The organism is Rhodopirellula bahusiensis, from assembly GCF_002727185.1.
GTDB classification, from domain to species: domain Bacteria; phylum Planctomycetota; class Planctomycetia; order Pirellulales; family Pirellulaceae; genus Rhodopirellula; species Rhodopirellula bahusiensis.
Window position 1 is genome coordinate 57,672 of record NZ_NIZW01000021.1, and the last position, 55,797, is coordinate 113,468.

Annotated in this window: 58 protein-coding genes (2 of these 58 running past the window's edge); 23 read left to right on the forward strand and 35 right to left on the reverse strand. The window is 55.3% G+C overall.

Annotation, left to right across the window (positions count from 1 at the left end; translation table 11 throughout):
- A protein-coding gene (locus tag CEE69_RS23325; protein WP_099263079.1) for a hypothetical protein crosses the window boundary here: on the forward strand, nucleotides 1–416 show its 3' portion. It extends 85 nt beyond the left edge of the window; 416 of the gene's 501 nt are visible here — the last part of the coding sequence; its start codon lies beyond the left edge, outside the window; its stop codon occupies nucleotides 414–416.
- A 316-nt stretch (nucleotides 417–732) separates the two neighbouring features.
- Here the strand turns inward: CEE69_RS23325 and CEE69_RS23330 are convergent, their stop codons facing one another.
- The 4 genes from CEE69_RS23330 to CEE69_RS23345 all read right to left on the reverse strand — a co-directional run bounded on the left by CEE69_RS23330 (nucleotide 733) and on the right by CEE69_RS23345 (nucleotide 4,460).
- Nucleotides 733–2,067 (reverse strand): beta-ketoacyl-[acyl-carrier-protein] synthase family protein, encoded by a 1,335-nt coding sequence (locus CEE69_RS23330; RefSeq protein ID WP_099263015.1) that lies wholly within the window; start codon nucleotides 2,065–2,067, stop codon nucleotides 733–735.
- Between the two features lie 222 nt (nucleotides 2,068–2,289).
- The gene (locus CEE69_RS23335; protein ID WP_099263016.1) at nucleotides 2,290–3,627 is read right to left on the reverse strand and encodes a hypothetical protein; all 1,338 of its coding nucleotides are present in this window, start codon (nucleotides 3,625–3,627) and stop codon (nucleotides 2,290–2,292) included.
- Nucleotides 3,628–3,771: 144 nt separating this feature from the next.
- Nucleotides 3,772–4,110: a hypothetical protein gene (locus CEE69_RS23340; RefSeq protein ID WP_099263017.1), complete on the reverse strand. Its 339-nt coding sequence runs from the start codon at nucleotides 4,108–4,110 to the stop codon at nucleotides 3,772–3,774.
- On the reverse strand, nucleotides 4,107–4,460 hold the full coding sequence (locus CEE69_RS23345) for a 4a-hydroxytetrahydrobiopterin dehydratase (RefSeq protein WP_099263018.1): 354 nt from the start codon (nucleotides 4,458–4,460) through the stop codon (nucleotides 4,107–4,109). The genes CEE69_RS23340 and CEE69_RS23345 overlap by 4 nt, the downstream gene beginning before the upstream one ends.
- 89 nt (nucleotides 4,461–4,549) lie before the next feature.
- Between CEE69_RS23345 and CEE69_RS23350 the strand changes: the two genes are divergently transcribed.
- Both CEE69_RS23350 and CEE69_RS23355 read left to right on the forward strand, forming a co-directional pair.
- A complete protein-coding gene (locus CEE69_RS23350) occupies nucleotides 4,550–5,239 on the forward strand; it encodes an RNA polymerase sigma factor (protein WP_099263019.1) in 690 nt (229 codons plus the stop codon).
- A gap of 103 nt (nucleotides 5,240–5,342) precedes the next feature.
- Nucleotides 5,343–6,269, forward strand: coding sequence for a YihY/virulence factor BrkB family protein (locus tag CEE69_RS23355; RefSeq protein WP_099263080.1), 927 nt, complete (start codon nucleotides 5,343–5,345; stop codon nucleotides 6,267–6,269).
- Between the two features lie 67 nt (nucleotides 6,270–6,336).
- On the opposite strand, the gene CEE69_RS23360 is transcribed toward CEE69_RS23355, so the two are convergent.
- The 8 genes from CEE69_RS23360 to CEE69_RS23395 all read right to left on the reverse strand — a co-directional run bounded on the left by CEE69_RS23360 (nucleotide 6,337) and on the right by CEE69_RS23395 (nucleotide 16,647).
- The gene (locus CEE69_RS23360; RefSeq protein WP_099263020.1) at nucleotides 6,337–7,521 is read right to left on the reverse strand and encodes an App1 family protein; all 1,185 of its coding nucleotides are present in this window, start codon (nucleotides 7,519–7,521) and stop codon (nucleotides 6,337–6,339) included.
- A 60-nt stretch (nucleotides 7,522–7,581) separates the two neighbouring features.
- Nucleotides 7,582–12,501, reverse strand: a complete 4,920-nt coding sequence (locus CEE69_RS23365; protein ID WP_099263021.1) for a chemotaxis protein CheB — start codon at nucleotides 12,499–12,501, stop codon at nucleotides 7,582–7,584.
- Between the two features lie 312 nt (nucleotides 12,502–12,813).
- The gene (locus CEE69_RS23370) at nucleotides 12,814–13,308 is read right to left on the reverse strand and encodes a response regulator (protein ID WP_099263022.1); all 495 of its coding nucleotides are present in this window, start codon (nucleotides 13,306–13,308) and stop codon (nucleotides 12,814–12,816) included.
- Between the two features lie 126 nt (nucleotides 13,309–13,434).
- On the reverse strand, nucleotides 13,435–14,208 hold the full coding sequence (locus tag CEE69_RS23375) for a CDP-alcohol phosphatidyltransferase family protein (protein WP_099263023.1): 774 nt from the start codon (nucleotides 14,206–14,208) through the stop codon (nucleotides 13,435–13,437).
- A 3-nt stretch (nucleotides 14,209–14,211) separates the two neighbouring features.
- On the reverse strand, nucleotides 14,212–15,363 hold the full coding sequence (locus CEE69_RS23380; protein WP_099263024.1) for an endonuclease/exonuclease/phosphatase family protein: 1,152 nt from the start codon (nucleotides 15,361–15,363) through the stop codon (nucleotides 14,212–14,214).
- 81 nt (nucleotides 15,364–15,444) lie between these two features.
- A complete protein-coding gene (locus CEE69_RS23385; RefSeq protein ID WP_233215556.1) occupies nucleotides 15,445–15,867 on the reverse strand; it encodes a DUF421 domain-containing protein in 423 nt (140 codons plus the stop codon).
- A gap of 246 nt (nucleotides 15,868–16,113) precedes the next feature.
- Nucleotides 16,114–16,293, reverse strand: a complete 180-nt coding sequence (locus tag CEE69_RS23390) for a YqaE/Pmp3 family membrane protein (protein ID WP_099263026.1) — start codon at nucleotides 16,291–16,293, stop codon at nucleotides 16,114–16,116.
- Nucleotides 16,294–16,371: 78 nt separating this feature from the next.
- Nucleotides 16,372–16,647, reverse strand: a complete 276-nt coding sequence (locus tag CEE69_RS23395; protein WP_099263027.1) for a hypothetical protein — start codon at nucleotides 16,645–16,647, stop codon at nucleotides 16,372–16,374.
- A 536-nt stretch (nucleotides 16,648–17,183) separates the two neighbouring features.
- Between CEE69_RS23395 and CEE69_RS23405 the strand changes: the two genes are divergently transcribed.
- Entirely contained in the window at nucleotides 17,184–17,357 is a 174-nt protein-coding gene (locus CEE69_RS23405) for a hypothetical protein (protein ID WP_233215557.1), read from the forward strand.
- Nucleotides 17,358–17,632: 275 nt separating this feature from the next.
- On the opposite strand, the gene CEE69_RS23410 is transcribed toward CEE69_RS23405, so the two are convergent.
- The 10 genes from CEE69_RS23410 to CEE69_RS23455 all read right to left on the reverse strand — a co-directional run bounded on the left by CEE69_RS23410 (nucleotide 17,633) and on the right by CEE69_RS23455 (nucleotide 24,414).
- Complete coding sequence (locus tag CEE69_RS23410) at nucleotides 17,633–17,989, reverse strand: hypothetical protein (RefSeq protein WP_099263030.1); 357 nt, start codon at nucleotides 17,987–17,989, stop codon at nucleotides 17,633–17,635.
- Nucleotides 17,931–19,598, reverse strand: coding sequence for a sigma-54-dependent transcriptional regulator (locus tag CEE69_RS23415; protein WP_233215558.1), 1,668 nt, complete (start codon nucleotides 19,596–19,598; stop codon nucleotides 17,931–17,933). The genes CEE69_RS23410 and CEE69_RS23415 overlap by 59 nt, the downstream gene beginning before the upstream one ends.
- Before the next feature lie 169 nt (nucleotides 19,599–19,767).
- Nucleotides 19,768–20,886, reverse strand: a complete 1,119-nt coding sequence (locus tag CEE69_RS23420; RefSeq protein ID WP_099263031.1) for a glutamate--cysteine ligase 2 — start codon at nucleotides 20,884–20,886, stop codon at nucleotides 19,768–19,770.
- Nucleotides 20,887–20,972: 86 nt separating this feature from the next.
- The gene (locus CEE69_RS23425; RefSeq protein ID WP_099263032.1) at nucleotides 20,973–22,178 is read right to left on the reverse strand and encodes a M20 family metallopeptidase; all 1,206 of its coding nucleotides are present in this window, start codon (nucleotides 22,176–22,178) and stop codon (nucleotides 20,973–20,975) included.
- Entirely contained in the window at nucleotides 22,175–22,504 is a 330-nt protein-coding gene (locus tag CEE69_RS23430) for a DUF4235 domain-containing protein (protein WP_099263033.1), read from the reverse strand. Before CEE69_RS23430 ends, CEE69_RS23425 begins: the two co-directional genes overlap by 4 nt.
- Before the next feature lie 117 nt (nucleotides 22,505–22,621).
- Entirely contained in the window at nucleotides 22,622–22,825 is a 204-nt protein-coding gene (locus tag CEE69_RS23435) for a hypothetical protein (RefSeq protein WP_233215559.1), read from the reverse strand.
- A 71-nt stretch (nucleotides 22,826–22,896) separates the two neighbouring features.
- Nucleotides 22,897–23,382, reverse strand: coding sequence for a phage holin family protein (locus CEE69_RS23440; protein WP_099263081.1), 486 nt, complete (start codon nucleotides 23,380–23,382; stop codon nucleotides 22,897–22,899).
- Between the two features lie 5 nt (nucleotides 23,383–23,387).
- Nucleotides 23,388–23,597, reverse strand: coding sequence for a hypothetical protein (locus CEE69_RS23445; RefSeq protein ID WP_099263035.1), 210 nt, complete (start codon nucleotides 23,595–23,597; stop codon nucleotides 23,388–23,390).
- Nucleotides 23,594–23,980: a hypothetical protein gene (locus CEE69_RS23450; protein ID WP_099263036.1), complete on the reverse strand. Its 387-nt coding sequence runs from the start codon at nucleotides 23,978–23,980 to the stop codon at nucleotides 23,594–23,596. Before CEE69_RS23450 ends, CEE69_RS23445 begins: the two co-directional genes overlap by 4 nt.
- Before the next feature lie 2 nt (nucleotides 23,981–23,982).
- Entirely contained in the window at nucleotides 23,983–24,414 is a 432-nt protein-coding gene (locus CEE69_RS23455) for a CsbD family protein (RefSeq protein WP_099263082.1), read from the reverse strand.
- A 404-nt stretch (nucleotides 24,415–24,818) separates the two neighbouring features.
- On the opposite strand from CEE69_RS23455, the gene CEE69_RS23460 reads away from it, so the two are divergent.
- Nucleotides 24,819–25,274 (forward strand): TIGR03067 domain-containing protein, encoded by a 456-nt coding sequence (locus CEE69_RS23460; RefSeq protein ID WP_199169930.1) that lies wholly within the window; start codon nucleotides 24,819–24,821, stop codon nucleotides 25,272–25,274.
- Nucleotides 25,275–25,337: 63 nt separating this feature from the next.
- Nucleotides 25,338–25,826, forward strand: a complete 489-nt coding sequence (locus CEE69_RS23465) for a DUF1269 domain-containing protein (RefSeq protein ID WP_099263037.1) — start codon at nucleotides 25,338–25,340, stop codon at nucleotides 25,824–25,826.
- 185 nt (nucleotides 25,827–26,011) lie between these two features.
- Here the strand turns inward: CEE69_RS23465 and CEE69_RS23470 are convergent, their stop codons facing one another.
- Nucleotides 26,012–27,052 (reverse strand): YheT family hydrolase, encoded by a 1,041-nt coding sequence (locus CEE69_RS23470; RefSeq protein WP_099263084.1) that lies wholly within the window; start codon nucleotides 27,050–27,052, stop codon nucleotides 26,012–26,014.
- 147 nt (nucleotides 27,053–27,199) lie between these two features.
- On the opposite strand from CEE69_RS23470, the gene CEE69_RS23475 reads away from it, so the two are divergent.
- From CEE69_RS23475 to CEE69_RS23495, 5 genes are all read left to right on the forward strand, one after another.
- Nucleotides 27,200–27,871 carry a hypothetical protein gene (locus tag CEE69_RS23475; RefSeq protein WP_099263038.1) on the forward strand — a complete coding sequence of 224 codons (672 nt, stop codon included), beginning with the start codon at nucleotides 27,200–27,202 and terminating at the stop codon, nucleotides 27,869–27,871.
- A gap of 162 nt (nucleotides 27,872–28,033) precedes the next feature.
- A complete protein-coding gene (locus CEE69_RS23480; RefSeq protein ID WP_233215560.1) occupies nucleotides 28,034–29,461 on the forward strand; it encodes a mechanosensitive ion channel family protein in 1,428 nt (475 codons plus the stop codon).
- Nucleotides 29,458–30,726: a DUF2254 domain-containing protein gene (locus tag CEE69_RS23485; RefSeq protein ID WP_099263039.1), complete on the forward strand. Its 1,269-nt coding sequence runs from the start codon at nucleotides 29,458–29,460 to the stop codon at nucleotides 30,724–30,726. The genes CEE69_RS23480 and CEE69_RS23485 overlap by 4 nt, the downstream gene beginning before the upstream one ends.
- Nucleotides 30,727–30,817: 91 nt before the next feature.
- Nucleotides 30,818–32,065 carry a mechanosensitive ion channel domain-containing protein gene (locus tag CEE69_RS23490; protein ID WP_390179998.1) on the forward strand — a complete coding sequence of 416 codons (1,248 nt, stop codon included), beginning with the start codon at nucleotides 30,818–30,820 and terminating at the stop codon, nucleotides 32,063–32,065.
- On the forward strand, nucleotides 32,065–33,093 hold the full coding sequence (locus CEE69_RS23495; RefSeq protein ID WP_099263041.1) for an AI-2E family transporter: 1,029 nt from the start codon (nucleotides 32,065–32,067) through the stop codon (nucleotides 33,091–33,093). The genes CEE69_RS23490 and CEE69_RS23495 overlap by 1 nt, the downstream gene beginning before the upstream one ends.
- Before the next feature lie 39 nt (nucleotides 33,094–33,132).
- Here the strand turns inward: CEE69_RS23495 and CEE69_RS23500 are convergent, their stop codons facing one another.
- The 8 genes from CEE69_RS23500 to CEE69_RS23545 all read right to left on the reverse strand — a co-directional run bounded on the left by CEE69_RS23500 (nucleotide 33,133) and on the right by CEE69_RS23545 (nucleotide 42,441).
- On the reverse strand, nucleotides 33,133–35,169 hold the full coding sequence (locus tag CEE69_RS23500) for a flagellin (protein WP_099263086.1): 2,037 nt from the start codon (nucleotides 35,167–35,169) through the stop codon (nucleotides 33,133–33,135).
- A gap of 367 nt (nucleotides 35,170–35,536) precedes the next feature.
- Nucleotides 35,537–38,092, reverse strand: coding sequence for a right-handed parallel beta-helix repeat-containing protein (locus tag CEE69_RS23510; RefSeq protein ID WP_099263087.1), 2,556 nt, complete (start codon nucleotides 38,090–38,092; stop codon nucleotides 35,537–35,539).
- A 102-nt stretch (nucleotides 38,093–38,194) separates the two neighbouring features.
- Nucleotides 38,195–39,214, reverse strand: coding sequence for an amidohydrolase family protein (locus CEE69_RS23515; RefSeq protein WP_099263043.1), 1,020 nt, complete (start codon nucleotides 39,212–39,214; stop codon nucleotides 38,195–38,197).
- A 569-nt stretch (nucleotides 39,215–39,783) separates the two neighbouring features.
- A complete protein-coding gene (locus CEE69_RS23525) occupies nucleotides 39,784–40,266 on the reverse strand; it encodes a pyridoxamine 5'-phosphate oxidase family protein (RefSeq protein WP_099263089.1) in 483 nt (160 codons plus the stop codon).
- A 162-nt stretch (nucleotides 40,267–40,428) separates the two neighbouring features.
- Complete coding sequence (locus CEE69_RS23530; protein WP_099263044.1) at nucleotides 40,429–40,701, reverse strand: GlsB/YeaQ/YmgE family stress response membrane protein; 273 nt, start codon at nucleotides 40,699–40,701, stop codon at nucleotides 40,429–40,431.
- A gap of 85 nt (nucleotides 40,702–40,786) precedes the next feature.
- Nucleotides 40,787–41,275: a DNA starvation/stationary phase protection protein Dps gene (gene dps / locus CEE69_RS23535; RefSeq protein WP_099263045.1), complete on the reverse strand. Its 489-nt coding sequence runs from the start codon at nucleotides 41,273–41,275 to the stop codon at nucleotides 40,787–40,789.
- Nucleotides 41,276–41,345: 70 nt separating this feature from the next.
- A complete protein-coding gene (locus tag CEE69_RS23540) occupies nucleotides 41,346–42,152 on the reverse strand; it encodes an SDR family oxidoreductase (RefSeq protein ID WP_099263046.1) in 807 nt (268 codons plus the stop codon).
- Nucleotides 42,153–42,222: 70 nt separating this feature from the next.
- Nucleotides 42,223–42,441 carry a hypervirulence associated TUDOR domain-containing protein gene (locus CEE69_RS23545; protein WP_099263047.1) on the reverse strand — a complete coding sequence of 73 codons (219 nt, stop codon included), beginning with the start codon at nucleotides 42,439–42,441 and terminating at the stop codon, nucleotides 42,223–42,225.
- A gap of 250 nt (nucleotides 42,442–42,691) precedes the next feature.
- Between CEE69_RS23545 and CEE69_RS23555 the strand changes: the two genes are divergently transcribed.
- The 5 genes from CEE69_RS23555 to CEE69_RS23575 all read left to right on the forward strand — a co-directional run bounded on the left by CEE69_RS23555 (nucleotide 42,692) and on the right by CEE69_RS23575 (nucleotide 44,790).
- Nucleotides 42,692–42,874: a zinc ribbon domain-containing protein gene (locus CEE69_RS23555; RefSeq protein ID WP_099263090.1), complete on the forward strand. Its 183-nt coding sequence runs from the start codon at nucleotides 42,692–42,694 to the stop codon at nucleotides 42,872–42,874.
- On the forward strand, nucleotides 42,871–43,089 hold the full coding sequence (locus tag CEE69_RS23560) for a hypothetical protein (protein WP_099263049.1): 219 nt from the start codon (nucleotides 42,871–42,873) through the stop codon (nucleotides 43,087–43,089). The genes CEE69_RS23555 and CEE69_RS23560 overlap by 4 nt, the downstream gene beginning before the upstream one ends.
- Before the next feature lie 87 nt (nucleotides 43,090–43,176).
- Entirely contained in the window at nucleotides 43,177–43,674 is a 498-nt protein-coding gene (locus CEE69_RS23565) for a nucleoside deaminase (RefSeq protein WP_233215562.1), read from the forward strand.
- Complete coding sequence (locus CEE69_RS23570; protein ID WP_233215563.1) at nucleotides 43,664–44,137, forward strand: response regulator; 474 nt, start codon at nucleotides 43,664–43,666, stop codon at nucleotides 44,135–44,137. The genes CEE69_RS23565 and CEE69_RS23570 overlap by 11 nt, the downstream gene beginning before the upstream one ends.
- Nucleotides 44,138–44,169: 32 nt before the next feature.
- Entirely contained in the window at nucleotides 44,170–44,790 is a 621-nt protein-coding gene (locus tag CEE69_RS23575) for a DedA family protein (protein ID WP_099263050.1), read from the forward strand.
- 30 nt (nucleotides 44,791–44,820) lie between these two features.
- On the opposite strand, the gene CEE69_RS23580 is transcribed toward CEE69_RS23575, so the two are convergent.
- Nucleotides 44,821–45,339 carry an MgtC/SapB family protein gene (locus CEE69_RS23580; protein WP_099263051.1) on the reverse strand — a complete coding sequence of 173 codons (519 nt, stop codon included), beginning with the start codon at nucleotides 45,337–45,339 and terminating at the stop codon, nucleotides 44,821–44,823.
- A 210-nt stretch (nucleotides 45,340–45,549) separates the two neighbouring features.
- Between CEE69_RS23580 and coxB the strand changes: the two genes are divergently transcribed.
- The 6 genes from coxB (at nucleotide 45,550) to CEE69_RS23610 (ending at nucleotide 51,633) form a co-directional block, all read left to right on the forward strand.
- Nucleotides 45,550–46,482: a cytochrome c oxidase subunit II gene (coxB, locus tag CEE69_RS23585; protein ID WP_099263052.1), complete on the forward strand. Its 933-nt coding sequence runs from the start codon at nucleotides 45,550–45,552 to the stop codon at nucleotides 46,480–46,482.
- A complete protein-coding gene (gene ctaD, locus CEE69_RS23590) occupies nucleotides 46,479–48,980 on the forward strand; it encodes a cytochrome c oxidase subunit I (protein ID WP_099263053.1) in 2,502 nt (833 codons plus the stop codon). The genes coxB and ctaD overlap by 4 nt, the downstream gene beginning before the upstream one ends.
- 11 nt (nucleotides 48,981–48,991) lie before the next feature.
- Nucleotides 48,992–49,393 (forward strand): transmembrane prediction, encoded by a 402-nt coding sequence (locus CEE69_RS23595; protein WP_199169931.1) that lies wholly within the window; start codon nucleotides 48,992–48,994, stop codon nucleotides 49,391–49,393.
- Entirely contained in the window at nucleotides 49,393–50,064 is a 672-nt protein-coding gene (locus tag CEE69_RS23600; RefSeq protein WP_099263054.1) for a cytochrome c oxidase assembly protein, read from the forward strand. Before CEE69_RS23595 ends, CEE69_RS23600 begins: the two co-directional genes overlap by 1 nt.
- A 42-nt stretch (nucleotides 50,065–50,106) precedes the next feature.
- Nucleotides 50,107–51,201, forward strand: a complete 1,095-nt coding sequence (locus CEE69_RS23605; RefSeq protein WP_099263055.1) for a c-type cytochrome — start codon at nucleotides 50,107–50,109, stop codon at nucleotides 51,199–51,201.
- Nucleotides 51,202–51,288: 87 nt separating this feature from the next.
- A complete protein-coding gene (locus tag CEE69_RS23610) occupies nucleotides 51,289–51,633 on the forward strand; it encodes a DUF3140 domain-containing protein (RefSeq protein ID WP_233215564.1) in 345 nt (114 codons plus the stop codon).
- An 81-nt stretch (nucleotides 51,634–51,714) separates the two neighbouring features.
- Here CEE69_RS23610 and CEE69_RS23615 read toward each other — a convergent pair whose 3' ends face one another.
- Nucleotides 51,715–52,617: an SDR family oxidoreductase gene (locus CEE69_RS23615; RefSeq protein WP_099263057.1), complete on the reverse strand. Its 903-nt coding sequence runs from the start codon at nucleotides 52,615–52,617 to the stop codon at nucleotides 51,715–51,717.
- Between the two features lie 246 nt (nucleotides 52,618–52,863).
- Here CEE69_RS23615 and CEE69_RS23620 point away from each other — a divergent pair, with 246 nt between their 5' ends.
- On the forward strand, nucleotides 52,864–53,850 hold the full coding sequence (locus tag CEE69_RS23620; protein ID WP_099263058.1) for an NAD(P)-dependent alcohol dehydrogenase: 987 nt from the start codon (nucleotides 52,864–52,866) through the stop codon (nucleotides 53,848–53,850).
- Between the two features lie 345 nt (nucleotides 53,851–54,195).
- Here the strand turns inward: CEE69_RS23620 and CEE69_RS23625 are convergent, their stop codons facing one another.
- Complete coding sequence (locus tag CEE69_RS23625; protein WP_099263059.1) at nucleotides 54,196–55,551, reverse strand: dihydrolipoyl dehydrogenase family protein; 1,356 nt, start codon at nucleotides 55,549–55,551, stop codon at nucleotides 54,196–54,198.
- On the reverse strand, nucleotides 55,548–55,797 hold the 3' portion of the coding sequence (locus tag CEE69_RS23630) for a carboxymuconolactone decarboxylase family protein (protein WP_099263060.1). 263 nt of this gene lie beyond the right edge of the window; 250 of the gene's 513 nt are visible here — the last part of the coding sequence; its start codon lies beyond the right edge, outside the window; its stop codon occupies nucleotides 55,548–55,550. Before CEE69_RS23630 ends, CEE69_RS23625 begins: the two co-directional genes overlap by 4 nt.

Sequence of the window (55,797 nt, forward strand, 5' to 3'; positions counted from 1 at the left end):
ATCCCGACACGGTGGTGATGGAAGGAGCGCCACCGGACTCGCACGCCCATCCGGAACATGGGCCCAACGGCGGTGAACTGATTGAATTGGGCAAAGAAGCTTTCCATTTAGAAATGCTTCATGACGATCAGTCGGTGACGCTGAACGTCTTGGACGGAGCCGCATCAGAGACGGTAGCGATCGATGCAGCCGAGTTGTCGGTGAGCTTGAAACACGACGACGAAGTGAGGACGTTTGCTCTGCCCGCATCGAACCCAACGGACGGCAAAGCTTCGTCATTCACGATCTCCGATGCCGAGATGGCTCGATGGATGAAAGAAGGTGCCGAGGGAGCCGTGACATTGCAGATCGATGGCAAGTCCTACACCGGAAAGATTTCGCACGATCATGACCATGAGGGGCACGATCACGATTGATCGCGAAACGCGTTTGCAAAGAGAGTTTCTCGAAAACGGGCGCAATGCGTTTGCATTCGGTTCGAGAGATAGAAGCTTGAGTCGGTGGAGGGTGTTCCGAAACCGGCGAGGCTCCCGGTCCGCGATTCGACTAGCCCTCGAGCGACCGGGAGCCGCTTTTTTTAGTCGTCCAGTGCGGGCGACAACGTGCCTAAGCACGTGAGCGGGAGTCTTTGGGCTTTATCACGTAGCGGCGTCTCTCCGAGATGCTGTCATTTGCGAGTCTCAGAGAGACTCGCCTACGTGAGGTTCTACCCGATCATTCCTGCCGAACTGCTTAGCGAGGTTTGGTGATCCAAACGGCCGTGGTTTGACCCTGCGGCGTGATGTTGAGATTGATGAAGTTGTGACCAGCGGATTGGTCGCCCGACGTCACGGCCGCGATGGGGCAATTTTCGTCCAGTTGTTCCAGGTTGCGGATCGGGAACAGTTCATTGCCCAGGCTTTGTAGGCTGGCGATCATTTCCACCATGCCGCTGCCGGCACCGATGTTGCCGAGGTGACCTTTGGCGGTGGTGACTGGTGGCTGAGTATCGGTGAACCCGAACACGTCCGCGATCGCGCCGGCTTCGCAAGCATCGGTTTCGACGTCGGACAAACCATGAGCGTGAATGTGGCCGACTTCGATTTTGCCTTCGGCGGGAGCGAAGCCGCTTTGACGTCCCGCGTTGATCACTCCGCGGAGAACGTTTGCAAATCCTTTTCGCATTGGTTGATTGCCAGCGGCAGGACCGACGGCGCTGGAGCTGCACGCGACGATTTCACCGTAGATGGTCGCTCCACGCTTTTCAGCATGTTCCAACGATTCGCAAAGGAATGCACCGGCACCTTCGCCAACAACGCTGCCGTCACGGCTGGAGTCAAACGGCCGCGACATACGGCTGGGGTCTTCGGTGTCTGACGCCAGGGTTTCTTGCATGGATGCGTGCAGCGTTCGCAGCGTGTGAACGCGTGATCCAGTCGCTCCCACAACCAAGGCGTCGGCGTGACCGCGAGAGATGGTGGAGACGGCTTCGGACAATGCCGCACCGGCGGATGCTTCGCGAAGCGTGATCGAGTTGTTGGGGCCGCGAAGATCGTTGTAGATCGCGATGTGTGACGCGGGCATGTTGGGCAAGTACTTCAGCAACCACAGCGGGTTGACTTTCGGAAGTCCCAAGTCGCCCCATTTGGTGAAGTCAAATTCACCGTCGGTCGTGCAGGCCGCAATTCCTTCTGCGTATTCTTCGGGGAGCGACATGATGTAGTCGCATCCATAGACAACTCCGGTGCGATCGCGATCGAAGTCGTCCGGGTTGTGGCCACCGTTGTGCAGAGCCAATTGGGCTGCCGCGACGCCCATCTCAATTTCGCGGCACATGACTTTGCTGCCTTTGCGAATCGTCCGCTGAAGTGCCTTTTCAAGCGGTCCGTAGTCGCTGATGTGACCCGTGAACGCTGTGGCTTCTGCGCCGTTGCTGATGGGCAGAGCGTCGGTTGGGATTTGCGTGAACGGAGCGATACCGCTTTTGCCTTCCCGCAATCCGCTGAGGAGTTCTTCGGGGGTGTTACCGAGCGGACTGATCACGCCGATGCCGGTGATCACGACGCGTTGGGCGGAGGTAGCAGGCATGGACGATGGCTAAGTGAATTGGTTCGTATCCAGTCACGTCAGACTGGATGTAAACGAAGCAGGAATGGAGGACTTTGCGGGCCGGCAAGATAGCAAATCCGTCCGCGAAGCGGGACGGGACACTAACCGTGAACGCCGGAGCCCACTGCGGACCCACGAAAACGTGGGTGAGAGTGGGCTGGCGACATGTGAAGACCCGTCAAATGAACGGGAGAACGCGAATCAATAGCGTCCGCGATTGGGAGCCGACACGCGGGAACCAACTTGTGGCACCAACGGGGTGGTGGTCAGGTTGTCCGAGGCTCGGCCACGGAATTCGACGAACATCAACGCATCGGCTCGGCCAGCGGTTGTTCCGGTGATGGAGCTGAGGTTGAAAAGTGGCACGCTGGATTGAGGTCGCTCGGGGCTGGCGACAACACCGCAGGAGAGTAGCAGCACCATGTCCGACGGCCAACGGAATCGTTCGTTCAAACGCCAGCTCACAAGCTGGGGCACTTCGATCTTGGTGCGGTGAACTTGGTTGTTCGGAAGCGGCAGGTCGAGCTCGACCGGCACGAATTTGTCGACTTGGTCGATGTTGGCGTTGATCACGCAATCGAGCGTGCGACCGTCGACGCTGAGCAGCGGGCTGACTTCGATTTGGAAGCCTTCTTGGATCTCACCGGTTTCAGGCTCGTACGGAGGCCAGTTCGCCGGCGAGGGTTTGACGTTCAGGACGTAGTTGCGACCGCGGGTGCTGGCAAGTTTTTCGGTTTGACCGTTGTTGGTGATCAAGTCGACGGCTTGGACTTCGCGAACATCGGTTCGTGAGCGAAGCATGTTCATGACCAAAGCCGCGTTCTCTTTCGTAAGCAACCAAGCTTGCAGGCCAGGTGATTGAACGTTGACGTGCTGCATCAACATGTGAGCGTTGCTGCGCCAGTTGGGATTCCCAACCGTCATCAGTCGCAAGTTCATGACTTGCGGTTCTTTGTCACCCGCGACGAAGCGTTCGACGATTCCGCCGATGACTTGGTGCATTTCGTTGGTGTGATAAACCTTCAGTTCATCTCGGTCAGCACTCATGAAACCAAAGGGTTCGGTGTGCCAAACGTCAGTTCCGGTTTCTCGAACGATCCAGTCGACGATGGCTTGGTGAGGGCGATCGTGCTTGGTCAAGTAACCGGTGTAAGGGCTGATGTTGTAGACCCGGTGCTCTTGGCCGGCTTCGCGTGGCAATTGGCCACCACCGGACAACTGTCCGGCAGGTGCACCACCACCGGCTGGCAACGCGTTGCGATTGGCAGTGGTTTGAGGTGGTGTTTGTAGGCTGGGCGGTGTGTTCGATGCGGTTGGGCCAGCGGCTCGCGGCGTGAAGCCTTGCGGAGCAGCCTGCGTTTCGGCAGTGGATGGGCCTCTCGCAACCGAATTGGATGGGAGAGCGAACCCGCCCTGTGCGTGAACCTGTTCGCTGAGCACGGCAGAACCGGTCGCGAAAAGGCAGGCGGCGGCGAGTCCGCGAATAATTCGCGAGCGAACGTAGAAAGGGAGACTTCCCGGGAGGTTTGCTTGGGCCATGACGGGTCGCAATTGAAAAGACGGGCATTGGTCGTGAGCAGTCCATTGGACCGCCTGCGAACACGCCTATACTGCATCGGAGAAGTTGACGACAAGTCCGAAAGAATTACACCACTTTGATTCAAGTCAGTGGTCCGAGGCGATTTAGCCCTCGAAAACCGCGTCCTTGATGTTTCGCACGAGCGATTGGCGAGTCAGCGAAATGGACTGGATTGATTCCACGTTCACGCCCAATTGCTTGCCGAGTTTGACCGCGAGATCGACGTCTCGCACGCCATGGTATTGGTTGACCACACGGCGCCCCGCCGGATCAGGGACGGAAATCGTTTGATCGCGAAAGCGGTAGCTGGTTTCGAAAGCGTCGGCCAACTCGTCGATCCATTCCTGCGGCACTCGGCGTAGTTGGCAATGCTCGATGCTCCAGAGGTCGTCGCCATTGCATTCGTCCAGCAACGCCAGGGCTCGGTCGTAAGGAACGCTCACGAGACAACCTGATTGATGCGAGCGGCCATCACGAAGTCATTTTCGCTGAGTCCGCCGATCGCGTGCGTGGTCAGGACAATGCGGAGATGCCGGTAGCCGGTCAAATGGAGATCGGGATGGTGTTGTTCTGCTTCTGCTAATTTCGCAATCGCATTGAGATGCCGAATCGCGGTTTGGAAGTCGCCCGTGTTCAACTTTCTCGTGATTTGGTTTCCATCGTTCTCGAGCGACCAATCCGGCAGTTCAGTCAGGTACTGAGACGCGTCGTCGGCAGAGATTCGGTCGATGCCGCCCTCGCAGGGGACGCAGTGGCGACTGGACCAGTCCGGTGATGATTTGGATTCATTCATGCTTTGATTTTACCGTTGGCGGATTTCCAATCGTAGGTGGAAAGTCGGGTTGATCGACGCATTTGCAAATTGCAGTTAATCTGGTGCTCATGAATGCACCCGCTCCCTCGCCGTCTTCCCCCAACGATCCTGATCGTGAAGACGAGATTCGTTTGATCGGTCAAATTCGCGCAGGGGATTCTCAGGCGTGGCAAGAATTGATCGACCAATTCGAAGGCCGCCTGCTGGCGTACGCTCGGCGTCGAGTCGGTGATTTGGCAGCCAGCGAAGACATCGTGCAGGAAACCTTTGTCGGCTTTTTGGTTTCGCTCCCCAACTACGATTCGCGGCGAAAACTGGAGAGCTATCTGTTCTCGATTTGCAGCTACAAGCTGACTGATCATTTGCGTCAGTCCGGGCGTCGTCCGGAACTGCCGCTGCTGGGACGAGGCAGTTCATCCGGCTCCGGGAGTGGCGACAATGTCGAAGCTGACGGCGTTCGGTTGCCGAGTTCCATCTGCCGCAGTGCTGAACGCCGCGAGTTGGAACAAGACCTGGTTGTGGAAGTCGTCCAAGAACAAATCGCGAATTGGCAGTCACGTGGCAACTTTGGAAAGCTGAAAGCGATCGAATTGTTGTTTGTGATGGGACGCGGCAACCGGGAAGTCGCTGAGCAATTGAATCTGTCGCAGCAGCAAGTCGCGAATTTGAAGAGTGATTTTCTGACTCGGATTTCGGCGGTCATCAAACGTCGCGACCTCGATCTGGATGTCTTCCCAGAACTTCGCGAAAACGCCTGAATCGTTGGTCGAATCGCATCGAGGCCACATTGAGTCTGATCGGCACGTCGATTGCTGTAAAGGTAAAGCGTATTCGTTTTCCTTTCAATCGAGCGGTGGAGTTGTGGGTTTTCTCAAGCAGACGTTTTCGGAGTTTTCCAAGGATCGTTGCAGCACGTTGGCTGCGGCGCTCGCGTACTACACCGCGTTTGCACTGCCTCCCTTGCTTTACTTGATGCTGACGGTACTGACCTTCAGTTTGTCCGTGATGTACGACAGCGAGCAGGCCACCGAGAAGGCTCAAGGCATATTGCAGACGCAAGCTTCGCAAATGATTGGCAATCCCGCGGCGGTCGATCAGATCGAAACGATCATGAACAATCACGAGGAAGCTTCCGGGAAGTGGTGGAAGACGTTGTTGAGTTTCGCGGGGATTCTGGTCGGTGCGACTGGAGTTGTTTCGGCATTGCAAGGTGCTTTGAATCAGGTTTGGGAAGTCAAGCCGGACCCGGACAACAGCGGTATCAAAGACATCTTGGCGAAGCGATTCTTGTCGTTTGGGATGATCTTGGGTCTTGGTTTCTTGATGCTGGTTTCGCTGGTCGTCTCCTCGGTGCTGACCGCTCTGGGTGATCAAGTTGGCAGCTGGGTTGGCATGTCAGAAACGCTCGCTCATTTTGCGAACTTTGCTGTGCAAGCACTGGTCGTGTTCGTGATCTTTGCTTCCATCTTTAAGTTCATGCCCGACGCCGTCACCAAATGGCGTGACGTGGCGGTCGGTGCGGCCGTGACCACGGTTTTGTTTTTGGTTGGCCGCTATCTGATGCAGCTTTATTTCTCCATGAGCGAACCCGGTGCTCAACTGGGAGCGGCCGCCGCATCGCTTGCCGTTTTGCTGGTCTGGGTCTACTACACGGCGATGATCGTGTTGTTGGGGGCAGAGGCGACTCAGGTGTACGCGGTTCGCTACGGAGACGGAATTCAACCTGAACCCAAGGCCGTCCGCGTGGTCGAGCAGATCAAACGCGGTACGGACGCCTCGACTGCTTAGGGCTCCGGATTGAACGATTGGAGTCATCGCTCAATCCTGGGCGAGTGCCAGCCACGCAAGAAACTGTTCAAATCAGGCCACGTGAACGATCATGATCGCGGTGGGTTGCATCTTCGATTGCCTTCAATGCGTCCTTCGACAGCAATCCCATTTGTTCGGCGATGAAACTGACTTCGATGCTGTCCTTGACCAGGTGCATCGGGACGCCGGCCGCAGAACTCTGTCTCGCGAACCGATCGACTTTCTGATCGTGGTCACTGGATGCATCCGGATCGATGTCACGAATGAAGATGGCGGGAATTCGCTCGCCAAACTCTTCCGCCGCTGTCGCATACAAACGTGCGTCCTCTTGCCCCGAGTCACCCACCAGGATGAACTGAAGATTGGGAAAGGCGGACATCAATTCGCGAGTTTGTTCGAGCTTGCGATCGTGTCCTTGTTTGATGAATTTGTCTTCATCGATCCCAAGGTCGCGTAAGAACAATGGGCCCTTCGGGATCGCATTGTGTTCAAGGAAGTCTTCGAGCAGGTCGTGAAGATTCCAGGGCGACGATGAAACATAGAAGATCGGATTGATGGGCGATCCAAACGGTTTGCCGTTTCGTTGCATCCATTCATACAGCGACGCCACTCCTTCGAGCGGGGCTCGTGTCCTCGCATTTCCAAAGAACGTGAGTTTGGCCATCGTGCCGATGTCGGTCGCCCCTGTTCGAAGGATTGTGTCATCGACGTCGCTGATGACAGCGAACTTGGCATCCGAAGAAACGTGCATCACGTCGCAAACGGTGAAGGACTCCATCGGCGAGATTCGTTCGTCGTCAACAATCGCCAGTTGAGCTGGCATCCACAACGCGAAGTCTGCGTTGTCGGCGACGCGTGGAATGTCCAGCTCGAAGTAGCCCTCTGCATCGCTGACGGTTTGCCCAGTGACGCCAGCAAACGAGCCTTCGAGTTTGACACCGGGTACTTCATCACTCGCAAACCGACGCCAGGTGTGGGTGAGGTTTTGCCACCAGCGATCATTGTGGAAATCGGGATCCAAGGGCGGGTTGGAGAGGATCCGACCGCGAAGATGGACCGTGTCCGCCGTTGCGAAGCCCGTGTAGGCCTGGATCTGAGGAACGCCGCTGCGCCCCCAACGCTTGCGGATCCGCCTGATCGCCATGTCGGCCACATCGTCGGCCGATGAGGCGGTGCGAGTGAGCCAATTGCGAAAGTCGGCTTGGAAGGTCAGGGGAGTTGGCTCAGACATGAATGACTTGGGGGTGAATGGATTTGAAAGCAATTCACCGAAGCAAATTCGAGGCCAGGTTCACGCGTCCAGCAAGCCTTTTGCGATTCGTAGCAGGCGATTCACTTTCAACGGTTTGCTGAGGTATTCATCAAAGCCTTCGCTGATCAGCCGTCGCCGGGTTCCTTTCATCGCGTCAGCGGTCAACGCGATCACAGGGAGCTCGATCCCTCGGCTGCGGAGTTCACGAACGGCGCCCAGGCCATCCAGTTCGGGCATTTGCATGTCCATCAAGCACAGCTCGAATGGATTACCCTCCGCGATCGAATTGACCACCATATCGACGGCTTGCCGACCGTTCTCCGCCACCTCGACTTCACAGCCCGCCTTTTTGAGAAAGTGTTGGGCGACGAAGCGAACGTCACGCATGTCATCAGCGATTAGGACTCGGGCGTTCAGCAAGATGTCCTGATCGATCGTTGTCTTCAGGTTGTCGCTGTCTTTCTCATCGGACAAGTGGATGGTGAGAAGGCCCATGTCGCCGATCGGATCGACCGGCAACCGAATCGCGAATTCGCTGCCTTGGCCTTCGGTGCTAGTGACTTGGATGGTTCCACCCAACGCTGCAACGAGGCGTTTGGTAATGCTGAGTCCCAATCCGGTTCCACCAAAACGATTGGAGATCGTCGCGTCAGCTTGGACAAAAGGTTCGAAGAGAGTCCGCAGTTTTTCGTCCGCGATCCCGATCCCATTGTCGACCACTTTTAAGATCAAGAATGTTTCGTCATCGATTCGTTCCGATCGAGCGATCACATCCACGCGTCCCTTCGGAGCGAACTTGATCGCATTGGCGATGAGGTTGATCATGATCTGACGCAGTCGAGCTGAGTCGGTCGTGATTGTTTGTGGCAGCGGTTCAACGACGTCGAAATGGAGCGTGTTTTGGTAATCCTGGGTTCGCATCTTCATTGTTTCGAAGATGTCGGCCAAAAGCTCACCGAGCGAAACACTGTTCGTCGCGGTGGTGAACTTGTTCGCTTCGATCCGGGACAAGTCCAAAACGTCGCCGAGCAACCGTAGCAGGTAGTCCCCGTTTCGCTGGATCGTCGACAGGTATTCCAGGCGGGTGCTTTCGTCAGGGTCTTCCTGAAGAATCTTTGTGAACCCGAGCATGGCCGACAGCGGTGTGCGCAGTTCATGACTCATGTTGGCGAGGAAGCGACTCTTGGCTTCGTTGGCAGCGTCGGCAGCCAACTTGGCTTCTCGAAGTTCGTTCTCGACTTGAAGCCGATCTTCGATGTCAACAAAAGTCACCACCGCACCGACGACGTCTTCCCCCTCGTGAATTGGGTGACACCAGTATTCGACTGGGAAGCTCTCACCATCCTGCCGACAGAAACGCTCGTCGTACCGATTGATTTGATCACCCGCACGAATCGCGGAAAGGATGTGCAGTTGTTGTTCGTCGAAAGGATTGCCTTCCGAATCGCACGGGCGTGCGAGCTCGGCAAGTTCTTGACCGACGATTTCGCTGCCGCAATCGTACCCCAGCAACTTCGCCGCTTTTTCGTTGCTGAAGGTGCACTTGCCGTTCACGTCCAGCCCAAAGAGTCCTTCGGCGGTCGAGTCCAAGAGCAAGCGGATGGTTCGTTCATTGCTTTCGGTGTGACGTGCCACTTCGATCCGCTCCGTCACATCGTTTTGGACACCAACGAAATGAGTTAGTGTGTTGTGTTCGTCGTGCACCGGAGTGATGTAGAGATCGTTCCAAAATGCTTCGCCGTTCTTGCGATAGTTCTTGATCAATTCACGAACCGATTCCCCACGATCCAAAGCTCGTTGAATCTTCAAAACGGTTTCCTGATCGGTCTCTTCCCCCTGCAGGAACCGGCAATTGCGGCCGAGTATCTCGTGATCTGAGAACCCGGTCATCTCCTTGAAACCTTGGTTGACGAAGTTGATCGGGTTATCCTCGAGGGAGCAGTCCGTGATCACAATTCCGTTGGCTGCGGAGTGGACCGCCTTGCTGAGCAAACGCATCTGAGATTCGTGAGACTTCCGCAAGGTGATATCACGAATGGAAGCAAAGAAGAATTGCTTGCCCTGCAACGTCACCGGCGTCAAAGCAATCTCAATCGGGAACTCCGCACCATCTCGCCGGCGGAGCACAGACTCGAACAAGTCACCTCCGTTTGAGTGGGCATTTGCGAGGCGATTGTCGTAGGTTTCTGCGTCATTTTCTGACTTGAATCGGGACAGGAACTGCCCCGCCAGTTCTTCGCTTGAAAAACCCAGTTGTTCACCCATCTTTCGATTGGCGTAGCTGATCTTTCCTTTCTGATCCAACAACACCAAGGCGTCGACGTTCTCGTCGGCCATGAACTTGAACTTCAAAACGTCACGTTCCGCTTGCCGCAGGACGTTGACGTTCACGAACGCGATCACGACACCGTTCGTTTCTTGGTTCTGCATGTATGGAAGTGCGCGAACCAGATACGACGAGTCCCGGCAAGCCACCTCCCACTCCAGTTCGATTCGCTCGTCACGAACTTGTCGAACATGGTCGAGAAATTGGTCGTCATGAATTGGTTGAATGAAAGCTTCGAGCAAACGACCGATGTCATTGTTATCGATCGAAAGGAGTCGTGAAATTTCGGGGGTGGCCCGCCGGATGCGTAGTTCGTTGTCCAAGAACAACACGCCTACCCGCGTGGTCGCCAACAGGTTGACCATGTCTGCGTTGGCTTCGTTCAACTCATTGACACGAATTTGCAACTCCGCGTTGACGGTGTAGAGCTCTTCATTGACGCTCTGCAGTTCCTCATTGGTGCTCTGCAATTCTTCGTTGCTGGCGACCATTTCTTCATTGGTGGCCTGCAATTCCTCGTTGGAAGTCTCCAGTTCTTCGATCGTTGCCTGAAGGTTTTGGCGGCTGAAGCTGAGTTCGTGCTCGAGGTCATCGATTCGCGATTCCGTGGCCGACGAGAAGTCGAGTTGCTTGCGTTCCGTGTCCGACGATTCGTCGGACGGCGCCGCCGCTTCACGCAGGGCACTGGGAATCTCGGATGCGTTGAATTGAATCAGGATGCAAGTCGCCGCCTTCGCTGGCAATTGATAAGGTTCGGCGATCAATTCCAAGACATGATTTGGGCCGTCTGCAGGCGAAGGGATTCCGTAGTAGTGAACGGCGTCTTGTTTTTTGATTGCTTGAGTGACTGCGGCACCGATGGATGCGCGCAGTTCCTTCGTCACCATGTGCAGGATGTTGTCCGAAGGAATTCCGTCCGGCACACGCAGGTATCGGCTGACGCCTGGGAAAATGTGAATGACCCGGTAGTCCGTGTCGATCACCACACTCGGCGGCATTTTGTCAGCAAGAAGAACGTTGTAAATCTCGAGAAGATTCTCGTTGCGACGTTGCGGCAATGGTTCCGCAATGGATGTTGAGACGGAGGTGACTCGCGAAATCGATTGATTGGCCAGCGGCATTCGCAATTCGATGGGCAACCGAACATCACGACGCTTTCGGAACAATTTCCATTGCGAATTGATGGCATCGAATTCATCGCCGATGTCACCCACGCTTTCGCTGGGGCCAAGGAACAGCACGCCACTCGTTTTCAAGGCGAAGTGAAACAGCGACAGCGTTTTGCGTTGAGCCGGTGTCTGCAAATAGATCAGCATGTTTCTGCACGACACCAAGTCCATCTGAGTGAACGGTGGATCGTTGATGACGTTTTGGGCCGCGAAAACGACGCTTCGCCGAAGCGAATCATTGACCAAGTATCCTGAATCACGCCGGATGAAAAATTTCTCTCGGCGATCCGTTGCGATTTCGCTAAGTTGAGATTCGGTGTAGTAACCCGTTGCAGCGATTTGAAGTGATCCACGATGCGGGTCCGTCGCAAACATCTTGAAGTCGATGTCGCGACCGGATCGCTCGATGCCTTCGCGCATCAACATTGCAATCGAATAGGCCTCTTCTCCAGTTGCGCATCCGCAGACCCAAATGCGGATCGTGTCCTTGGCGCGTCCGATCAGCTCAGGGATGACCTGTTGCTCGAGGACTGCGTAGGCGTCTCGATCGCGAAAAAACTGGGTCACTCCGATCAACAAGTCGCGGTACAGTTCGTTGACTTCTTCAGGGTGTTCATTGATGTGAGCGACGTAGAGCGCCAGGGCATCTAGGTGCATCAAATCCATTCGCCGCTGAATGCGACGATGCACGGTACCGGTCTTGTAGTGATTGAAGTCAATGCCGTGTTTCTTTTGCAGCAACTGAAAGACACGTTCCAGCCCAGATCGCTCGACCACCTCCAGGTCAGGTTCTTCGTCCGCTTTGGTTCTTTGCCCGTCAAACAAATATTGCTGGAGCGTCTCACCCATCTTCTCTGGGGCCAGTTCCAAATCGACGTGGCCGGTGTTGCGAGCGTTCATCGGCATCGAATCGAACTTGCAAGTTGCCGGGTCCTGAATGACGACCAAGCCACCGTTGTTACTGATTTCGACCACGCCTCGCGAACCATCGCTGCCGGTGCCTGACAAGACGATTCCGATCGCACGTTCTTGAGCGTCCTGCGCGAGCGATCGCAAGAATTGATCAATCGGGTGAGTCAAGACTTTTTCGCTGCCACGATCGGTCAGCAATAGCTTCCCATTGCTGATCACCATCTCTTTTCTGGCGGGAATCAGGTAGATCGTGTCAGGTTGGACTTCGACCCCGTTATCGACCACCTCGACGGGAATGTTGGTAACTCGGCGAAGCAAGTCATCCATGTGACTTTTGAAATCGGGCGACAAATGTTGAACGACGACGAACGACATGCCGGTCGCGACGGGCATTTTGCCAAACAGCTTTTCGAGAGCTTCTAGGCCACCCGCTGAGGCTCCGATTCCCACCACCGGCTGATGTAGCCAGCTCGAGGTCTGGGGTGCGTCGTCGGTTTCGATTTCTGATTCTGTACCGGACGAATCGTCTGGCAAAGCACTGGTGTCAGCCATGGATGATAATGAAGGAGGTTCTGTCTCCGGCTTCCATGCACTTTCATCGAATGGTGAGTCTATCACCGGGCTGTGAGCCAGAAACGCGGAGAGCCAAAAAACTATGGTGATCAGATGGAGAACGGAGAGAACGTCACTCCATTGTCAAGATCGGATGCTATCCAACCATGCTGAACGATCAGGCACCGGAAACGACTGGAGTCAGCCTAGTGTATGAGCGGGCCAAATGCTGTCAATCTTCAAACCACCCGAGGGCGGACGGCTGAGCTCGAAACCCGTTGCAAGATACAATCGTCCGTCACGATCCGGCGTTCAGAACTCTCTGAACTCGGATGCGATTCGGCGGAATCTCGCTGACACCGAGTGCGTCGCCGATGCATTGTCGCCAAAGGAAATTGGTTCGTTCCCATTCGTCAAATAGCGTACGCACGAGACAACCTGTTCTTTCGAAACGGGCTTTTTCAAATAGGCGTTTCCACCCAGTGTTTCGACCATGCGATGAATCTCGCCGTCTTCGAGACTACTGGATACAACGATTGGAATCGCGGCGACATTCGGATCCGCATCCCCCCGTACTGTTTGAAGCAAATGCAGACCGCTGAGGTGAGGCATGTCGATGTCCGCAATCACCAAGTGCGTTGGTTCACGACGCACCGCTGACAGCGCGGTCGCGCCGCAGGAAGCATGGACAACTGAGTATCCAAGTTCTCGCATCCAATGCCCCAGCTGTTCTCGAATAACGCGGACATCGTCCGCGATCACACACCTGAGGGAGCGATCAACGTCGTAAGGCGGTGTTGTGGGCATATAAACTCGTGGGGGTGGGGATAACTTGCAACGTGATTGCGAACGTTGTGCCAAAGAAGTCACTTTTTGAAGAGCAAGCCAAGGTGAGAAATGCTCTGTTCGTACTAATCGCGAAGCGGAGGAATGTTATCTCGAGGGAGTGTCTGAGATAACGGGGCCGCGCGGTTGAAACGGGCGATTTCGCCACAAAACAAACGAGGCCAGCGTGTACAGAATGGGATAGACCAAAGAGACCAAAACCAACCAGGCTGGTGGTTGAGGGTACATCGGTAACATGGCGATTAGCATCAGCGTCCAAATTGCCGCACCCGATAGCAACCAAACGCGATGTTGTTCGGGCGCGAGGTTCGGGTAGACCAATCGAATGGGGGCGATCGTCAGCCCGGCCAGCACCGCAATTATCACGGCGACTGGCCACTGCCCCGACCAATGGTGCAGCAGTCCGGCGTAGAAAGCAGCAATGTTCCAGTACGAAGGAAAGCCGCGGAAAAATCCGTTTTGCTCATCCTTGGCATCGCTGTGAGCGAATCCGAAAAGACTGGCTCCCATGGCCAGTGCGACGATGACTCCGAACCCGTCCGGCATCCAGTTCATTCGCCAAACCAGCATCAAAGGAATGAATGCAAACGTGAGGTAGTCAAGCAGATCGTCGATGGTGCGACCATCGATCGACTTCGCTCGGGTTTTCACGTGATACCGGCGAGCGAGTGGCCCATCGATCGCGTCGATGAATGTCGTTAGAAGCAACCAACCGAACACCCGTCGAGGATCGCAATCCGCTCGAGTGATTTCCAGCATTGCCAATGCTGCGGGAAGGATGCCCGAAGCAGTCAATGCGTGAACGGCGTAAGCGGCAACGGTTTGCTTCGTCGTCGTGGGCTGGTCTCTGGTATCCGCCATGTTTCAACCAATCGCGGGCACGCGCGGCGTGACTGGAATCGAAGCAGTGTTAATCTCTTCTGCTTCCGCGGCACGCTGCAGTTTTTCTTGAGCTTCTTCTTCGTCCCCAGCCTTTTGCTCCAATGGTTCTTGTTCTTTTTCAAGCACTGGTTGAAGTTGCAGGTCAATCAAGATTGGGAAGTGATCGGAGCCGACGTCATCCAATCGCCTCAGTTCGCGGATACCAAAGTGCTTGGAGTGAAAGACATGATCGAGCGGGAATCGCATCCAAATGTGATCGGCGTGAAATGAATTGAAAAAACCACGACCGCGACGAGGATCGAGTAGTTGACTCAACCGCAGGAACAAACGCGTTGATGGGGACCATGCGACGTCGTTCAGGTCTCCGCCGATCACGATTGGACGATCGTCTTCGGCGAGTTCCTTTCCCCAGAGAACCAATTCCGCGTCACGGGCCGTGGCATCGTTGTCGCGAATTGGTTCGGGGGGGCGTGGGTGAACGCCGATCACGCGGATTTCTTCGCCGCTGGGGAGTTTAACCAACGCATCAATGGAGGGAATGTCGTCTTGGACTCGAAAACGAATTTCGCTTTCGCTGATTGGCAGCCGTGATAGCATTGCCATCCCGTACCAATTGTCTTGCGGGTAGATGATCTGATTTGGAAACATTGGCTTGAGTTCTTCAAGCGTCGGCTTCCAGCGTTCATCAATCTCGGCTGCGATCACCATGTCCGCATCGGATTCGCGGACGACTTGGGTCCATTTTTCGAAGTGGTCGTTTTCCATTTCGACGTTGCTCACCAGCAGTCGAAATCGGCGGTTGTCGCTCGACGATCCGTCCGTTTCGACCGGGTCCCAAGTTGTCGCTTGTGTCGGCGCGACGATGGTATAGGGAAAGATTCTGAACAGGTGCCACCCGGCGATAGCGGTCGCAAGAATGCAAATCGAAATGCAGCTGACTGCTGGTTTGCCGGAGTAAACCGTGTTCACCCCGACGAACAGCAATGTCGCAATGATTGTGACGATGACGATTTGAACCCGCGGGAAATCCCATCCGCGGATGAACCAGTGTGGGTGCGAACTCAGTGGAGCAAGTGACCCAAAGACGAGGACACCGAACAGCGAGAAAATCAGAATGTTGAATGCAGTCAGCATCTTGCGACCTTCCGATGTGCAGTGTTTTAAGGAGAGGACAAAGCGTCACGCTGCGCGACGGTTCTTAAGCTGATTCAATGATCAGGGCGAACTCAATCGATCCGCGTCGCGGACGTTTTGAAGCAACCTGGGGTCGACCGGTGTATCGGAAGTGGAGTGCAAAACTGAAATGTCGCCAGTCGTCTCAAAGACAACTGCTAGAACTTGATCGAAATTGCAAGCATTCGCTTCACGTAGTTTCCCCATCAAGTCGTTCTCCGTCAAATTGGCTTGATGAAGATTCTCGTGAAGAATTGTCGAGCCGGCCATCAATAGAACCGGTTGGTTATCGATGCACTGACTGAAGGCTTCCGAGCGTCGCCGCAGGAAAGCGATTGCCCACTGAATTGCGAAGAGTGAGAGCAAGGCGAGAGCTCCCATCAACAATGTCGGAGAAGGCTGCGTGATCGTCGCTCCAAGAATCGAACCCGTCGCGATGGTCATCGCGAAATCAGGTGCAGACATTTTGGAGAAACTCCGTAAGCCAGTCATCCGCGTGTACGTCAGCACTGCTCCGTACGCGAAACAGGCGGTGACGAGGATCCCGATGATCTCAGCTGTCGATATGTCAATCCACTTTTCGAACATCGGACTCCGTCCTGATTTGGTGGCTTTGTGATCGATGGAAATAAGAAAAGGGCGACAAAGTGATTTGCCATACCACCGGGTCGCCCAATTTGTGTTCTTCGTCCTTGCAGCTCGACGTGCGGATTACAGCACGATCAGCAATGCGTGGATGATTCCGATGATCCAGAATCCAACCAAAGTCAAAACGATGTTCAATAGGAACTGTGTTCCGACGCCCTTGTCCATGTAGACAGCCAATGGCGGCAGCAGGATTGCAAGCAATACCTTGAGGACAGTGTTTTCGTTTTTGGCGATAGCAGTCATTTCATTCTCCTAAGTTGAGGTGACAGGGTGCGAAGCGATCTCCGTTGCCGATCGTGTTCGGCGAACAGAGTGCTTTGATCACTCGTCGGCTGGAAGATCGATGTCGACGTCTGGAGTCGTGATCGTCTTTTCTTCCATGTTCACGTCAACATCGGGGACTTTGATTTTGCTTTCTTCCGTGGTTACATCGACCTCTGGTGCGTCGACGTCGTAGCCGGGAAGTTGTCCCGAGTCGCCGCTCACGTCGACGTCCAAGTCGGGCATCTCACCCTCACGCGTTTGTTCGACATCACAGCCGACAGTTGCGAAAGCGAGCGAAAGTGACAGCAGCGTCATTAGAAATGTCTTGTTCATGTTGATCTCATTTGGATGGAATCAGGAACGCGGCTTTGAACCTGATCACGGTGAATGTTTTGCTTTGTTGCCGCGGGACTGGGAGAAAGGCAAAGGGTGTGCCAAGTCGCGACCGAGCGGTCAAAAGTGCCGAGAGAGTATGGATCTTTCAGTGACCTTCGCGTACGCGCGTGTGGGATAGGCGAGGCTATCTGCGTCCACATCCTGCAAGCTGACAGGAAGCGATTCTGTTCGAGTTGATCCGACAACTCCTCTGTCGCGACTGGAGGAATGCCGCCAAGGGATTGGATCGTCTCCGAGCACCGTGGTAGGAAGTCGATCAGTCTTTGCAGCTTGCTCCATCCAGTGAGGCCGCGGCGGTGAGTGATGAGCGTCACTCACTCGGGCGTATGCGTTGTATGGGAGAGCCGTTGAACCGGACAGTGTTTTCCCGCGACTTGGAACCGATGCGATTGGGAATGGCATAGTCGTTGCATAGTCATTCGTTCCACAGTCCCAGCGTTTTGTTGGGACGCACTCGAATGAAGGAATTTGCAATGGCCAATGAGACTGGAATCATCGAAGAAACGAAGAAAGCCGTTACCGACAATGAGCGTCCGCTCGGCGAGCAGGCACCGGGAACACCATTTATGTTCGTCGCTCTGAGCTACCTGGCTGTCTTGGCCGTGGTCTCGGGCGTTGTGGCTCTGATCATGTGGTCATCGAGCTGAGGCATTCTCGGCCGGAGTGGCGAGCGTATACTGCGAGGCATCGCACCTGGGTAGGCGCTCTGTCACAGACGAATCAAATCGCCAGCCGAACGCCTCATGGTGGGTGGTCGAGAGCGTCATTCGAGCGGCTTCGCGATGCTGACGAGCGGGCTGGCACGAAGATGCCTCCACGATTGAGGCGAGAACCCGCTGTTCGTCCGAGACGTACCCTTCTGAGGTATCGCTGGACAACGAGAGCACGAGCGGTTCGATTCACCGCGGAAAAGGTGTTCTATTTAGCTGACGTTCGCCTGTGAGAGCTGTTTAATTTCGTTGAGCAGTTGTTCTAGTTTCGGCGTTACGGAAGCGTGCGTTTCTTTTGTTGCCGCACCATCGTCTCTTCTGGCTGCATCGATGAACGGTTGCAGTTCGTCAACGGGTGGTCCGCTTTCGAAGGTGCTTAACAATCCTTTCAGCGCGTGCCCAACCCGGGCGGCTTCGCTGAGGTCCTGACTCTCGACGTGACCGTGCATTTGCTCCAGCATTGGCGGGCCGTCTTCAGCGGCGATGTTCGCAAGCATCACGAGCATGTCTTCATCGCCTGCGACTCGCTGAAGAGCAGCGGCGAAGCGTTTCCGTTGGGCGTCGTTCATTGGAGGGTTGATGGGGAAGGTGGATCGAGCGAATGCCGATCGCTGGAAGGAGGCGTGGGGAGTTTGTCGAAATCGCTGGACGACAAACTTTATGGCGTGCGTCAACCACACGCCGCCGAATGATCGGCGGCCAATGGTTGTCGATTCGCGACTCAACCGCAACGTCGCTCTTTAGAACAATGTTGTAGGAGTTGATGCGATCGCGAAGTTTGCCACGCGTGATGCCGAGAATTTCAGCGGCTTGGCTCTGGTTGCCGTCAGTGGATTGAAGCACTTGAAGGATGACAAAGCGTTCCATGTACTCCATCGACTCACCGTAAACGTTGGTCGACTTTTCTTTCAACAGGCGCTGGACCAACTGAGGCAACTGGCTTCCGGGAGCTTCGCTTTCAAGCTTGTCACCTGAGTTAGCTTCTGACTTTGTGTCGCCAGGACGAGCACCGGCGATTGCGTCCGGCAACGTGTCCGGCGTGATGACTGGCATGACGGTGTCCAGCACGCAGCGGCGAATCACCGCGCGAAGCTGACGGACGTTGCCTGGCCAGTCGTAGACCGTCAACAGATCAACGGCCTCGGGTGACAAACCTTCCAAATCGGGTTTGTTGAATTCAATCTTGGCTTGTGCAAGGAAGAATCGGATCAACGCTGGGACGTCACTCAGTCGATCCCGCAGTGGCGGAAGTTCGATGGTGACTCCGTTGAGGCGATACAGCAAATCCTCGCGGTAGTCGCCGTCTTCGACCATCTGTTCCAGCGGACGGTTTGTCGCGGCGATGATGCGCACGTTGGTTGTCAGCTCTTTGTTGCCACCGACTCGCTCGAACCGTTGCTCTTGAAGGACTCGAAGGACCTTGGCTTGAACGGACGGTGCCATGTCGCCAATTTCGTCCAAGAACAGCGTTCCACCGTTGCATTGTTCGAACTTACCGATTCGTCGAGACTCGGCACCGGTGAAGGCGCCTTTCTCGTGACCGAACAATTCGCTCTCGAGCAAGTTGTCTGGCAAGGCGGCACAGTTGACGGCGAGGAAGGTTTCCTCGCTGCGGTGGCTGTATTGAAACAGTGCTCTGGCGACGAGTTCTTTCCCAGTTCCGCTTTCTCCGCGGACCAAGATCGGCACGTCTTGCTTGGCAACCTTCCCGACTGCTTTGAAAACATCCAGCATGACTGGCGAGCGACCGATGAACAGCTCAGCAGATTGGTCTCCACCTTCGTCATCCGCTGAGATCGCGACGGGAACGCTGCTGATTTGTCGCTGTTCGATCGCTTTCTCAACGAGATCTCGAAGCGATTCGACGTTCAACGGTTTCGCGATGTAATCAAACGCGCCCAGCTGCATCGCTTCGATCGCGGTTTTGCTGGCCGCCTCGACTGTCATGAAGATCACTGGGATCCGTCGGTCGTGTTCGCGAATCTCGCAGTAAACGGCAAGCCCGTTCTGGTCGGGGAGCTGAATGTCCAGCAGCACGGCATCAAAGTCGCCTTGGCGAAGTTGCCCCAAACCGTCGGCCGCATTCGCCGCGACAGATACATCGGCGATCGGAGCCAAGGCTTTCTCGGTGAGAGCCAAGATGGTTCGGTCGTCATCGATGACGAGGAGGTTGGGCATGGATTTCGACCACTTTGAACGGGGTGCGGATTGGACCCCCGTCTCTACGTGAGGGGCGTGAATTGCTGTGCCTGCTGCCATAGGGAATCACCCAGGGGAAAAGATTATCGTTTGAAGAATCGTTTGTCGATCAGCTTGGTTGATGGTCGAGCAATTTTCGCGCCAACTATCAGGTCAGGATGGCGTTCGGGCAGGTTTCAGTGACGACAGCGGCAACCACACTGCTCAGTTCGCCACCGCGTCTTTGGCGGTCCGCGCCCGTTCCGTTGCTGATCAACTCATTCGCGAACGCTTCGACCGGGCGAGATTCGCCAGTCGCGTCCAAGGCGGGTTGCAACGCAGTCATCAAACGATCGAGTAGCTCAGAAGCACCGATCATCTCGCACGAAACTGGGTCAACGAGTTTGTCGTTCATTCCGTATCGAGCCGCATGCCAGATCGCATAGGACAGAACCGCAGGACGAATCGGCTTGATCGGTTTCGATTGCTCTTCTTCCGCGACGGCTAGCATGACGATCGCGCGAATCAAACCGACGTAGCCGACTGTTTCTTCGACTTTGGTCATCACGTCAGCGGCACGGAACTCGATCGTTGGGACCCGAGTGGGCAGCCGGATGTCCCAATACAAAAAGCTCTCGTCCTTGATCGCACCGCAAGCGACCAGGTCGTCGACGCACCGTTGATAGTCCGCGAGCGAATCGAAGTGTGCGGGCGGACCAGCCATAGGCCACTGGGCCCAGAGTTCTCGGCGGTAACTTGCGTATCCAGTATCGACGCCATTCCAAAAAGGCGAGTTGGCAGTGATCGCCTGCAGGATCGGAAGCCAGCGTCGGCAGCGATTCATCACTTGAATTCCAAGTTCACGATCTTCCATGGCAACGTGAACATGACAACCGAAGATGAACAAATCACGCGCAATCTGCTGGTAGCGATCCGTCATCGCTTGATAGCGATCTTTTGGCGTCAGAGCGTCATCGGTAGGAACCGGCAACGGATTCGTGCCCGCGGAGGCGAGTTCAGACTCGTTGGACCGCGCCGCGTCGATCAGCATTCGTCGCGTTTGGGTCAGAGCGTCACGAACCTCTTCCAGAGTGCTGCACACATCCGACGCCATTTCGATTTGATTCAGGTGAAGCTCGTGCTGAATTTCTGAATGGGCCTCTTTCGATCCGCCGTTACGCCGAATCGTCCGCATAACTTCCTTGCAGTTCGGTATCAGCGCACCACTGCGAGGATCAACGAGTTGGTATTCTTCTTCGACGCCGACGGTGGGAATGGTGAAAGACACGATTGATCTCCAATCAAACAAGGATCCGCCGATTGGACACCGGGTCGGACAAACAGAAGTGAGAAGTGAACGAGGCGACGAGAATCTCAAGTGGCCGGGGTGGGCGGACCATCCTGGATCGCGGCGAGTGCCAACACACTTGCACCAATGGGCAGTGCGGACTCGTCGATATCGAACTTGGGCGTGTGCAAGGGTTCGCTACCGAGGTCAATGCCCGCGACGCCGAGACGGAACATCGCAGCGGGAACCTGCTGAGCCATGAAGGAAAAGTCTTCGGCGCCCATACTGGGTTGTGTGATGTCGCGAACGTTTGCTTCGCCTAGAATTTCGATGCCGGCTTTGCGAAGCCGGCGGGCAACACCCGCGTCGTTGATGACTGGTGGAGTGTGTTGGCCGAACTCCAAGTCAATTTTGCATGAATGGATTGACGCGATCGATCGGGAAATCTCCGCCATCATCTCTTTTGCTTTCTCAGCGCTTTCCGAAGAGAGCGTTCGAAGCGTTCCGCTAATCGAGGCGGAGGATGGAACCACGTTCGGCGCGTTTCCGGTGTGAAGGCTGCCGACGTTGATCACCACAGCATCTCGAGCATCGATTGCTCGAGGGACACGGCGATAGATGTCGGTGACCCACTGCGCAGCCGCACCGACCAAGTCACCCGTTAGGTGCGGTCGTGCTCCGTGGCCGCCTTGGCCGGACATTTCGACGGTGAACAGATCGCACCCGGCGGTGAACGCGCCTTCGCGAATTCCGATGGTACCGACCGGGCGCGTTGGGTCCACGTGCAAAGCGATCGCGGAATGGACGCCCTGCAACGCACCCGAACGAATCATGTGCAAGCCGCCGCGACTTGTCTCTTCGGCTGGTTGAAGAATGATGCGGCTGTTGACCGCCACGCCTTCACTAGCGAGTTCCGTCAAGATTGCGGCGGCCCCATATCCCATGGCGGCGTGTGCGTCGTGACCGCAGGCGTGCATAACCTGATCAGTGCCACTGGCGTAGTCGTGTTGCACGAGGGTTTGGATCGGCAACGCATCGATGTCAGCACGAATTGCGGTACGTCCCAGTTCGCGAGCTTCGCCGATGTCGACGAATAGACCTCGGTTGTCTTCCGCCAGCGTTGGTTCCAGTCCGAGGTCAGTGATGATCTCCGCCAGAAACTCCGTCGTGCGATATTCGTAACCGGACAACTCGGGGTAGCGATGGATGTACCGCCGAACCTCTCGAGTTTTGATCGCGTGTTTTCGTGACAACGACGCGATGCGGTCCTGCATATCTTCGGCGGTCATCATGATTCCGAACGCATCGATCGGTAAGCCGACGATGAGGCTCGGCGGGAAGCGATTCGTGCAGCACCGACGATGGCACCTGAAACTGCACCCCACAACAATGCCTCTCGCCATTCGACTTCGTGCGACGTCGGATTCTTGGGAGGGTCGCGTTTCAACGCGGCACGCCAGCCAAGTTCGATGCCCTGGCGGACCAGGAAAGTGCATCCGAGTGCGGCGGCAAACGCAATCGCGTTTTCTGCTTGGCCGATGCCTGAGTTGCGTCCGTCCGGTTCATCACTCAAAAAGTCGACGGCGCGATCTTTTAGATCTTCAAGTTGTTCTTGCATTGCAGTAGTTCCTTAAAACGAAGAGCAACCGACTCGGGTTGCTCTGGCGAATGATTGTGGCACTCGGTCGCGATCGATCGAGTTTGCGAGCGTTGCGACCGAGAGTCGCTTTGCCTACTACGGCTTGATCTTCCAGCCGATCATGACGCCCAATCCGAACGCCCAGCAGGCGGCGACATCGGGATGGTCTTTCGCATAAGCCTTGGCCAATCCGAACAGGTCTTGAGCCGGTTCCTTGACGTAGTGCTGAGCGGCGTCTCGGCCGAACTCCACGGCACCGTTGGCGACTCGGTCCGCTGTATCGCGAGCTTGATCGGACATGCCGTTTATGTTCGCGGTTTTGGATGATGTACCGGTAGTACTTTGATGGGTTGATGCTTCATTCATGACGATTACCTTTCAGTAAGGGGAGAGACTTGGTCGGGGGTGTAGTAGTGAGTTGGTTCGCGATGAGTTCGGAATGACTCGCGACGCATTTGATTGCGAGCGGAGGTCGATGGCGAAATCATGGTCGCCTTCAACCAGCGAACGTTCTCGGACAGTTCGGACTTCGTTTCAGCCATCGCGTCGGTAGCGGCCTGGATGGCCTTTGCCGCGATGAACATCAGCACGCCAACGATGACGAAAGTCGTGACAGCAAGAGTCACGAGTGCGCCGCCGGTCGAGAGTTCAGTCAGCTCATCGAGCAAAAATCCGAAGCCGATCAGCAAGACGGTCAAAGCGGATCCGGCCAGAGCAACCGCGATCGACGTGAAGATCGCAGCAGAGGTCAATTTTCGCTTTGCTGCTTGAGCGTCAACTGACAGCAGTTGCCATTGCAACTCGCATAAGTCGAGGACGTCCCGCAGGACTTTCTGGATGCTGGCGTTGTTTGGCATGTCGATCACGAGGGTCGGCGTTTAACGATCCAACCAAGAGCCACGCCAAAGACGCCGGCCGCAACAAGTGAGGCGGTCGGGTACTTGGCGACGGATTGGTTGATGAATTGCAGTTTGTTGGATGGCTTCTCATCCGCGTCGAATCTGCCTGCCTCGGAAAGAGGTTCGTCAAACTCGAGACGTCTGGGTGGTCGGGAATGTGCGGGAGCAATCATGTGGACGATCGGTTGGTCAGAATGCGATTGATTTGGTGAGCCGCCACGGTGCTGGCCTGCCGAATCGCGAGCGTCATCACGGTCCCGGCTATTCCTGCCATCAGTCCCTTCTTGGCTGGTTCCGGAGCGACGCTGTCATTGCGAGAAGTTTCGCGGATGACGATTCGTTCCGGCGTTCGCTTCGAGGGGACGATCAGGAAGCCGATTGCCGCGGCACCCGCCAGGATCGGCAAGGGGTGCCGCGACATGTGATACTTCCAATCCGTCAGTTGGCGAACTCGGACGCGAGCATCGTCAACTTCATAGGGAAGCTCCGTTCTGATCTCAGCCATTCGTTGCTTGATCGCAGCGGACTGCTTTTTGGTTGCAAGCGTGGTCGCCATGACTATTTCTTGTTACCGAAGAACAGGATTGCACCAGCGGCGATTCCGAGACCAAACGCGATGGCCAACGATTCACCGGGACGCGTGCGAACGGTGTCGGCGAGTTTGGTGCCGTACTCGCCCGACTGCGATGCGAATCGCTGGTAGTTCTGGCGAGCGTAGGCTGCCGCATCGGCGGCTGCAGCTTGTGCCGCGTCGCTGTATTGTTGAACGGTGTCAGCAGCTTGGTCGCTGAAGTTTCGGCTGAAGATGCCATCGAGGAACTTCTCGATTTCGTTTTGCGTCGCACCTGTCTTCTGTTGCACGACACCGACCAGTTGTTCAGCCGAACCACGTGCTTGTTGCAGGTCGTCTTCGGTCAATTGCCCCCAGTTCTCTTTGAGCCGGCCTTTGACTTCGTTCCAGTGACCTTGTAGTTCTTGGCGATTAACCATGAGATGGACTCCTTTTCTTGTGTTGGTCGAATTGTTTCTGCCTTCGGTTTGCGATCTCGTTTGAGATGGCGATGAAAGTGAATCGCACATGGCGGGCCAAAACGATCTAGGAATTCGGAAAGAGTTGCGGATTCCCTCGTTTGGTCGCGTTTCCCTATGGCTGGGGACTAGATCCAACTGAACGTGGAGCGAGACCATGAGTGAGCGAATGGGCGCGGCGATCCGAGCGGGTCGAAGCTTCGATGCCTTTGCGATCATGTTGGTCGCTTCTCGTTCAGTGTGCCTTTTCGTGCTTGCGTATTCCCGCAGGTGCCCTCGTAAGAAACACGAAATCAACTGTCGCGTGGTACGACGATTGCGATTGTCCGAGGCAAACACCTCAATCACCAACCAAGGACCAACCGATGTCTCGTTTAGCAATCTATGCCGTCTTGCCCGCTCTGGTTTTTGCTTCCGTCGTTCCTGTTTTCGCGGACGAACATACCCAGCCAATGCTCAAGCGATTGGCTGGGGTTTGGGAAGTCGAAGAAGGCGTGAACCAAGGCGAGGAGATTCCGGAGGACGAACTCGAAGGAACGATCATGAAGATCGAGAAGGACATGATCATCACCTACGATCGCGAGCAGCGAGAAGTCTACCGGGCTCAGTTCACCCTCGATGAAACTAAGAAGCCTGTTCAGATCGACATGATCACCGAGATGAAAGGCATGCCCCCGACGAAGTCGTTTGGGATCATCAAGATGGAAGAGGGAGATGAGTTTGAAATCTGCTACGCCTTGCCCGGTGCAGATCGTCCGAAGGAGTTTAAGTCTCCCAAGGGCAGCAAAGTCATGCTGTTTGAAGCCGAGCGTGAGGACTGATCTCGTAGCGAAGAAGCCGAGGGATTCTCAAAGCAGTTTGGAAAACAATTACAAGGAAAAGTCATGGGTCATCAATGTCTCGTCGCGGAATACGCCACCCGCGAAAAGTTGGCGGTCGCCGTCGAAGCACTTCAGAAAGACGGTTATGGAGCCGACGATTTCAGCGTCGTCACCCCATCCGACCAGTCGCACGACGTCGCAAATGAGGGTGCGAGCAACGATCGAGCGTCGTCGCCGCCGGCGGAGAAGACGACCGGTGCGGCCACGTTGGCTGGCGGTGCGATCGGTGCATTACTGGCGGCACCAACCATGATCGGGCCGTTTCTCGTCGCGGGCCCGATCGCGGGAATGGCGGCCGGAGCCGTCGGTGGTGGACTTCTCGCGTCCATGAAAACTTGGGGATTGGACGACAAGGCCAGTGCCAACTACGAGACGAATCTCAATTCGGGTTCGTCGTTGATCGTGATCGAAGGTGACAAAGCGAAACTGAATGCGGCAGCGCAAACGCTGCAGACCTGCGATCCGGTTTCGATCGACCGCTACGAGGCGTGAGGCAGGATTTTGCGGCCGGTTTTGATGAACGCTGGCTGCGCTGGCGTTTGTCAGCTTGGACCTTGCCTGTCGTGGACTGCCGGCGCAAGTACTTTAACGAGCTGTGACTATTGGGCGATGGCCGTTCGGGTTGGCTGCGTCGTGTGAACCGGTACTAACGCACTTCGGCTGATTGGCATGGTTGCTTACAGCGTCGAATCCAAGAATGCGATCGCGGCGGTTTCGTGCCAGCGACGGCGGTCATGGCCGAGGAAACCGGTGTGGCCGCCGGACTCGCATAACATCGGATGCAGCGATTCATTGCCGTCCCAGTCAATGCCTTCGAAGACTTCGGGTGCGACGACCGGATCGTCTTTCGCGTGGAGCAGCAATGTCGGCGTTCGGATTTGTTGCAGAGAATCAATCGCAGAATTTTCCGCGTAGTAGTCCTTGGCTCCCTCGTAGCCGAAACGCGGTCCGGTGAATTGATCATCGAGTTCCCAGACCGATGAGACTGATGAAAGCGTCGCCCGCTCATTGTCGGTTAGTTCTGCTGAGCTCCGTAGCAGCTCATCGCATTGCTTATGCAGAAGATACTGGTCAAACACGCGGTTCGAACCCGTTTGTAGGTTCTGAGACGTGATCTCCATGTCCAGCGGAGCGGAAACACTGACCGCGGCATCGAAGTTCGAGTTTGAGCCGGATTCGGCGAGGTACTTGAGCAGTAAGTTGGCTCCCAAAGAGAATGCGATGCATGCCAGGCCGTTCCTGGTCCACTCTGGTCGTTCTTCTTTCAGGTACTCGGTCAGATGGCACACGTCGGCGGTCAAACCCGGGTGATGAAAGCGGGCGCACTTTGAAGCTGAGCGCCCGGCGCCTCGATGATTCCAAAGTAAAACGTCGTACCCGTTCGCGTTCAGTCTTTCTCCGGCCGACCGCATGTAGCGACTGAGTGCGTGCCCTCCCATGCCGTGAAAGATGGTTACCAATGGATTGTCGGCTTTGTTATCAGTCGCCGGAAAATAAAAACCGCTCATCTCGTCGGGAGGTGTGTGGTCATCGGGAATCGACACGGCCACCGCATCCGCTCGTGATTCAAGATCGAGTTGCGGTTTCATCCATTTGACCGAAATCGTTTGCAGCCAACCTCCCAGGCAAAGCGGATGAGGCCGGAAGTCATTGAGTGCGTCGATCTCTTTCGCGACGGTGCTCGAATCTTTGTAGCTGGCTGAATCGGATTCGGGCATGACCGTCGCTTTCAACTGGGCGATACTGAATTGAAATTTCGAATGCCAATCGGTTACGCGAATCCCACGCCAACCACATTTGGAACGGTGTTTGCGTTGATTCCCCCAGAACACTCAACAATCAAATCTTACTGATGGGGACTCACGATGACACGCTCAAACCACACCATGCACGGTGCCGTGGCAATTGCTGCCACGGTGCTGACATTGATGTTTGCAATCACGATTGCCAACGCCGATGACGGAATCTTTGGAAACGATGGAGCTTCCACGGTGACCGGCGACATTCTGGAATCGCGAGGCGATTTGGCGGAGGGATTGGGACGGGGGGCCGTACTCCGTTCGCTTTCCGCGGAACGTTTTCAAGAAGCGATCGCAAAGCAACTTGAAAACAGGAAAGAGTCGGTCGAGTTGTACTACGACATCAAAGCTCTCCGCGAAGAGCAACTGAAGAAAGATCGCATGTCGGCATCCGAACGAATGAAGATCGCAAACTCGCAAAAGCCCGATCGATTGAACGAGAATCAGATCGAACGCAAAACCGGCGAGATCTATTGGCCCGAGCCGCTCGATAGTCCGGTTTTAGAACCCTATCGTCGTCCGATCGAAAAGACATTGTCGAAACGCTACCAGCCCGATGCCGAGTATCGTGAGTTCGACTTCATCAAGGTCCACCGCATGGTGAAACGCATGGAAGAAGCAATCGATTCGATCCGAGATGAATTGGACGCTCGCGAAATGGTCGCTCTAAAAGACTATCTGGTGCAGATCGATTACGAAGCCCGTTTCGACAGCAAGAACAATCGAGTCGACTTCTAAGTCGACGATGTCACTTGCCTTTTGACAAACGAGATGCCGAGGTTCGTAAGAGAGCTTCAAGGCATCCGTTTCTTCTCGGCCTGACTTCTCAGCAGAGCCGGATTGGCCAGTCATTGGCTGCGGGTCCAAACGCCCGTTTCGTTTTCACTTCGCATCCACTGTATGTCCATGTCTCGATCGATCGTTGCCATCTGCGGAATGCTGATTGGATTCTCGCTTCATTTCGGAGCCTCGACCAATCAGGTTCACGCACAAGACGAGTCTCCAACCGCCGATGATGTTGCCGCTGAGGTCACCGGCGCGGACACGGAGTCGACCAAGAAGGCAGCCCAAGTTGCCGACGAGGTTCAAGTCGATCCGGTCAACAGTGACCAACGCATCGAAACTCGCTTGCAAGAAATCATGGAAGCGACGGGTTGGTTTACGGAACCCCTCGTGGAGGTCGATCGTGGAGTCGCATTCTTAAGTGGTACGGCTGATACGACGAACCACCGCGAATGGGCCGAAGCAACAGCAATCAAGACGTCGGATGTGGTTGCGGTCGTCAATCGCGTCAAAGTCGCTGAACTGCCGCTATGGAATTTTGCACCGGCGATTGCATCGCTCAAACAGCTCGGGCGAGAGGCCACCGGTGTCTTGCCGTTGGTTCTGGTTGCGATCGCGGTTGCGATGCTGTCGTACATGTTGGCACGTGCTGGAGCGGGGTTGACGCGTTATTTCACTCGATCGCGAATTGACAGCTCGCTGTTGCGTCAGGTCGCCGGCAACGTGGTCGCGGTTTTGATATTTATCATCGGTGTTTATGTGGCCTTGCGGGTGTCGGGGCTGACACGTTTGGCCGTCACCGTGTTGGGCGGTACCGGTTTGGTTGGTTTGGCTCTTGGATTCGCCTTCCGTGATATCGCGGAGAACTATCTGGCCAGCATTCTGATCTCGCTCAATCATCCTTTTCGCGTTGGCGACCTGATTGAGGTTGAAGGGGCGAAGGGTTTCGTTCGGAAAGTCACGACGCGTGGAACCGTGCTGAACACATTGGAAGGCAACCAAATCCAAATGCCAAACAGCACCGTCTACAAAGGTAAGATCATCAACTACACCGCCACCCCGCTCAGCCGTCAGGACTTTACCGTCGGGATCGGGTTTGAAGATTCCATTGTCGAGGCCCAAGAGATCGTGATGTCGGTGCTGAACGATCATGTCGGCGTGGTCAACGACCCGGCCCCGATCGCGATCGTTGAATCTCTAGGATCGGCGACGGTCAACTTGCGAGTTTACTACTGGTTCGATCAGACGACCCACTCACCTCTAAAGGTCAGCAGCAGCGTGATCCGACTTGTCAAGCAAAAGCTCACCGAAGCCGAGATCACAATGCCCGACGAGGCTCGCGAATTGGTCTTCCCACGCGGAGTGCCCGTGCAAGTCGTGGAGAATCTACCCACCGCACCGCCATCGCTTCCCAAGCCATCGGCGTCGCGAACCGAGCCCACGCAATCGGTTGGAGAAGGCGATTTGAAAGCCGAGCAGAGCGAAGTCTTGAGAGCAACTGAAGACGATGAGATTGTCGAAGGTGAGGCGAACCTAATCGCATGAAGGCCTACCTACAGCAACTCATTTACCGAGTCAAAGGAAGCTATTGGTTCATTCCGTCTTTGATGGTCTTTTCCGCAATCGTGCTTTCGCAGTTGACGATCTGGATCGATCGTACGTTAGGGAACAGCTGGTTGCAGGACTACTGGTTCACTTCAATGAACCAACCCGATGGTGCTCGCGCGTTGTTGGCGACCGTCGCGGGATCGATGATCACGGTCGCAGGTGTCACGTTTTCGTTGACGATTCTCGCCGTCTCGCATGCGACGTCGCACTTCGGGCCTCGGCTGCTCGACAACTTCATGCGGGACCGAGGGAATCAAATCACTCTGGGGACCTTTGTCGCAACGTTTTTGTATTGCTTGCTTGTTTTGCGAGTCGTTCGCGGTGAAGCGGTTCCCGAAAGTTGGGATCTGACCGTCGAAGCATTCGTTCCGCAGTTGTCGTTGTTCGTCAGTCTGATCTTGACGATCGCGAGCGTTGGAGAATTGATCTACTTCATTCACCACGTCCCCGACAGCATCCATGTCTCGACCGTTTTGCGACGTTTGGCGACGGATATGTCTGGCAAGTTCGACGAGCTCTATCCGGAAACGCTGGGGATTGCGTTGAACGAAGACCGGGACGATCCCGTCCTTGCGAAGGACTTCCTGCACACGGTTCCGTCATCGGTGACCGGGTATTTGCAAGGCATCGATGAAGATGAACTCATGAGCTTTGCCGAGGAGCACCAGGCGGTTGTTCGGCTGAAGAAACGTCCCGGAGACTTTGTTTGTCGAAGTGAAATCATCGCCGAGGTCACGCGAACGGAAGGATGGGGAGAGGATCATCTGGATCAAGTTCGCCGCGGGTTCACAATCGGTTTTTCGCGAACGCCCACCCAAGATGTTTTTTTCATTCTCAACGAATTTGTCGAGGTCGCTACGCGGGCGTTGTCTCCAGGCGTGAATGATCCGTTCACCGCCATGCAATGCATCGATTGGTTGTCTGACGGATTGGTTCAGTTGTCACAACGGCAGCTGCCGACTCGCTACCGAACGGATGACAATGAGGAGTTGCGGATCATCACGACGGAAGTGACTCGCGCGGACTTCGTGGATGCGATGTTGTGGCAGTTGATTCCGTATGTGCGCGATGATCGCAACGCGTCGCAATACTTCGTCGCGTCGATGAAACGCGCGATCGAAATTTCCAACTGCAAGACGCTGAACGAATTGATTGAAGAAACCATCCAAACTCTTGAAGAGAGCAGCGACCGTGAAGAATGATTCTGACTCAGGTGGAGACCCAATTTGGTCGAGGTTCGCGTTCCGAGGAATTTCGGTGGCGTTGCTGTTTTTCGTTTGCTTCGCATTCACAGTGTCCGCTGGTATCGCGCACGGTCAGGAAGCCAGCGACACCGAAACCGAAGCGGAGAAGAACGCTCCGGTGGACACGGTCGCGGTGGAAGACATCGTCGATGATGAAGCCATTCGTGAACGGCTCGCAGAAATTTTCGCTGCGGCCAAGAACAGTGGTTGGCTGACTGATGCGGAAGTCAAACTTGAGAGTGGCATTGTGACCATTCAAGGCCAAGCCGATACCGAAGAACACCGGCAATGGGCGGAGACCGTCGCGAGAAAGACCGAAGGTGTGGTTGCGGTCATCAACGAATTGTCGATCGACAGTGCTGTTGATTTGGTTTCCACTCGGAACGTCGTGACGCGGTCGCTCGACTCGCTGTGGACCGACTTCTTGATTCGCTCGCCATTGCTTTTCGCGGCGTTGATCGTCGTCGTCCTGACATCTTTGTTATCAAGGTTGGTCAGTTGGGGTGTTCATCGTTTGCTTGATAAGCGAGGAATGCGTACGAGTCTAAAAGACCTCATCAATCAATTGACTTCGATCGCGATTTGGGTGATTGGATTGCTCATCGCTACCGTTGTGGCATTTCCAGGTATGACGCCCTCGAAAGCCTTGACTGTATTGGGACTCGGGTCGGTTGCGATCGGATTTGCATTCAAAGATATCTTCGAGAACTTCTTTGCCGGAATTTTGATTCTATGGGGCTATCCATTCGACCGAGGTGATTTCATTACTTGCGGAGATGTGACCGGGGAAGTGAAGCAGATCACCATCCGCAACACAATGATTCGGAAGCTCGATGGCGAGTTGGCGGTTGTCCCGAACGCGAGTCTTTTCAAAAACAACGTCGACGTTCTCACCAACCAGCCTCAACGCAGGGTTCGACTCATTTGCGGCGTTGCCTACGACGAAGACGTCGACCAATCTCGCGATGTGATCAAGCATGCGGTTCAGGGATGTGAGAGCGTGCAGGGCAAGCGGACCGTGGAAGTCTTTGCCAAGGAATTTGCTGACTCCAGCATCAATTTCGAGGTCGCTTGGTGGGCGGGATCTAAACCGCTGGACATCCGTCGTAGCCGCGATGAGGTCGTCGCCTCGATCAAACGTGATCTGGATGCCGCAGGAATTGAAATCCCATTCCCGTATCGCACGTTGACATTCAAGAACCCTGAACACCTTGGCTTCCAGTCGACTGAGTCGGCCGGCGAATCAAGCGGTTCCGACGATAGCCACTTCACTCAAACCGAAGAAAGTGAATCCTGATGGATCACACCGCATTTACCCGACGTTTCCTGCTGGCCAGCGGCATTGTCCTGTTGGTCGTTGCAATCGCTGGATTGCTCTACGTCGCACGGAACTTGTTGCCGTTGATCTTTGGATCAGTGCTAATCGCGGTTGTTCTGAACCAATTGGCCGATCTGGTTGGACGATGGAGTCCGCTGGACATGTCACGAAACATGCGAGTTGGTTTGGTGATTTCCACGATCGCGGTGTTGTCTTGTTTGACGATGTATTCGTTTGCAAACTCGGCGGCGCAGAAGGTGGCTCAGTTCAAAGACCGCATCGAAAATTCGGTGCAGGAGAGCTTTGAATCAGTCAAACAACAACCGCTGGTTGAGGATCATTTGAAGGAAGATGCGAAGCTCAGTTCGATGATGCCCTCTTCCGGAAAATCCATTGGGCTGGCCAAGAATTTCTTCACGTCCGCGTTTGGTGGGATGGCGGACTTGTTGATCCTGCTTTTTCTTTCGATCTACTTCGCTGTCAGTCCCGACAAGTACCGCGTGGGTGCGATTCGGCTGCTCCCGACCGGTTGGCGAGAAGAGACATCGAATCTGTTGACCGAATCCTCCACGATGTTGTGGCGATGGATGATCGGGCGTTTGATCGCGATGGCTTTGGTTGGAATCGTGTTCGGGATCGGTTTGGCAGTGATTGGTGTTCCGATGCCACTGGAACTGGGCGTGTTCGCTGGTTTGGTGACGTTCATTCCCAACATTGGTGGCATCGCCGCAGTCGTGCCCGCGTTGCTGCTGGCGTCGCAACAAGGATCGACAGCGCTCGTCAGCGTTCTGGCTCTCTACGTTGTGATCCAAACCATTGAAAGCTATCTCATCACACCGATGGTTCAGGAACATCAAGTCGAGCTGCCACCGGCAATGGTGATTCTGGCTCAGATCATCGGAGGCTTGATCTTTGGATTTTGGGGCATCGTTTTCGCGACGCCAATGTTCGCGGTCAGCATGCTGTGGATCAAGCAGCTTTACGTCGAAGATTGGCTGGAAAGCTGATTGAATTGGTGCTCAACGCTCGCCAAACTTGCGATCTCGCTAGCCCAATAGTGACAAAACGTTTCGCGGGTTTTGATTGGCCAGTGAAAGCACGTTGGTGCCTGATTGAACGAGTACCTGCGCGCGAGTCAGGTTGGCTGATTCTTGGGCGAAGTCGGCATCGCTGATGGATGACATCGCTTCTTGAAGGTTCGCTTTTGTTTCACTCAGCGAGACAAGGCTGCTTTGCAGGGTTGTGGTTTGGAACGATCCCAATCGCCCGCGCATGTTCGAGACTTTCTCCATGACCTCGTCGATGACCTTGGCCGCACCGTGAACATCGTTCGTCAGCGACATGGATTGTCCGCTGCCAAGCTCGTAAAGACGCCCCGCACTGCCGCCGAGTTTTCCTGTCGAGACACTTCCGATTCCAAGTGACGCTTGCTGCGTGCTGGTCGCACCCGGTCCAAGCTGGAACGTGGCTCCTCCGCCGGTGATGTTGAAGCTGAAATTGGTGCTGCTACCGTCTTCAACGGTGATGGACAGGTCCAACGTGGCGGTGTTGATCGCGAGTTTGTTTCCGCTTCCACCAGCCTTCACTCCGTTGACGGTTGCTTCGACGTCGCTTCCAAGGGCAAGCGTTTCACTCAGATTGCTTTCAAACGCGCCTCCGTCGCCTTCACCAATCACTTCGATTTCGACGGACTCCCCGCTGCCGTAGTCTTGGCTCGTGAAGTTGAGCCCATTCTCTGTGCTAGCAACCACCCCGATTGAATCGCTGACCAAGTTGACCGCGTCGGCAATTTGAAGAGCGGTCGCACCACCGGAGAACTGAAAGGTTTCGCTGCCCTTGCTTCCTTTCAGTTCGAAGATGAGATCTCCGTTTAGTTTGGGCTCGAAATTGGTGGTGTTAGGATTGAAATCATCCGCGGTCAGGTTCAGGCGTTGTGACGGTCCGGTGGTTTCTTCTCCATCGCTGTCGATCACCGTCGCGGTCAGTTCGGTGCCATCGGAAAGTGCCGGAATGTCGTTGACCAGCTGAGCAATGTCGACGAACCCTTTGGATGTCTCGTCGGTACCCAAAGCGATGTTAACGGTGTTGGTCTGTTCATCGTAGGACGCCGTGGTCGCGGATTGATCCGAGTCGGTATACGAGATCGCGATGTTGCCGCCGTCACTGCGCGCAACTTCGATCCCAGCGTGAACCGGCCGGACGACTCCTGTTTGCTGTGTATTCTCGAACGGCCCTCCCTCCCAATTGGCCTCGATGCCGGGCAGACTGTTGATCGCTGATGCACTGAAAGCGATGCTGTGCGGCTGATCATATGAGTCATAACGTAGCGTTAAAACGCCATCATTGATCGATGCTGCGGGAAGGCTGTTGAAGTTGCCGTCGTCGATGAATTGAACCGAGTCGAAATCGCCAGTGATACGGATACCACTGTCGTTCAGCACCGCATGATAGTACGTGTTGGTTTCGAGCTTGCTTGTCGCAACCGCATCACCATCCAGAGGCGGATCAAACGCGCCCGCATCGATGGCAATGTCTGCTTTCGTCGCAGCGGCCGCAACGTTGACTTCCACGTCCACGCTGCCCGCCGTGCCGAGATTCGCTTGGTCAATCGCGTAGTCAGCAACCCCAGGCGTGGTTGAGAGCGTGCTGACGTAGTCTTGCGAACCGTCGAGCAACTTTCGACCTTGAAAGGTGGTCGTTTGAGAGATCCGATTGATGGCCTCGAGCGACGAGTCGATCTGCAGTTGATTGGCAGCAATCTCAGCGTTTGAAAGCCCGCCGGTGTTGGCCGCTTCCACGACCAACCCGCGGATGTCATTGAGCAGGTTTCCGACTTGGCCGAGCGCTGCGTCGGCGGTACTGATGATCTGACTGGCACGTGTCGTGTTGCTAATCGCTTTGGTCAGTCCGGTGATCTCCGCCCGTAAAGCTCCGCTGGCCAAAACACCGGCTGGGTCTTCCGAACCTTTGTTGATTCGCAATCCCGTTGACAGACGCGTGAGCGACTGCTGCAAGTCGTTGTTGCTGGACGCCAAGCGATTTTGGGCGACCAACGACGAAACGTTGGTGTTGATACGGGTCATGGCAGCGTGAGCGAGGCGAGCCAATAGTTGTTGCGAGAATGACGACAATGAGTCGACAAACCATGACACGTTTCCAAGCGATGGCTGATGTCTCAACCTAGTTGTGCTTAAAAATTAGCGTGAAAGGCTCTCGCCTTCTGCCGCATCCAGTACAGCCGCATCAATCCGGTCAGGCAGCCCAAAATTCTTGATTGCATTTCGATTTTCGATCATGCACCCGTCAACGACGAGTTGAATGACGTAACTTCCGGATTTGCAGGTTGAAGCTGCCAACGAGTCCTCGCTGAACAGCGCCACGCTTTTCTGCAAATTCGCAAAGCGGTGAACGTCAACGGGCTCGGGTGCCGTTGGGCGACTGGATCATTGCTCACTCCTTACGAGTCAATTGCAGGTCGTCGAGAAGAACCACCGCATCGGTGTCCGCTTGGCTCACAAAACCCAACCAGTCGAGTTGGTTCCACTTGTCGCTCACGAGCGGCAACTGGTCAATCGTTTTCGTCGGCTGATTGGGGATCGATACCGAGACGCTCCAATCGCCCGCATCCTCTCCCAGTTTCGCAGTGACCGCGATCAGAATCCACTCGTTGATCGGGAGTTCCGTCAGAACGCGATTTGAAGAACGTAGCTTGCCGTTTTCAAACCACAGGCTGGGGCCAGTTCGGTAAGGGTGGCTGGAATCTCGCCACTCATGCTGGAACACAGAGTTCTCTCCCAGTCGGATCGCGAACTGGCAACTCGTCGTGCCTTCGCTGTGCTTGGGGCTGAGAGTCATCATCGGATAGTAACGATGCTTCTGACCGGGTGTGTCGGTGAACTGCAAGACCTTGGTCCCGCTTCTTGCCACCGGTGACTCGATCGCCTGGATTCCACCGAGTTCCGGCGTGACCGAAACGGATGAGCCAACCGGCCGATCGCCGAATTCAAAGTCTTCGCGAAAGGTGAGCGGCGGCGGGGGAGGTGCCTGACGCATTTCTGGCAACGGAAGCGACTTGGCGTGTTCTTTCCATGCTTCGTCACCATAGACGCCTGCTTGCGATGCATCGAATGGCTGGAAGCCAATCGTTTTCGCGACCGTTGGGTCTGCAAACCGGAAATCATCGCTCAACGGATCGACGAACAGCGGATCCGCAACGATTGAACTGTCGCTTGTATCGGCCTTTCCAAGCTCAACCGGCTTGCCCATTCGCCAATACAGGTTGCCACCAATTTCAACGCCGTCATCGCCCCAGTTGCCATGAAACAATTTCTCGGAATCCCACAGAACGATGTTCCGCTCGTAGGTGAAGGAAAGATGCTTTTCAACTCGAGTTCGCCGGATCTGGTATTCGCGACCGAATGCAAAGATGTTGTTGCGAATCACATTTTCGCGTCCGTAGTGCTGGTGATAGCCGCCGGACTTGGTGCGATAAACGAGGTTGTTTTCCAGCAAAATGCCGGTGCTGCCTTCGTCGTTGTACAGCCCCCAACCTCCGTATCCCCATGACTCGATGTCGTGAATTCGATTGCCTCGCAGCACGGTGCCCGGCGACGGCCCCAGTGTGTAGATGCCGCCCATGTCACTGAGCCAGCCTTTGCCGAGGTGGTGGATGTGGTTGTTTTCGATTCGAATTCCCGATGCCAGACTTCGATCGTATCCCCAACGCCAACCGACCGAGATGCCGGTGTAGTACATGTTCGAAATTTCGTTGTGCGTGACTTCGTTGTCAGCACTGTTGCCAATCCAAACGCCGACCGCACATGGAAAGAGATGCCCGGCATCGTAGATGACGTTGTTGTCGACAACGATGTCGTGAGTCCATTCGGATTCGTTCGATGCAATTCTTGTTTCACCAACACGCACTCCGCCTGCGCCCAAGTCGTGCACGAAGCACTGCCTCAGGAGGCCTCCCGTACAGCCCTTGCGGAACCAAATGCCATACCCACCGGTGTGACCAATCTCGCAATGATCGAACACGACGTTTTTCGTGCCGTCGATTTGCACCGCGGCCTCAATCGGAGAGGCCGCTTGGGATGGATCAAAGCCGGACCGCGGCGTGAGCATGCCGCAATGTCGGAACGCGATGCCGCGAAATTCCAGGCCTTCAACGAACTGATCGTTCGCCGCGTCGCCCTGGATCACAACCAGCTTCTCGCAGACGGGAACGATGAACTCAGCATCCTCCATCGATTCACCCGCACGAGGTTGGTAGCTGAGTGTTCCTCCCGATGCCAAGAAGAACTCACCCGGTTCGTCGAGTGCCGCGGCAAAATTTTCAAGGACGTAACCCGTGTTGCGTGTCAGCGGGTTCCAACTTTTCATCTTCCTCCCTGAGATGAACAGCTGGCCGTTCTTCGCATCGGCGCTCTCAAGAAATCGGCGGGTGGTATCCCATTTGTGAAACGCCAGGATTTGGACGTCACGAATCTCTTCCGGAGTGAGTCCTTCCAGGCTGGCAATGTCTTCTGGACGTACTGAGATTGTCTGTCGAGCACGCCTGCCGCCGTCAATCGGTTGTTCTCGGCATCCAACCATGTAGTGAAAAAAATTGTCCGGTTCGCGTGCTCTCACAGCCCGCTTCCCGTTGACCCACATCTGTTCGAAACGCCATTCCGGCGGAAGCTGCGTCGTCCAGGTGCTTCCTTCGCCTTCGGACCAGTGAGCTGAAATCAGACGACCTCCTGAGATCACCGGGTTTGTCCCAGGTGCGGCTTCGTAAGTCACGTTTCCATCGCCGACTTCAAACGTCAACGGCTGAGTGATTTCATAGCGACCATTTCCTACGAGAACACGAGCGGATTCACTTGGTCGATCAATCCGGAGTTTGCGGATCGCGTCGCGGGCTTCGGTCAGGGATCGAAAGGGGCGGGGCTCACTTCCGTCACCACCAGCAGTCGCATCAGCGGCGACGTGGAGATCCCAATCGCTGTACGCGATATTCGACATGGTCAGAAGGGCCAGCAACAGGCAGGCAGTTGTCTTCATACAAAATATTTGAATGGGAGATGGGCCAAGAACGGGAAGGGCGGCGGCAGCCGCACCAGCATGCTAGTCAACGACGCCTTTTTGAAGATCTTCTCGCGGCTTCCACTTGTAGGCCGCGAGGGAGTTCTTCCAGAAGTACTTTTCCTGGAGCTCACGTGGTTTATCAGCAAAGTATTCTTTCGCGATGCCCACAACTTCATCCAAAGGAGCCGCTCGGTCGCTGTTGGGCCAGTCGCTGCCAAAGAGGATTCGATCGTCTCCAAACACCTCGATCAGTCGATCCAGTCCTGGACGATGCACCTCCAGATCTTTCACGATCTTGCCTGAGACGCGATGAATCAAGCCCGAGAGTTTGACAAAGACATTCGTTCGATGGTGCAAGTCTTTCAGAACGTTGTCGTAAGCCACTTGGTTGGCGGCGGTTGGTTCCAATCGTGGCAGGTGATCGATGACGATGCGCAAGTCTGGCAGACGTTCGTTCAGCTTCACGACCGCTTCCAGCAATCGCACGGATGGGTTGGCAACATCCAGCGAAAGATCGAGATCCACCATCAAACGCATCCCTTTCATGAACACGTCGTCCTCGATCATCTTCGTCAGATCGTAGCCCCACAGGGTTCCGTAGCGGATGCCTCGAAACAGAGGGTTCTTCGCATGTCGAACGAGAAGTTCACCAAAGTCCGGTTTCTCTGGCCGTAGATTGCCGACCAGTCCCAGCATCATGTCGTCGGGCTGCATGACTTGCAGTGCCCACAGATTGTCTTCCACCCACGGACTGGCTTCGACCTTGATTGCACCAGTGATTCCCAGCGGAACAGCAAGTTTGCGATAGTCAGCCGGCAGGGCGGTGGTGGGAGAATCGCCGCCGGGACCAACGTAGGGTGCACCCTGTGGACGCGTTGCGTCAAAGAGATGGATATGGCAATCAATGATGGGAATCGGTTCTTCTTTGGGACTCGGTGCCGCAATCAGGGGTTTCGTCATCGCCGCCGCTCCCACGACTACGGTTCCCTTCATGAATCCACGCCGGGTTGTGTGTTCGTCGGATGGGACCGAACGATCGGAGAAGGATTCACCACTCATGCTGTTCCTGGTCTATGTAGAGGTCGTGCAGTTTTAAAGTGCCGTGATCGTGACGTCCTGCGAACCTCGCCCTTTGGCAACGGGCGAGTCGATTGTGTTGTAGGTTGGCCACTCTTGGCCGACATCCGCAACTTGGACGGGCAGGAGTGCCTTTTTGTACCCCACATCTTTTGGGAGCCGCTTGCGTTGGGAATACAAGCGGTTTAAGGCTAAACATCCCTTGCCGAGGAATCATTAGTGTTTGATTAGCGGCGATTAGTGTTCCCTTGACCGCTCTGGTGGAACACTAATCCACTCTGATCGGACACTAATCTTTGGTGTTTCGAGATGTGGGGTATAAAAAGGCAGGAGTGCCCATCCTACATCCTACATGCGTTGAAACCTCATTGACGGCTCAACCTCTTGATTCGAAAGGAGCATGGGGGGCTGTCCCATGGGGTGGAACTTGGTGTGCGGTTGTGTTTGGCTTAGCTTCCTGAATCTGGAGGACACGTATCATACAAAAAGAGCACGATGAATCATCATCGCGCTCTTTTGATTGATCTCTCTGTGAATCTTTGACGCTATCTTCAAAGCGAGACGGTGGCGTTGATGTCTTTGTCGGTCTCGGCTCGTTCGCCTTGGACATAAGCCTTGCCCGCGCTCAGCAGATACTTGATCCCGGTGAAGCCGCTGTTGTCCCAATACTCTCCACGTTCCGGCTCAACGCGAAGCAAGGTGATGTTTGGATCGTTCTTGCCTTCTGGGAACCAAACCTTCCAAGCTTCCTTCCAAAGTTGATCCAGCTTGGCGCGATCATCGGTGACTCGGCACTTGCCGGCGAGCGTGACAAACTTGTTGGAACCCTGCATTGTCACGGCCACGTCGCGGTCCAACATCAGCTCGGCGATCTTGCCAGAGTTCCGATTGGTAACGAACCACACTTGGCCGTCGTCAGTGGCTTCCGCGATCGCCATAGGGCGAGCGTCCAAACCGCCGTCATCTGCCTTCGTAATCAGCATCGCGGTATCAAAGTCTTGAATGAGTTCGATCAGCTTTTTATGAGTATTCATTTTCGTACCTTTTGATGGAGTCGATTTGCGAACGGGATCAAAGAGACGCAAACGAGGGGCCAAAGAGGGCTTGTCGAGCAAGTCCACAAAAAAAGGCGTGAGGCGTGAACCTCTCGCTTTTTGCTTTGGTGCATTCGTCGAATGCTCTGATTGACGTTTCAATCAGTGTGTATGGGTTTGCGGTGGTGTGTGATTTACCCGCAGTGCGATGGCCAGCACGGCAACGGCACCGACGATGGAACCGATCCAGCCAGATGCTTGCATCGCCGAACCGCCAAACAGCAGGTAGGCAATGAAGCCACCGACGAATGAGCCGACAACGCCAAGCAGAGTGGTCTTGATCAGTCCCAGGTCCTGACGACCGGGATAAATCAAACGGGCGATGGCACCGACGATCAGTCCGAAAACGATCCAGCCAATGATTGGAATCAACATCTCTATTTTCTCTCTTTAAGGGTTCGGTGGTTTGTTTGAATTCGGGAGAAATCCGGTTGCGGATGAGACGCCCAATTCAAATTGGTCAAGCTTCCTGGGCTTGAAGCATCCAAAGATGCTTTTCAAGCTCGCCCGAGATTGCGATCAGCATGTCTTCGCTGATCGCGTCCAGGTCACCGAGTCGCTCGATGGCAGACCGAAGCGAGTCGATGACTTGCTTGACCGCATCGGCGACTCGTGAAATTGTTTCTGAGACTTTGACGAAGCCAGCTGGGTAGGTCTCAACCTTGCTGTCCGCGTCGACAGTCGAAACACGGCCATCAGCGGAGACACCGAGGGTCACGATACGCTCGGCCACTTCGTCGCTGCCTGCACGCACGGTTTCGATGATTTCATCGAGTTGCAAGTGAATGCTGCGGAAGTTCGGGCCAACAACGTTCCAGTGGGCTTGCTTCATCAGCAAGGCAAGGTCGATCAAGTTGGTCAGGTTTTCCTGCAGAATGGCAGTGACTTCGGAAGTCGTCTCGTCCTGCAGAATGTCCCGTTTGAATTGAGTTGCGGTCGTGGTAGACATCTTTCGCTCTCGTTGGTAAGTAGTTGCGGCGTTGACGCCGCGCGTTAGTTAGTCGTTCGATTCTTGGTGGCTATTGAGCCAGGTAATCTTCGCGGAAGGCAGTTGCTGCGAGCGGTGCGGCGGCTTCGAATCCGCCGTCGATCGGCCAGCGAGCGCCGGTGACAAAGCCTGCTTGATCACCAACCAGAAAGTTGATGACCGCAGCGACTTCATCGGGATGACCAACCCGGCGAACCGGGATCGCTTCCCGCGGCGAACTCTTTGCGTCATCCGCATCCATGTCATTCATTGGCGTTGCGATTTCGCCCGGCGCCACTGAGTTGACAGTGATGTTGAGCGGCGTTAGATCCAAAGCCAGGCACTTCACCAAGCCGCCCAGGGCGTGCTTGGTCATCGTGTACAGGGTATCGACCGGGCTAGCGATCGCTTCGTGAACGCTGGTGACGACAATGATTCGGCCATGCGTTGTTTTCGGTTCGCCTTCCAGGCCGCCGGGCAACATGTGACGCACTGCTCGCTGGATCGCTAGCGTGGCACCAATCGTATTGACGTTGAAGATCTTCTGAGCAGTTTCGACGTCGAGATCTGGCATCGTTTGATTGACCATCATCCCCGCGTTGTTGACGAATACGTCCAGGCCACCCAATTCATCAACCAACTCGTCAACAACAGGATTCGCGGTTTCGGGTGTTGATAGGTTTAGTTGCTTGATGACGCACGCACGACCTTCGGCTCGAACCATTTCAGCGGTCTGTTTTGCATCTTCTTCGCCATGGGCGTAGGTGATGCCGACGTCGTGTCCGGAGCGAGCCAGGGCAACCGCTGTTGCGCGGCCGATGCCGGTGCTGCCACCGGTGATGATTGCTTTGCGATTCATGAAATTGTTTCCAGATGATGCGGATACGCGGTCGGAGTTCCACTGAGCTTTGAAAGCTTGGCGAAGTCGCTTATGCGTCCTTCAGTTCGCATTCGCTTTTCAAAACATGGTCGCCGTCTTCTTGCTCGATGTAGTACGCAGGTTCGTCGTCGCTGGCATTACGCGTGACGTCATTGCCTTTGATTGTTTTGGTCACCTTTTCTTTGAATGACTCCTTGATCTGCCCTTTGGCTGAGCCTCCGCCGTAGTTCCACTCGACGTATTGATTCACTTGGAATTTTTGGCTCATGGGTAATTCAGACCGTCTTGCGTGAAGTGGGTGGTTCATTTCGAGCTTCGATCCAATTGAGGAATGGAAGCGATTGAGAGGTGAAGCAAACGATGGGCCAAAACTCTCTCGTTGAGATTGGCTCACCAATTGCGGTTGAAAAGTCGGTGGCTCGATCGATTGATTTGGTTGGGCCACTTCCCGAGTTATTGAAGCGGGGATGTCGAAGCCGACAGTTCGTTACCAACTCATGACCCAATGGACACCAACCATGCCGGATTCCAAGCAAGACACCGCGCCTTTGAACAAGACTCCGTGCCCCAGTTGCGGGAAACATGTGGACGACCGCGTCCCCGCATGTCCGAATTGTGGGGAGAAGATCTACGTGGAGCACCCTGGTGGAATCACGCCTACTCGGCACGAACCATTGCCGGCCAATCAGCCCGAAAAATGAATTCCGAGCGTCGTAAGCAGGTGCGCGAGCGACTTGGCGTGTTGGAACCGTTGAGCGCCAGCCACAGTTCTTGCGGACAACCGGGGCTAACGCCCAAACGGCTAGCGGAATGGAATCCGACCAGTCCACGCGACCCGCTTGGCAACGAAGATTTCGATCGCAGTGCTCATGAACTGAATAATCCAATCGTCAGTGCGGTTTCCAGCGATCGGTGAACGTGCGATTTGAGCGCCTCGATCGGTTGCGGCATGACAGTTGCGTTCACTGCCTAATCGTATCCCCTCCTTTTAGTAGTCCCTGTTATGTCCAAGTCCCTCACTGTCACCAACGAAATGCTTTGTCTTTGGATGAAGGCTGTTGTCACCGTGACGATCGAGGGAGTGACTCAGGGAGAACACCCATTCGGTGCAGGTGTCTTCACCGAAAGTGGGAAGCAGATTGCGGTTACCTACAACCAAGTAGTTTCGCGATGCGACCCGACTGCTCACGCGGAGGTTCTCGCAATTGGGAAGGCTTCGAAGAAATTGGGCGAAGTGGATCTCTCCGGTTTGTGGCTTGTTTCCACCGGTGAACCCTGTCCGATGTGCCTTTCCGCGATTGGATTGGCCGGCATCGAGCGAGTTGCTTTCGGGGCGACTGCTGCGACGATCGAAACAGCAAACTTCAGCTCGATGGGATTGAAGGCCAGCGAGCTTGCAAAAGAGTTGTCTTTGCCGATGGAGTTGATCGGGGGCGTTCTGGAATACGATTGCTCGGCCTTGTTGCTCAATCATCAGAAGAAGGACCGGGATGATGGTTGAACTCAATGTCCAGCTTGCTGAAGAGTTGCCGCTGCCAACGATCGGCATGCGGAACGTCCTTGTTGTCGACGATGTTGCGGTGATGCGGACCATCCTGTCGCGTGTCTTGAAAGACCGGCAAGTGGACAGTGCTCAAGCTTCCGATGGTTCCGAAGCCTTCGACCTGTTGTCCAAACAGTCGTTTGATGCGGTCATCACTGACATCGAAATGCCAAATTGGACCGGCTTCGATTTGGTCGACGCGATGCGACGATCCAAGGATCAACGTATCGCCACGATGCCGGTGATCGTGACCAGCACGTTGGCAGACAAGTCCATTGCTCGAAAGGCACGACGTTACGTGGGGGTGTACTTCCTTCCGAAACCAATCTCAGTTTCGAGATTGAGTGTTACCTTGAAGATGATCGCGACCAGCCGTTGGTTGCACGAGCGATTCTCTGATGGACGACAAATCAGCTTCTAAGAACCATTCTCACCGATAAATCTTGATCAATCATGGAACAGTGGATCAAAACAATTCTGGAAGACTTTGGTGCCTTCGGTGTTGGTGCGCTCATGTTGATTGAGAACGTGTTCCCACCGATTCCGTCCGAACTTGTCATGCCGTGGGCGGGTTATTCCGTGAGCCAAGGGAATGCGTCATTCATTGTCGTGGTGATCGCTGGCAGCTTGGGTTCTTTCGCTGGAGCCTGGGCCTGGTACTGGCTTGCTCGCCGGATCGGAAAAGAACGTCTGGCAACTTGGGTGGATGATCATGGTGCATGGTTGACCATCAGCCGGGACGATATCAACAGAGTCGATCGTTGGTTTGAAAATTGGGGCGCGGCTGCCGTGTTGGGGTGTCGAATGATCCCGGGACTACGGACGCTGATCAGTGTTCCGGCCGGATTCGCGAATATGGCACCAGCAAAATTCTCGATCTACACCGCCATCGGGACGGTCGCTTGGACGGCATTGCTCACAAGCATCGGATTGTGGTTGGGCAAAAACTACAGCGATCTTGCCGGTCCGCTCAGCTGGGTGAGCTCGGGAGTGATCGCACTGATGTTCGCCATCTGGGTCTATCGGCTGGTTCGTCAGCATCGCGGGCAACGTCAGCAACCTTCCCATCATTAGCGGTCGCTAGCATGATGGAGCTGACCAGTCTCATTCAGCACGATCGTTGGGCTCATCACGGTCGTTTGGTGATGTCGCATCGCAGTTTCGGTTCAACCACCAAGCGATGCGATTCTCGACGAAGCCCACCGCGAGCAGCACGAACACGGCCGCGAGGGCGACACTCGTTGCCAGTGCGACTCGCTGGACAGCCGTCGCGACTCCGATTCCAGCGGTAAGGAAGATGCTCGCTGCTGTTGTCAGGCCTTCGACCTGTTCGCCCTTTTGGTGGACGATTGTTCCGGCACCTAGGAAGCTGATGCCCACGACGATCGCTTGCAGCACCCGAATTGGATCGGAACTGAGCATTGAATCCGGTTCCCGAAATTGGAAGTGATTCAGTGCTTCTTGGGCAAGCAGCATCATCATCGATGACCCTGCGCACACGAAGATGTGCGTCCGGATACCGGCGGGTTTGCGAGCGAATTCGCGTTCGATCCCGAGCAACGCGCCCAGGCCTCCCGCGGTAGCAATCGTCTGCAACTGAGATACATCGAGGCTGTCTAACATGGCCGTCCCACCGAAGCAAAATGCATGCCCGACGCGAGTGCCATTTGGCTATCTGGGTGGTTGTCGCTGTTGTGTCGAAATTTCGTGGCATGCGGGTTGCTCATCCGCGTGGCTGTAGGGCAAGCCAAATATAGGTCCATGTTGCCCGTGGTCCATTCGCCGGATCGATGGACGAATTGAGCGCCCGCTGAGCATTTACCAACCAAGCTGATGATCCCCAGTCCATCTCAGTCCGCTCTCGATCCCGCTGGCACTGGTGCCGATTCGATCGCGAGTCTGTTTTGGGTGATGGTCGTCGGCGGAATCCTGATTTGGTTGATCGTCGTTGGTTTAGCGATTTACGCGATCTTGGTTCCGGGGCGTCACGATCAAAAGACAACTCGACTGCTCGTGATCGGTGGTGGGGCGGTCTTTCCGACGATCGTTTTGACGGCTTTGCTGACCTACGGGCTGGCCATGTTGCCGGAATTGCAACGACCAGCGCCCGAAGGAAGTCAGGTGATCGAAGTGGCGGGAGTTCGATGGTGGTGGCGGGTTGTCTATCGACTGCCAAACGGCACGAAGGTGGAAACGGCTAATGAGATCCACTTGCCGGTGAACGAACCAGTCGAGTTCAAGCTGACGAGTGAAGACGTGATCCATGCGTTTTGGATTCCAGCTCTCGGCGGCAAAGTCGACATGATGCCCGGCCGCGAAAATCGTTTGAAGTTAGTGCCCAATCGCGTTGGAACCTATCGCGGTGTTTGTGCCGAATACTGTGGCGAGGCTCATACGCAAATGGCGTTTGATGTGATTGTTGAATCACGCGAAGACTATGACGCATGGCTGTCACGATTGAAGAAGCCAGTGGTGCAAGGATCAGAAGCGGCAAGCGAAGGAAGACAGATATTCGAGGCGGCCGGTTGTGGTGCCTGCCACGCGATTCGTGGGACATCGGCCGACGGGGTGGTGGGACCTGAACTCACACACTTTGGCAGTCGACGCAGCATCGGGGCGTCGGTGCTGCCGAACAATTCTGACAACTTGATTCGTTGGATTGCTGAGACACATCAAGTCAAACCCGGAGTGGAGATGCCCGCCTTTGAAACGCTGAGTCCTGACGAGTTGCGAGCGTTGTCTCTGTACTTGGGGGACTTGAAATGAACGACCCGCGAGCGGATCGATTGTTGAAGGCCTGGGAAACTCCCAAGGGATGGCGCTATTGGTCGGCAGTCAACAACAGCGAAGTCGGTTTGTGGTACACGCTCACCGCGTTCGCGTTTTTCTTGTTCGGCGGGGTGTTGGCGCTGATCATGCGGGTGCAATTGGCGGTGCCCGACAACGATTGGTTGACTCCCGACCAGTACAACCAAATCTTCACCATGCACGGCAGCGTGATGATGTTTTTGTTTGCGGTGCCAATCTTAGAAGCCATCTCGATCATGTTGCTTCCCGAGATGCTGGGCGCGCGAGACCTGCCGTTTCCGAGGTTGTCGGCGTACGGCTATTGGTGCTTTCTGATCGGCGGCGTGTTCGTGTGCGGTTCGCTGTTCTTTGGCGTTGGACCTCGCGGTGGTTGGTTCATGTATCCGCCGATGACGACGGAGTACCAAGACGGCATCGGGCCTGACATCTGGTTGCTGGGGCTTTCGTTCATCGAGATCGCATCGATTGCCGCAGCAGTTGAATTGATTGTTGGCGCATTGAAGTGCCGTCCGCCTGGCATGCGATTGAATCTGATCCCGCTTTACGCTTGGTACATCCTGGTGGTGGCGGTGATGATCCTGTTCGCGTTTCCGCCATTGATCGCCGGCGATCTGCTGATGGAACTGGAGCGGGCCATGGATTGGCCGTTCTTCGATGTCGAGCGGGGTGGAGACCCAATGCTGTGGCAGCACTTGTTTTGGATCTTTGGACACCCCGAGGTCTACATCGTTTTTCTGCCTTCCATCGCATTGGTCGCGATGATGGTTCCCACGTTCGCTCGCACGCCGATGGCTGGCTACGGGTGGATCGTGTTGGCCGCGGTGGGGACGGGGTTCCTGAGTTTCGGGTTGTGGGTGCATCACATGTTCACGACCGGATTGCCGGGGATCTCGATCGGGATCTTCTCCGCTGCGTCCGAGGCCGTGGCAATTCCGACCGGCGTGCAGATTTTCTGCTTCATCGCGACGCTGTTGGTTGGACGTGTTCAGCGCAACGTCTGTCTGAAATTCGTCCTGGCCGGGTTGGCGACGTTCATCATTGGCGGGCTGACAGGTGTGATGGTCGCGATCGCTCCGTTTGATTACCAAGCCCACGACACTTACTTCATCGTCGGACATTTGCACTACGTGTTGATCGGTGGCACGATCTTTCCAATCGTCGCCGGGTTCTATTACTACTACCCGTTTGTAACCGGCAAGCAACTTTCAGAGCGGTTGGGCAACATCACGTTTTGGTTGATGTTGATCGGATTCAATGTGGCGTTCTTTCCGATGCACATCGCGGGATTGTTGGGGATGCCTCGCCGCGTCTACACCTTCCCGGGTGGAATGGGGTTCGAAGGGCCCAACCTGATTTCGTCGATTGGTGCGTTTGCTTTGGGAACCGGTTTCCTGGTTCTGCTCTGGGATGTTTTTCGCCCCAAAGGCAAGCAGCCGTTGGTGCCGCGGAACGTTTGGAATGCGGGAACGCTGGAATGGAGCGGTGAGGTCCCGGACCAGCCCTGGGGGATTCGCTCGATTCCGATCATCAATTCGCGGTACCCGCTGTGGGAACAAGAGAACCTGCTGGCCGACATTGATGCCGGCAACTTCTATCTGCCCGATGCGGAGGAAGGACGACGAGAGACGTTGGTGACCAGTGCGGTGGATGCGGAGTTGATGCAGTGCTTGCGGGTTCCGGGACCATCGTTCTTGCCGTTTTGGGCGGCGGTGTTCACCGGTGGAGTCTTCATCTTTTCAACTTATCACTGGTGGATCCCGGCCGGTTGTTGCAGTGTGCTCTCGTTCGCGACCATCGTGACTTGGTTGTGGACCGGGACCGCGGAGATTCCTGAAAAGGAAACCAAGCCGGTTGGATTGGGCCAATCGTTGCCGCTGTATGTTTCAGGGCCTGCGGCGGTGGGTTGGTGGGCGATGTTCATCACAATGCTGGGCGACATGACAGCGTTCATTTCGCTGGTGTTTGGCTACTTCTTCTACTGGACCGTGCACGAAGACTTTCCGCCGGAACAATGGAACGGCGAACCGGTTGTTGGTGCCGGAACGATCTGGCCCTTGGTGTCCGTGGGGCTGGCCGTCGTCGCGTGGTGCGCGGTCGTGATGGCTCGTCGTCTGAATCGCGAGGATCATTCGGTCGGCTTTTATTCATCGAGTCTGTTGGCGGTCGCAGTGACCGTCGCGTCGGGTGCGGCACTTGTTTGGGGCCCGTATTCCAACGGCATGGATCCGACCGTGCACGTGTACAGCTCAACGACCGGCGTGTTGGTGTTGTGGACGGTGGTGCATTTAGCTCTTGGTGCCACGATGTTGGTTTACTGCATCGCCCGGCGTCTGTTTGGAAAGATGGATGCGAAGCATGATGCGGACATCGTCAACGTCACCTTGGGTTGGCACTTCCTTATGCTGACCGTTGCGATCACTGGGTCGGTGCTGGCTCTCTTTCCTTGGGTGGCCTGATGAGTGAGAGCATGAACCAGCAACCGGTACCACTTCATGATCACGGGCAACGACGCCCGATGAAGAAGCGTTTGTGGTGGATCGCGATCTCTCCCACGGTGTGGGCCATTCATTTCTTGGCGTGCTACATCACCGCTGCGGTCTGGTGCGAAAAGATCGGCGAGGGAAACCTTCGCCCTCTTCAGATATCCGTCGGGATCTACACGGCGATCGCCCTGCCAATGATCATCTGGGTTGGCTACTCGAGCTATCGCAACTTTCGACGCGGCGATCCACCTGTTCCGTTTGACTTTGACGATCCCACGGACCGAACGCACTTCTTTGGCTTCACCGCGTTCTTGCTGTCAGCACTGAGCGTCGTGGCGACTTTGTTCACCGTTTTGGTGTTCGTCTTGGTGGGGAGTTGTGACTGATGAAACTTTGGATGTGGAATCTCGGCTGGTTGGTGCTCGGACTTGCGTGGTTGGGGCCGTTGCCTGAACTCGCACAAGTCTCCTTTGCCGCTCACATGACGTTGCACATGGCGGTCGTAGCCGTTGCGTCTCCGTTGCTCGCGATCGCCGCCTCCGGGACGCGATTGGATCCTGTTCGGAAAGTGCCGAGTTTGTTTTCGCCGATCCCAGCTTCGGTGGGTGAGCTGTTGATCGTATGGGCGTGGCACGCGCCGGGGCTGCATCACTTTGCTCGTCACTCATTGCTGGGTTTCGTAATCGAGCAATCCATGTTTCTGGCGGCTGGAGTGTGGGTGTGGATCTCGGCGTTTGGAGGCTCGGCACCGCGTTCGCCATCTCGCAGCGGTGCGGGGGTGATTGGGTTGTTGCTGACTTCCATGCACATGACGTTGCTTGGTGCCTTGCTGACGCTTTCGCCGAGATTGCTCTATTCACACCATCATTCGGTGTGGCTGGAACCAATCACGGACCAACACCTTGGCGGAGCGGTGATGCTGGTGGTTGGCGGGATCGCATTCTTGGCCGGCGGTCTCTGGCTCACGAAGGATTTGGTCGGCGATGGCGAGAAGCTTTCGTCGCGACTTGCTCCTGCATCGTTCCAGCGACATTTCGGGAGTGCACCTCATGAATGATTCTGGATTTCACCTTTCAACGCAAATCGATGGTGCGGGCTCATGTTGTTGATTTGGAAGCGAGTCTTGATCGCGTGTTGCGTTTTGGGGATTCTGGGAACAGTTGTCTTGGTGAGCGGAGTGGTTCCGGTCAAGGCCAGCAGTGGTCACTGGCAGATCACACGTTGGTTTCTCAACTTCGCGAGCGACCGATCGGTGAGTTTTCACTCTCGTGGGACTCAGCCACCAGAAGACAGTGGCCTGATGGACGCGAGATTGGGAGCCGAGATCTATAAAACGAACTGCCGTTTCTGTCACGGTTTGCCGGGGCAAGAACAGCCGCCAGTTGCCAAGGGGATGACGCCGACACCACCGAGGCTGGACCGATCGCTGCTTGAGAAGGAACCGAGGGAGTTGCACTACATCATCCAGCACGGAATCAAGTTCGCTGGCATGCCCGCTTGGCCCGTTCCAACGCGAAGTGATGAGATCTGGCCGGTGGTCGCCCACCTGCGACAATCTTTGGAAGAGAATCGCGAAACCTTTGATACGGAACGATCAGAAAGCGACTTGGCGGCACTCGCGAAGTTGCCTGTCCTTCAAGCTTGCGTTGATTGTCATGGCGTGGACGGAGCCAGCCGTGCGGGCAAACAAGTTCCGCATCTGACCGGTCAAGGGGAAGGCTATCTCCGGCTGTCGTTACTTGCGTTCCGATCTTCCGAACGGAACAGTGGTGTGATGATGCCGGTGTGTCATGCTCTGACCGATCAAGAAGTGGATGCTCTATCCAAACACTATCACGAAACGGTTTCGACCAATATGCCTGCCAGTCTTGAAGCAGAGGTAGCGGATCACGCTGCGATTGAACGAGGCCGTAAGCTCGCGATGAATGGTGATCGGGGACGAAAGATACCTTCTTGTCAAAAGTGTCACGGACCGGATGCGGAGAACCGACGCGATGAATACCCGAACTTGGCGGGGCAGTCAAAGTGGTATCTGCAGCGACAATTGGAACTATTCCTGAAGCGAGCCCGATGTGGGGCTCAAACGGCACGCTTGATGCATCCCATCGCAGACAAGTTGTCCGAGCAGGAACGTTCTGATCTGGCAACCTTTTACGCTTCCCTGCAAACGCCCGACGAACGTCCGGGAAAATGAACTGGCCCATCGCTGATTTCATTCGGCTACCGCGAGGAAGACGTCTTGTTCTTTCACCACACACAGCCAGCAATGGAAGGTTTGATCATGGCCACCAGCCTATCGGAGAAGCAAGAAGAGATTTACGAAGAGTTCTATGACCTCGTGAACATGCAACCCAAAGAGATCGAGAATTGGTTGGAAACGGACGAGTCCAGATCAGTTGGTCAAACCAAAGAAGGCGATGATGAGTCCGTAGGTCGCCAGTCGGCTCGCAAGATCATCGAGATCAAACGCACCAACAAATCGGATCTCTCTGACGAACAAGTGGATCACATGCAAAAGGTTTGTGGCTACATCAAGCGGCATGTGGCACAAGAACCCGACGGCGATGTTTCAGGAACGGACTGGTGCTACAGCCTCAAGAATTGGGGCCATGATCCTTCGAAGTAAAGAAATGGGCAGGCCCACTGAATGGGTGAGCCTGCCTCGCGTTTTGGAGTAAGTCGGTAACATGTCTTTGTGCTGGCTGGATCACACGGGTGTGCGTCCGCCGGTGCATCCGAAGACTTCACCGGTCACGTAGCTCGCATCGGGGCTGGCCAACCAGACGTAGAGCGGTGCCAGTTCAATCGGTTGGGCAGGGCGTCCGAACAGACTGCTCCCCCCGAACTCTTTGAACTTGTCTTTGGGCATCGATCCTGGAATCAGTGGTGTCCAAACCGGGCCAGGTGCAACCGCGTTGACTCGCACTCCGTGGTCCATTGCCAATTTTGCCAGGCCTTTCGTCATGCCCAACAGGGCCGACTTCGTGGACGAGTATGGCAACAAGTAGGGCGAAGGATCATAGCCTTGGATCGAAGCCGTGTTGATGATGCTTCCGCCCGGTGGGAGATGTTTCATCACGGCTCGTGAGAGCCAGAATGGAGCGTAGACATTGGTTTTGAAGATGCGATCGAACAGTTCGGTCGAGAACTCGTCCACATCGTTGGCCGTTTCTTGGTAAGCCGCGTTGTTGACGAGAATATCGATCGCCCCGTGTTCTTGGTGGGTCTTTTCGATCAAATCATTGCAGAACGATTCCTCGCGAAGATCGCCGCGAATCACGGACACGTCGACGCCAGCTTGCTTGACGATTTCTGCCGTTTGATTCGCATCCGCGTCTTCGGAGAGATAATTGATCGCGACGTTCGCACCTTCTCGGGCGTAGCAAATTGCTATCGCGCGACCAATGCCGCTGTCCGCGCCGGTGATCAATGCAGTCAGGCCTTTCAACTTGCCCGATCCCTCGTAGCTTTCCTCGCCGTGATCGGGCTGCGGTTTCATTTTCTCGCTGCTGCCCGGCATCTTCATCGCTTCTTGATCTTTGAAGGGCGGCCTCGCATACGCTTGTCTCGGATCGACCAACTGAACGCGTTCATCGGTAGCGGTGGACATCTAAAATCTCCGTTTTTACTGGGTATATCTGCGTCGAAGTTTGGGAAGGCATCGCGCCGGTGACGCGAGGATTGATCGTTGCAAACAATGTTCCGAATGATCATCCGAAGCCTCACCCGGAGAATGCCTGTGACTAATTTCCGCGAGTCCGGAACACCAATTGCTTTGCATTGTCAACAAGCAGCTCGAAAGCTCGCGAATTGCGAGCATTGAGATCCAATTGAAACATCGCAAAACGAGGTCGTCATGAGTGCGTCAGCAACCGAAAAGAAGTGTGAGACGATGAATGCAGTCGTCTACGATGACTATGGCAGTCCGAACGTGTTGCACTCGGGCGTCGTTCCGCTGCCCGACCGACTGCCCGGTCAGGTTCTGATCGATGTCCGAGCGTCGAGCGTGAACCCGATCGACTACCGAATTCGCAGTGGTGAGATGAAAGGGTTGCTGCCGGGCGGGTTCCCTCGCGTTCCCGGCTACGACGTCGCGGGAATCATCGCCGATTGCGCGTCCGACGGGCCCTTTGAAGTGGGCGATCGGGTGATCGCGTTTCTCGATACCATGCGAGGTGGTGCGAGTGCCGATTTCGCGGTCGCCGCCGTAGACGTGACCGCAGCGATCCCCGACTCCCTGAGTTTCAACGAAGCGGCAGCGATTCCCTTGGCCGGAACAACCGCCCTGCAATCACTTCGCTATCATGGAAACATCGCAGAGGGAAAACGCGTTCTGATCAACGGAGCGAGTGGCGGAGTTGGAATGTTCGCGGTCCAGATTGCCAAGGCATTCAACTGCCATGTCGATGCGGTCGCGAGTGGCGACAACGAGGAATTCTGTCGATCGCTCGGCGCGGACCACTTTTACAATTACGAAACGACGGACTTCACCGAATCGGAAGAGCGTTGGGATCTCATTTTTGACGCGGCAGGGAAATCGGGATTCTGGGACGTCAAGAAAGTGCTCAACGACGGCGGACGCTATGTCTCGACCGAACCCGACGCGAAAGGCATGTTGATGACTCTGGTAACTTGGCCGATGTCCAAATCAGGAACGGTGATGTTGGCAAAGCCCAACGCGGACGATCTGCGGACGCTGATCGAAATGCGAGAGAAAGGACAACTGCAAATCACGATCGATGCGATTTACCCCTTCTCCCAATTGAGTCAAGCTCACCAGCATGTCGAGAACGGCGTGGAACGAGGCAAAGTCGTTCTGACAGCTGATGGCAGCGGCCTATGATTTCAAGCCGATCCAACGCCTAGCGGATTGTTAATGTGAGCAAGTTCACAACGCGACGCGTGAGTTTTGAATTTGCGTTTTTTCGTAGGATGGCCAACGGCCTGTTTCAACATAGCCAGCGGGCAACGCCCCTGGAGCAGAACAACAAGGCCCCATTTTGGCCAACGGCCAAATTTAATTCAGAACGTGTGGATTGATATTGGCCGTTGGCCAACCAATTTCCTTTCGTTCTCGATCCCAGGGGCGATGCCGCTGGCTTCGATGGTGTTGGCCGTTGGCCAACAAAACCGACTGCAAAAGCGCAACTTCAAAACTAACCCTTCAGGTTTGGACTACCCCCTAAGATTACAGCATGGAGCGGACGTCCGACGCGAAGGTCGGAAACGCGAATAGGGTCGACTTCATGTCCGTTGCCGTCAGGTTGAACTTCATCGCGAGAGCAAACAGGTTGATGGTTTCCTCCGCAGAAGGGCCGAGCAAGTGAGTTCCGAGAATCTCATCGGTTTTGGAATCGACGAGGATTTTGTAGCCGGCCACCGTCGTTCCAGTTTTGCGAACGCTGCCCCACGACGAAGTGTCGTCGCTGAGAACCTTCACGTTGTCGTTGCTCTGGCGAGCAGCTTCTTCGGACAAACCGACCGAAGCGATGCATGGGATGGTGAACGCGACCTTGGGGACATACCCGTAGTCGGGTGTCTGCTCCAAGTTGTCGGAAAACAGATTCTTTGTCGCGGTGCGTGCGTCTTCGTTTGCAACCGGCGTCAACCGAGGCATTCCGGTATCGGCGCAGTCGCCCGTTGCGAAGACTCGCGGGTTGGTTGGGCTCTGCATGAACTCGTTGACTGCGATTCCTTTTTCACTGTGCTCAATCTCGCCTCGCGAAAGGGTTAGTTCGTCGATGTTCGGGACTCGACCCGCACCGTGAATCACCAAACCACACTTGATTGGTGCATCTTCATTCGCGAGATGAACGTGCAAGCAACCGTCCGAAGATTTTTCGATGCCAGTGATCCCGGCATTCATCTGGAATTGAATTCTCTGATCACAGAGCGAATCGGTCAGTTGATTGACCAGATCGGGGTCGAACCCAGTTAGCACTTGATCGTTCTGTTCGATCACGGTCACTCGACACCCCGCACGGGCAACCACTCCTGCGAATTCCATGGAGATGTAACCACCGCCGACGAAGACAACGTGTTCGGGCATGGATTCCAGTTCAAGGAATTCATCGCTACGGGTAACGTGTTCTGCACCATCGAACGAAAGTTCTCGAGGACGCCCACCTGTGGCGATCAAGAATCGTTCGGCGGTCAGTTTCGTTCCGACGACGTCGATCGTATCGGGTGAGATGAAACGAGCGACACCGTGAAAGGTTTGGATGTCATCGTCTTGAAAGGATTGCTCTTTCTTGTCAGCGACTGGCTGCGTGAATTCCATCTTGAAAGCGTGGAGTTGCTTCCAATCAATCGTGACCGAAGCGTCCGCGACCAACTTCCCTTCGCTGCGTTGGACTTGGTCGACCAACTGCCCCGCATTCACGTAGACCTTCTTTGGGTTGCAACCCCGCAGTGCGCAGGTTCCACCAAAGGTTCGGGAGTCGACCAAAGCAACTCGCTTACCAGTTTTTGCGATTTTAGTGGCGACCGTGCCACCGGATGGACCCGTTCCCAGGACCACCAAGTCAAATTGCTCGCTGCTCATGGCAGTTCAATGTCCAATCCGTGGTTGATGCGATTGGTGAAGTTGGCAAGTGCGACGGCAGCGGCGAGTGTGACCAATTGTTTTTCGTTCAGAAACAACTTGAGTTCCTTCACGACGGAGGGTTCGACATTGGCCTTGGTCGTCAATTGTTCGGCGTACTTGAGGACGGCTTGCTCTTTTTCATCGAACAGGTCGCCTCCACTGACATTCATCGAGTCGAGCTGCTCATCGGACAAGCCCGCCTTC

Coding starts and splice junctions, on each gene's coding strand:
- CEE69_RS23330 (WP_099263015.1), bottom strand. CDS start 2,067: ATGCCTGCTACCTCCGCCCAACGCGTCGTGATCACCGGCATCGGCGTG.
- CEE69_RS23335 (WP_099263016.1), bottom strand. CDS start 3,627: ATGGCCCAAGCAAACCTCCCGGGAAGTCTCCCTTTCTACGTTCGCTCG.
- CEE69_RS23345 (WP_099263018.1), bottom strand. CDS start 4,460: ATGAATGAATCCAAATCATCACCGGACTGGTCCAGTCGCCACTGCGTC.
- CEE69_RS23350 (WP_099263019.1), top strand. CDS start 4,550: ATGAATGCACCCGCTCCCTCGCCGTCTTCCCCCAACGATCCTGATCGT.
- CEE69_RS23360 (WP_099263020.1), bottom strand. CDS start 7,521: ATGTCTGAGCCAACTCCCCTGACCTTCCAAGCCGACTTTCGCAATTGG.
- CEE69_RS23365 (WP_099263021.1), bottom strand. CDS start 12,501: ATGGCTGACACCAGTGCTTTGCCAGACGATTCGTCCGGTACAGAATCA.
- CEE69_RS23370 (WP_099263022.1), bottom strand. CDS start 13,308: ATGCCCACAACACCGCCTTACGACGTTGATCGCTCCCTCAGGTGTGTG.
- CEE69_RS23375 (WP_099263023.1), bottom strand. CDS start 14,208: ATGGCGGATACCAGAGACCAGCCCACGACGACGAAGCAAACCGTTGCC.
- CEE69_RS23380 (WP_099263024.1), bottom strand. CDS start 15,363: ATGCTGACTGCATTCAACATTCTGATTTTCTCGCTGTTCGGTGTCCTC.
- CEE69_RS23385 (WP_233215556.1), bottom strand. CDS start 15,867: ATGTCTGCACCTGATTTCGCGATGACCATCGCGACGGGTTCGATTCTT.
- CEE69_RS23390 (WP_099263026.1), bottom strand. CDS start 16,293: ATGACTGCTATCGCCAAAAACGAAAACACTGTCCTCAAGGTATTGCTT.
- CEE69_RS23395 (WP_099263027.1), bottom strand. CDS start 16,647: ATGAACAAGACATTTCTAATGACGCTGCTGTCACTTTCGCTCGCTTTC.
- CEE69_RS23405 (WP_233215557.1), top strand. CDS start 17,184: ATGGCCAATGAGACTGGAATCATCGAAGAAACGAAGAAAGCCGTTACC.
- CEE69_RS23410 (WP_099263030.1), bottom strand. CDS start 17,989: ATGAACGACGCCCAACGGAAACGCTTCGCCGCTGCTCTTCAGCGAGTC.
- CEE69_RS23415 (WP_233215558.1), bottom strand. CDS start 19,598: ATGCCCAACCTCCTCGTCATCGATGACGACCGAACCATCTTGGCTCTC.
- CEE69_RS23425 (WP_099263032.1), bottom strand. CDS start 22,178: ATGATGACCGCCGAAGATATGCAGGACCGCATCGCGTCGTTGTCACGA.
- CEE69_RS23430 (WP_099263033.1), bottom strand. CDS start 22,504: ATGCAAGAACAACTTGAAGATCTAAAAGATCGCGCCGTCGACTTTTTG.
- CEE69_RS23435 (WP_233215559.1), bottom strand. CDS start 22,825: ATGTCCGATCAAGCTCGCGATACAGCGGACCGAGTCGCCAACGGTGCC.
- CEE69_RS23440 (WP_099263081.1), bottom strand. CDS start 23,382: ATGCCAAACAACGCCAGCATCCAGAAAGTCCTGCGGGACGTCCTCGAC.
- CEE69_RS23445 (WP_099263035.1), bottom strand. CDS start 23,597: ATGATTGCTCCCGCACATTCCCGACCACCCAGACGTCTCGAGTTTGAC.
- CEE69_RS23450 (WP_099263036.1), bottom strand. CDS start 23,980: ATGGCGACCACGCTTGCAACCAAAAAGCAGTCCGCTGCGATCAAGCAA.
- CEE69_RS23455 (WP_099263082.1), bottom strand. CDS start 24,414: ATGGTTAATCGCCAAGAACTACAAGGTCACTGGAACGAAGTCAAAGGC.
- CEE69_RS23460 (WP_199169930.1), top strand. CDS start 24,819: ATGTCTCGTTTAGCAATCTATGCCGTCTTGCCCGCTCTGGTTTTTGCT.
- CEE69_RS23465 (WP_099263037.1), top strand. CDS start 25,338: ATGGGTCATCAATGTCTCGTCGCGGAATACGCCACCCGCGAAAAGTTG.
- CEE69_RS23470 (WP_099263084.1), bottom strand. CDS start 27,052: ATGCCCGAATCCGATTCAGCCAGCTACAAAGATTCGAGCACCGTCGCG.
- CEE69_RS23475 (WP_099263038.1), top strand. CDS start 27,200: ATGACACGCTCAAACCACACCATGCACGGTGCCGTGGCAATTGCTGCC.
- CEE69_RS23480 (WP_233215560.1), top strand. CDS start 28,034: ATGTCCATGTCTCGATCGATCGTTGCCATCTGCGGAATGCTGATTGGA.
- CEE69_RS23485 (WP_099263039.1), top strand. CDS start 29,458: ATGAAGGCCTACCTACAGCAACTCATTTACCGAGTCAAAGGAAGCTAT.
- CEE69_RS23495 (WP_099263041.1), top strand. CDS start 32,065: ATGGATCACACCGCATTTACCCGACGTTTCCTGCTGGCCAGCGGCATT.
- CEE69_RS23500 (WP_099263086.1), bottom strand. CDS start 35,169: ATGACCCGTATCAACACCAACGTTTCGTCGTTGGTCGCCCAAAATCGC.
- CEE69_RS23510 (WP_099263087.1), bottom strand. CDS start 38,092: ATGTCGAATATCGCGTACAGCGATTGGGATCTCCACGTCGCCGCTGAT.
- CEE69_RS23515 (WP_099263043.1), bottom strand. CDS start 39,214: ATGAGTGGTGAATCCTTCTCCGATCGTTCGGTCCCATCCGACGAACAC.
- CEE69_RS23525 (WP_099263089.1), bottom strand. CDS start 40,266: ATGAATACTCATAAAAAGCTGATCGAACTCATTCAAGACTTTGATACC.
- CEE69_RS23530 (WP_099263044.1), bottom strand. CDS start 40,701: ATGTTGATTCCAATCATTGGCTGGATCGTTTTCGGACTGATCGTCGGT.
- dps (WP_099263045.1), bottom strand. CDS start 41,275: ATGTCTACCACGACCGCAACTCAATTCAAACGGGACATTCTGCAGGAC.
- CEE69_RS23540 (WP_099263046.1), bottom strand. CDS start 42,152: ATGAATCGCAAAGCAATCATCACCGGTGGCAGCACCGGCATCGGCCGC.
- CEE69_RS23545 (WP_099263047.1), bottom strand. CDS start 42,441: ATGAGCCAAAAATTCCAAGTGAATCAATACGTCGAGTGGAACTACGGC.
- CEE69_RS23555 (WP_099263090.1), top strand. CDS start 42,692: ATGCCGGATTCCAAGCAAGACACCGCGCCTTTGAACAAGACTCCGTGC.
- CEE69_RS23560 (WP_099263049.1), top strand. CDS start 42,871: ATGAATTCCGAGCGTCGTAAGCAGGTGCGCGAGCGACTTGGCGTGTTG.
- CEE69_RS23565 (WP_233215562.1), top strand. CDS start 43,177: ATGTCCAAGTCCCTCACTGTCACCAACGAAATGCTTTGTCTTTGGATG.
- CEE69_RS23570 (WP_233215563.1), top strand. CDS start 43,664: ATGATGGTTGAACTCAATGTCCAGCTTGCTGAAGAGTTGCCGCTGCCA.
- CEE69_RS23575 (WP_099263050.1), top strand. CDS start 44,170: ATGGAACAGTGGATCAAAACAATTCTGGAAGACTTTGGTGCCTTCGGT.
- CEE69_RS23580 (WP_099263051.1), bottom strand. CDS start 45,339: ATGTTAGACAGCCTCGATGTATCTCAGTTGCAGACGATTGCTACCGCG.
- coxB (WP_099263052.1), top strand. CDS start 45,550: ATGATCCCCAGTCCATCTCAGTCCGCTCTCGATCCCGCTGGCACTGGT.
- ctaD (WP_099263053.1), top strand. CDS start 46,479: ATGAACGACCCGCGAGCGGATCGATTGTTGAAGGCCTGGGAAACTCCC.
- CEE69_RS23595 (WP_199169931.1), top strand. CDS start 48,992: ATGAACCAGCAACCGGTACCACTTCATGATCACGGGCAACGACGCCCG.
- CEE69_RS23600 (WP_099263054.1), top strand. CDS start 49,393: ATGAAACTTTGGATGTGGAATCTCGGCTGGTTGGTGCTCGGACTTGCG.
- CEE69_RS23605 (WP_099263055.1), top strand. CDS start 50,107: ATGTTGTTGATTTGGAAGCGAGTCTTGATCGCGTGTTGCGTTTTGGGG.
- CEE69_RS23610 (WP_233215564.1), top strand. CDS start 51,289: ATGGCCACCAGCCTATCGGAGAAGCAAGAAGAGATTTACGAAGAGTTC.
- CEE69_RS23615 (WP_099263057.1), bottom strand. CDS start 52,617: ATGTCCACCGCTACCGATGAACGCGTTCAGTTGGTCGATCCGAGACAA.
- CEE69_RS23620 (WP_099263058.1), top strand. CDS start 52,864: ATGAGTGCGTCAGCAACCGAAAAGAAGTGTGAGACGATGAATGCAGTC.
- CEE69_RS23625 (WP_099263059.1), bottom strand. CDS start 55,551: ATGAGCAGCGAGCAATTTGACTTGGTGGTCCTGGGAACGGGTCCATCC.